Genomic DNA, 57,671 nt, shown 5'->3' with positions numbered 1-57,671 from the left:
CCCCAAACCGGGGAGGCCAGAATGCCTGCTATCCCGATCAGCGAGAGAACAAAGCCGGCCGATAGTACAGCCCCCTGCAGCCCGCCTTGCAATTTGGCGATATGCAGCGTGAGCAGCGGCTGAATCATATTGACCGAAAGCTGGAAGAGAACGAGGAGCAGAAGCATGCTCATGAGCGCGCGGTTGCGGAACGCCATGCGGTAAGTTACCGGCTCCGTCCGCTTCTTACCTTCTGACGCATCTTCAGGAACTGCAGCTTCCGCTTTCCCTTCTCTGACCCAAATAATAACCGCCACTGTCGCGGCTAATATGATAATGGCAGCCGCGACGAAGGATCTGCGCAGACCGAACGCTTCCGCCAGCAGCCCTCCAAACAGCGGGCCGAGAATGCCGCCTGTCATCGTACCCGCCTGCATCATGCCGAGGCTCCATCCCAGCTTCTCCTTAGGCGCAACCGATGCAACAATCGACATGGATGCGGGAACGAATCCGCCTACAAAACCATGCAGCATTCTTACACCAACGAGCTGCCACGGCGTTTGCACGAAAGCGATTAAGGCATATATAACCGCCAGGCTTAGCCCCGCACGGATAACCATTCTCCGCTTCCCGTATTTATCTGCGAGCAAACCCCATAACGGAGCCATTACTGCCCCGACAAGAAACGCCGAGGAATGGACGATTCCCGCCCATAAATTAACGGAGCTGTCCGGTACTCCCAAATCGAAGAGGAACAGCGGCAGGAAAGGAACCGACATCGTATAGCTAGAGCTGCAAAACAGAACACCGAACCACAAGATCCACATTGTACGCTTCCATGATTCCACGTTTGGTTCCCCCTGTATGCCTTAATGTTCGAAATCCGACACATTTTCACTAATACCCACTATACGCCTCCTTTACCATTTGTTCAAAAACCGCAGGAAGGAGAAATTACAAGCATACCCCCTGCAAATCTCGTCTAATGAAGCTTAACGAGGTATTTTGCGCTTAGATGAGCTCTAGCAAAAACGGAGTGTCTTAGATGCCAAATAGCTGCAGGGGCTCTTTCACAAATCAGGCCTCTATGCATCGTTCATCTTACCAGGCCTAAGCATCGTTCATCGTTGGGCGGCTTAATTCGATTTTGTGAAACGATTTGAAGATCGTTATCCGATAACGGTGATTTAGTTTAATTTCGCATCATTAAACAGCATATTGGGAGAGCAGCTTCTAAAAATGACCGATTACGTTTGCAAAATAGAGCTAATCCGCCTTTCTCCCACCCCGAGCGCGATTTAGTTTTGTGAAATGGAACTAAATCATTTTTCGCCTCTGTTACCATTTGTTCAAAAACCATAAGAAGGTGAATTTACAAGCATAACCCCTAAGTTTAACGGGATTTTTTCGCATAACAGTAAAAGACGAATGCCAGGTTTCTAGGGCATTCGTCTTCTAATTGTTTAATAGATTATCAATTGGGAGTTGCTTATAGCATTCCAGATTGACTGGGCGCTATCTCCCTGTCCGTTTAGCACTTCTTTACCGGCTTAAGAATACCCAATCAGCCCAATCACAGGCTGCTAAGAACCTTTAAAACCCGAAGAGTCGTCCCCATGCTTCGTTCATCCTTCAGCCCTGTATTCCGCACGGTAATTTGCACGCTTTGATTTTCTGCTGGAAGAGGAAACATCGCGATCACGGGCCGGAACGCTCCCAAGCACCAATCGTCAAATAAATGAACCTGATTAAAGGTTAACCCGTCTAACGAATATTCAAATATACCGGTATCGGGGCCGCATAACAGCAATAGCCCTGCGCTTCGTCCGCTGGCCGTAAAAGACAGCGCAGCCTTCTGATCATCCGTAAAGAGATGTTCGGTACAATAACGCCAGTTGATGAGCGGTTCCTGCTGAATCACCTTGACCGTAAATCCTTCTTGCAAAGCGGCTTGGCGGAAATCCAGCATGGCTGCATATTCGTAATTTCTATCGTCTAAAGGAGCTGGCAAAGCTGCGCTATCGGGCCTTTCCGTATCACCGGCTCCCTCAAGAAGCGCGATTTCTAAATAATCCCGCAAATACTTGGCATACAGCGCATAGCCCGCATCATTCGGATGCACAAGGTCTGGAGCGAGCTCCTCCCAGCGTACTTGGCCAGTCTCTATCAGCTCATAGATGCCGGCCGCAAAGTTAACCGATGGAAGATCATAATGGGACGCAACTTCCTCATGAACGGCTATATTGAAGGGTGCTTCTGCGGACAAATTTTTGTCTGCCGCCGTGTAAAGGAAGCAAATATCCGCGTGCGGCGATAGACGTCTGCACTGCCGCACAATGCCCTCCATTCCTCGAATGGATTCTTCGCGATCCTCGCCGTCGTTAACGCTGAATTCCACAAACAATAAATCAATCTCTCCCCTAGGCAGGACATGCTCCCGCATCCGGTGGGCGCCCAAGGTGGAGTTCGTGCCGCCAACCCCCGCATTAATGCAGGTCACCTTCGCTTCGCCGAACCTTTCCTTCAAATCGTTCCCGATCAAAGCCCGCCAGCTCGTTCTATCCGGATCGGACGCTCCGTAGCCTTCCGTTATAGAGCCACCCAGAAAAGCGACAATGATAGACTCTTGGCTGAATAGCTTTTTATTTAAATGAGGCAATCCCCCGCGTAATTTCACATGATTTCCGGCTAACCGGTCTTGTTTGCCCATCCTTAATCCCCCTAATGGTTAGCTATATAATAGAGCCCTCCTAATCATTTAGGAGGGCTCCTTCTACTACTCAGCCGAAGCTGAAGCTGCTAAAATATCACCGTAAGCCCAATGCTTGCTTGAAACATCCTTCCAAGGAGATGGCGTTAACCCGCTTAGCTTGTCTCTGCCGAGCAGCTTGTTCATAATGACGGCCGTTTCGGCACGCGTCAGCGCGTTATCCGGCTTAAAGGCGCCATCCTTGTAGCCGTTAATGATTCCTGCGCCTTGTACGCTCAGGATAGAATCTTTGGCCCAATGATCCGAGATGTCCGTGAAGCCTGCTCCCGCCGCTGCCGCGTCTCCTGTAAGCGAGGAAATAAGCTTTGCCATTTCGGCGCGAGTGATCGATTTGTCCGCTCCGAAAGTACCGTCAGCGTAGCCCTGCATCAATCCCATTTTTGTCACGGTTGAAATCGCGTCTTTGGCCCAATTAGCCGGTTTAACATCACTGTATGCAATGTCCGATACTTTGGCATCAAGCGTGACGACTCTCGACAAAATAGCCGCTATCTCGGCGCGTGTAATCTTTTTCTCCGGCTTAAAGGTACCATCTTCATAACCGTTCATATAGGCGGTATGTTGATTGGCGTCCGCTAAGCCTGGCACATACACGAGTGAGAATACGCTGAATTTGTTAACTGTAAATTGAAGTCCCCTATCGCCATTGCTGTTATAAGGCACGAGAGCGCCCTTCAGCAATTGCTTCGTTCCGTCGCTGTGCTCAATGTAGATGCCAACTTCTTTCAGCTCCGCTTCAGTTAATGCCATGTCCTTCAATGGCAGTACTACCGTGACATCGCGGCCCTGCAGATTCGTTTCAATCGTCATTGGGCGGCCCAGCACGGATGCCTCTTGATCGCCTGATACGACCGTTACGACAGCTTCTTTATTCGCGCGGTCCCCGATCTCTTGTTTCTTGCCTTCTTCTTTCACGGGAACCAATTGGAAGTAAAGGTCGTCCGAAAAGCCCTGCAGCGATTTGTTCGGAATAAAGACTTTAGCGTTCTCCGTCGTTATGCCGAGACCGATCTTGGCATCCGCTAGCAGCTTACTCGCTTCCTTCGGCACTGTGACCTTCGTCTGCGATACTTCATCCTTCGCATCCGGAATGACGATCGTCGCCGATTTGGCGCCGGCCGCGATATTTTCTACCGCTTTCTGAACTTGCTCCGCCGTTAAGACAACATCGTCCTTCTTCTTGCCGTCCGTTTGCGTTGTTCTCGTAATGACAACGGTGGACAAAACATTGCCGGAATTCCCATCCGTATTTCCCAGATTGACCGTTATTTGCTCCGGCTGAGGAACGGAAGGCGACGGCGTACCCGGTGTCGATGTAGGTGTCGGTCCTGCAGCCTTGACGCTAAACGTCACTCCGTCCACCAGCATCACTTCTCCCGATTTTTTCACAGCCTTGACCGTATGCGGGCCGTTATGCAATCCGGAGATGCTGTACACGGACTGGCCGGTTAAACGGCTTGCGTTGTACGTGTTTACGGTCCCCTTAAAGACATCATCCACGAAAATATCGATCTCGCCCTGTGTTGGCCCTTTAGGCGTAATCAAGGACAGCCCGGTACCTTTAAATGAATACTCGACGAAATCGCCGTTCGTCTCCGTGTAGTGAATGTCATTATGCTGATCGCCTTTAAATGAGAACGTCAGGCTGAGCGCTCCATTCGGCTGCGCCGCCAAGTATTCCTGCTTGATCGTAACCTGATCGCCCGACAACGTATAATCGGTACCCGCCGTCAAAGCAGCTCCGCCGTTTGTAATGCCCAGCAGATTGCTGCCGTCAACGGCCAGCGTTGTCGTTACGTCAGAGGCTGCCGCCTTATCGATAATTGCTGAATCCGGGCTAAGCAGATCGGCTGCTTTCACCTTCAATTGGTCCAGCAGCATGTAATAACCTGACTTTTTAACGACCTTAATCGTGTGTGTTTCATCGGTTAGACCGTTAATGCTGTATACAGCCTGTTTCACTTGCTTGCCTTCATTATAGGTACTGATCGTTTGCTTGAACTCATCATCTACATAGATATCCATATCGCCCTGCGAAGGGTCCTTCTCCGTGATCAGTTCGATTCCTGTTCCTTTGAACGTATATTCAAAGTAATCATTGTCTTTCTCGGTGTAGTGCACATCGTCCTTATAATCGCCGAGGCCTCTGTTCCGTCCGTGCTGCCAAGCGCCTTTGTACGAAATGCCGGTGTCGTCGTTATTAATGGAGACGTAACGGCCTCTCGACGAATCGCTTACCGTAACCGCCAACGTCTGTGCGGCTCCCGCGCTGAAGGATAATGTCAGATTGGTCATGCCTGTCGGCTGCTGCGCAAGATATTCCTTCTTGATCGTCAGCTGATTGCCCGACAGCGTGTAATCGGCTCCTTCTTGCAAAGCTGCCGCGCCGTTTGCCACGTCTTCCAAGCTGTTTCCGTTAAACCCAATCGCTGTTGTAACATCCGCCTGTGCCTCCGCTTTCTTGTCGAAGCTTCTTGCAGACGGCGTGATCCTGCTGTTCTGCGCGGTGGAGTCGCTTACCGTGATCGATAGATTTTGCGATTGTCCCTGATCGAAGGAGAAGGTCAGCTTCGTCACGCCTACCGGCTGATTCGCCATGTATTCCTTCTTAATCGTGACCAGATTATCCGATACCGTGTAATCGGCGCCGGACTGCAAAGCCGCTTCGCCGTTTGCAATGCCGATGAGCGTGTTGCCTGCAAGCTCCATCGTTGTTGTCACATCTGCCTGTGCTGCTGCCTTCTTGTCAAAGCTGCCCGTTGCCGGACTAATTGTACTGTTCGCTGCCATTGAATCGCTGATTGTGATGGAAAGCGTCTGCGTCGCTCCCCCATCGAATGCAAAAACCAAATTCGTTGTACCGAGCTGCTTCACGGCCAGGTATTCCTTCTTGATCGTGACCAGATTATCCGCAATCGTGTAATCCGTATCCCGCACTAGTTCAGCTGTTCCGCTCTTAATGCTGCTCAAGCTGCTTCCTGCCGATGTGGTTACCGTTACATCCGCCTGCTGTCCTTCCGCTTGGTCGAAAGGAGCCGCAGTCGCGCTGATCAAGTCAGGCACGATTACTCTTAATTGATCGAGAAGCATGAATGTGCCGGATTTTTTAACCGCCTTCAGCGTATGAGCGCCATTCGAAAGACCTGTGATCGTATATACCGGTTGCTGAGCCAGCCGGCCAATGTTATACGTGCTTACCGTTTGTTGAAACTCATCATCTACATACATGTCCATTTTACCCTGTGAAGGGTCCATTTCCGTCATGTATTCGATACCGGTTCCCGTGAACGTATATTCCAAATAATCCTGATCGTTCTTCTCCGCAAAATGCACGTCATCCATGTAATCGCCGAGTCCCCGGTTATAGCTCCGGTTCCAGCTGCCGGAATATTGAATGCCCGGATTGTCATTATTAATGGAAATCGAGCCGCCAATGGACGTATCTCTTATGACTAGCGCAACGTTCTGTTCCGCGCCGCCGTCGAAGGAGAAGACGAGCTCGGAGGTTCCCGTCTGCAGAGCCGCGAGAAAGTCCTTCTTCAGGATGATCTGCGTATCCGATGCCGTATAATCCGTACCCTCCGTCAGCGCTGCTCCATCCCGCGTAATGCCGGTCAATTCATTGCCGTTCTGCGCCAGCGTCAGCGTGACATCGGACTGAGCCGCTTCCTTCTGATCAAAGCTTACCGCGGCCGGTGTGACCCTGCTGTCTCTTGTCGTTGTGTCGCTTACGTTAATAACAAAGTTCTGCGCGGCGCCGCCGCTGAAGGCGAACGTCAAGTTCGTTGTGCCGACCGGCCTGGATGCCAAATATTCCTTCTTAATCGTTACCAGATTGCCGTCTACCGTGTAGTCGGTTCCCTCTTGTAATACGGCTCCGCCGTTAGTCATGACGCTCAGCGTATTGCCGTTCAACGTCAACGTTGTCTGAGCATCCGCCTGCTCCGACTCCTTCTTGTCGAAGCTCGCGGCAGCCGGGCTGATCGTGCTGTTAGCCGCCATGGAATCACTCACATCAATAACAAGATTTTGCTTGTCGCCCGTCATTTCCTTCCCGCCGTTACGCGTCCATTCACCGGTATATCTCATGCCGGTATCGTCGTCATTGACGCTGACCGTACCGTCCTTCGCTTTAACCTTCAGCAAACGGGAAGCATGCGGCGCCAAATCGACGGAGCTGAAGCCCGAATCGAATTTGCCAAGCTCCTCATGGCTCCACAGGTCGCGGACAGCGGCCGAACCGCTTAAGCCGATATCGCTCCAATTGACGGTCACCGTCTTGGGTGCGCTTCCAAGATTAAATAAGCCGACGGTATAGCTGCCGTCTCCGTTGTTCGCATACCATACCTGCTGCTCCGTTTCGGTCGACACCGGATGACCCGGACGGCCGGCCTGGTTCACGGCGATAACCTCTTCGTTCGTGAGCAGCTCCAGACCATAATCGTCCAGCTGTGTCATGTCATTGCCGGTATATAATTGCGCCGATGACAGAGCCCAGAACGACATGGCTGTACGGCGTTCATCCGGTGTAATGCCGTCCATCTCTCCGTTACCGATGTTGAGCGAATCGAAGTCATTCCAACCGCCCGGACCGGCATGGCGCCAGAATTTCTCCGCTATCGGGAATAGCCGGGCAATGCTGTTCCAGCTCGTTAAAGCCCCCGCGCAATAACATTCGATATCCCAATCAACACGCCAGCCGTTCGCATATTGTTTCCAGTGGTCGATATATTTGATATCGAGCGCCCAGGACAGTTCGAGCCAAATATCATGCGGCTCAAGCGCCTTTGACCAGGCTTTTACGTCATCCCGCGCATCCAGCGAAAGGTCGGAGATGCCCGATCCCGGCGTGACGCTGTCGTACTTCAGGAAGTCGACGCCCCATTCGGCATAGAGGTCGGCAATGGAATCGATATATTTCTGCGCGCACTCATTGGAGAAATCGATTTTGTAGCCAAACCCCCAATAGTCCGATCCTTTCGTCGGATCACCGATATCCTTCATTGAACAACCAGGGGCATTGTAGATCGGCAAATCCTCATCATACGCCTGCCGCGACAAACCCGGAATGCCGTACAGGCCGAACTTCTGCCCGTTCGCATGAACGTGGTCAATGACATCCTGCAGTCCGTCAGGGAAAAGCGTCGTGCTTGGAATCGGCCGGCCATAACCGTCCATTCCCCCGTTCCAGGCCGCATCTACATTTATGTATTCATAGCCGTATGGCTGCAGCTTCTCATGCATCGCATCCGATTGCGCCTTAATCTGTTCGGCGGTTATCCACTTGCCTCCGTTACCGCCATTAGAAGAAGCCCAAACCTGCATACTGTAACTGCTCCAGCCCATATACGGCTTGGCAGCCATTTCTTTCTTCGCCGCTTCCGCGACTTCACCTCCAGGCGCGACTATGCCCAGCTGAACCGCCAATACGATAATCGCCAATAAGTATATTCGCGTCCTCCTCATCCATCTGCCCAAACTTTTCATCTCCTTTTTGTTTTTCATTGCGTTCATCGTTATCCTCCCTCTCAAAGCAACATGCCGAAGGTTGAATGATAGCGCTTACCACAAATCGATAATAGTAGAAATTCCCATAGTTCTTATAGGTACATTTGTACCGTTTTACGTACATTTCCCCCTTTTTGAGGGGGACAATCCCCGCTTCAGCGTACCTTTTGCTGAATGGAACGGAAAACGCTCAAGCAACCGGGCCGTGCTTTCGATTCACATGAAACCGGTCACTTCTTGTCATCACCTGAATTCCCGCTGTCATAGCGGTTATGGGTTACGGACACATCATCGCAGGCTGTCAGCCGGATCCCCGCTCCAGCATCCTGGAACTTACCAGGGAGAACGATCAGGTTGTCCGTGAATTTCAAATGCTCCGTGCTGTTTGCTTCCAGCACGGGAGCGTCCCGCATCTCGAACCGGTTACCCTCGATTACGATATGGGCATGAACATAGTGCTTTTCCTCCAAAACCGTATTCTCCGGAGAAATGGAGATAACTGCGCTATCCGCGCCTCCGCATTCGATGAACGTATTGCCTCGAATGGTCAGGTTATCCACTATGCCGGACTCGTACCAGCTGCTGGCATCGCCTGCAACCAGCACCGCGCTCATGGTCATCCGCTCGAACCGGTTTCCCTCGATTAGCGCTCTTCTGCGGGTCGTCACCAAAACTCCGCGGGTCGGGATGCGGGCCATCCGGTTATTTACAATCTCCACCTCAGGCGTCCATGTCACATTCTCCACGACATCGCCGCCGCGCAATTGCCCGGGCACGTTCCTGTCCAGCTTAATCCGTATGACTCGCGGTTCGACGAGCGCTGCCTCGACAACGACGGCATCCACGTATGCGGAAAGCGATTCGGAACGAACGAATTCAATGTGATCCCCTGGAAAAAACGCAGAAAACCCGTAGCTTTGCGGATGCATAAACCGGAGGAGCAACTCGTCCGCAGAAGGCTGTCCCACTACGCGCAAATAAGTGCCATGCACGTTAATAACATCGTCGTGGGCGCCGGCAAACCGGCTATCCGCCACCCGGATAAGCCCCCGGCAGCCCGACACATGAATGCAATCGGCAAAAGCCGCGACGGTGCGGCCGGTATCCGGACGGGGAGCCAGCTCCATGCGCTCGAAGGACACATCCCTACTAAATTGGCACACGAGACCTAGGCCATGCATGAAATGTACACCCATGTCGCTCCATTCGACCTTGCGGCTATTGATGACAAGCGCTCCGACCTGATCCCGGATGCCGTCCCTTGCTTGGAAGACGCGCCCGACGGCCGTCGATGGCATGCGGCCGGCATCAAAGAACAGCCTCAACCTTCCAGGGCCCCTCTCCTCCACGCGGGCGGCCGCGGCCACGGCGTTGTCGATCCTCCAGGTCGTATTGGTCAGCGGATCGTACTCCTGCATCGGGCCGTCCCGGAAGCGCCAGCCATCTCCCACCCACGTCAGTGCTCCGTTCTCCACCTCGTAACGGCTGTCCCTATGGACAGCTGCGTCAAGGAAGCCGGCTCCTATTCCCTCCACCGTCATCTCCGCAACGGTTGGCTGCTCGAAATCCAAACGAAGGTTGCGTATGACCACCTCCTCGCAGCCGTCGACAACGATCATCGTCTGTTTTCCGTGGAACATAAATAACGATCCATTACCATCGAGGGTCACGTTCCTCATTCCTTGCAGAAAAATGCCGATTGTTTTCGTCACATCAGGGTTTTCATCCTCGCTGGCCGTATTGGAAATATAGTATTTCGCCTTTGCCGCGTGCTCAGGATAGAAATCGTACCGTCCCCGCTCGCATGTCAGAACAACCGGACCGGCAATTCTGCCCGCTTCTTCGATCGCCCTGCGCATGGCTTCTGCTGTGTCTTCCCCCGAGTTCGGCCTGCCCCCGAAATCGTTTAAACTGATTGCGGTATGCGGAATGTTCATTCTGTTCACCTCCATAAGAATTCGGACGCTTCTTAGGAAGCGCCCGAAATCGGTTATATCTTTTTAAGATTGCAACGACGCGTCATAAGCAGATTGTAAAATTTCAAGGTAGCGGTCGAGCTTCAGGTTTTTCAAGCCTTGAACGTAACTATCCCAGTCTTTGTCCAAATCCTTGTTGCCCGTTACGAATTGAAGCGAGCTTTGCTCGATATAATTGCGGATGTTCGTTTGCAGCATGCTCATCTCGTCGCTTTGCGCCGGATCTACCCAGATCGACCAGATCGGGAACAGCTCCTTCGGTTCGCTGCCTTCGTACAGCAGTGTCGCTTCGTAAAGCCTGCGCTCGTAGTTGGCCGAGTCGTAAATGTCCGTTCCTTGTACCCAGCTGTCCCGATACTCCTTCGGCATATAGAAGTGACCCATACCGGACCAGCCTGCGTTCCGCGGCTTTTCGCCCGGGGTGCCCGGAATCGTTTTCACCTTAGGCTCAACGCCCTCACCGAGAGCTTTGTCGCCAGGCGCCGGATCTTCCCAATCGATGCCCTTCATGCCGGATCCTGCGTTGGTTTGGCCTTCCGCCGTATACATATAGTCCGCAAGCTTGATTAGAGCGATCTGTGCCTCTTCGCTTGCTTTGTTCGTGATGACGAATTTCCCGCCTGGAGAAACGCCGCCGTTGTCGTGCGTAGCGAATGCACCGTTCGGCCCTTGAAGCGGAGGCACCGGATTATATTCCGCAGAACGCGGACCAGCCAGATCAATGAAGATTGCCGGATGCATGCCTGCGCCGGCACCCAAAATTTCAGCATCCGCATTCTCGCCGATTTTCTTGAACGCCTCTGCGTTTTGCGTAAACGCGCCCGGATCGATCAACCCTTCGTCGTACAGCGACTTGACGTAAGCGAGACCCTCTTTCCATTCCGGTTTGATTGCCGCGGATTCAACCTTGCCGCTTGTCATGTTCAAATAGTTTCTGTCGTCGTTGTATACGAAGCCGTTCATAAGGAATGGAAGGACGCGCACGCCGAATTCTTCCGTCGAACCGCTCAGCGCCACTTCGTCCGGCTTGCCGTTACCGTTCGGGTCCTGCGTTTTAAACGCTTTCAGGACATTTTTGAATTCCTCCGGCGTTTTCGGCATTTCGAGATTCAATTTATCCAGCCATTCTGTGTTGATCCACATTTTGCTCGGATAAGAGCAGTGGAAGCACTGCGTATAAGCCACCAGACCGTAGATATTGCCATCCGGAGCCGTATTCAGCGTCTTCAGATCCGAATTGGACTCCATGGCGGCTTTGATGTTCGGCGCATACTTATCAATAAGATCGTTCAACGGAACGATGACGCCCTGCTTTCCGAATTTCAATAAATCGGCTTGCGAAAACTGATCGATATAATGAGTCAGAATATACGCATCCGGATAATCTCCGCTCGCGAGGGAAATCTGGCGTTTCTCTTTCGCGCCGTCCGAGGGAACCAAATCGAAATTAAATTTAATATTGAACATGTCCTCTACATGCTTCGTGTACTTGTTGGTCGGCAGATCTATGCCCTGCTCCTGTACAGCAAACACGCTGATATCCACCGGTTTCGATGGTGTATCCGCTGCCGATCCGGACTCGCTGCCCTCCGGGGTCGCATTTTCCGAACCGGATTTTCCATTATCACTCGAGCAAGCTGAAAGTACCATGACCAGCACGAGAATGAGCGACATCAAACTCCAGCTAAACTTTTTCATTTTATTTTGCTCCCCTTTGCATTTAACAGTTATTGTGCAGCTGCTTGCTTTAGGCTTACCGCATAACAAATTGAACTTCCTTCACAAACGCTTACATAGCCCCCACCTCCTTTTTCCGCATACCCGGAACCGCCGATGCGATCAGCCTTTGACAGAGCCGACTAGCATGCCTTGAACGAAATAGCGCTGCACGAACGGATAGATGATCAGAACCGGCAGCGTAGCCACGACGATCAGCGCATATTTGAGCAGCTCCGCCAGCTGAGCCCTTTCTATCTGTACGCTCAGATCCATGGCTCCCGCGCTGTTGTTCTGAATGATGATGCTCCTCAGCACAAGCTGCAGCGGAAATAGATTATCGGATTTCAAATAAATAAGCGCATCGAAATACGAATTCCATTGTCCAACTGCGTACATCAGGGTAAGCACGGCCAAAATCGGCTTCGACAACGGGAGCACGACGCTGCCGAGAAAACGCCAGTCGCTGCACCCGTCGATTTCGCTCGCCTCGACCAGCTCGCTTGGAATCGTGGATTGGAAGAAGGAGCGCGCAATGATAACCTGCCATACCCAGATCGCGTTCGGAATGAGCAAAGCCAGACGGGAATCGATCATTCCCATTTCCTTAACGACAAGATAAGTCGGAATGAGTCCACCGCTGAACAGCATCGTAAACATGACCAGCATCAAGATGCCCTTTTGGCCAAAAAACGTTTTTCTTGAAAGCGGATAAGCCAGCATAACCGTCAGCGTTACGCTGATGACCGTTCCAGCCGACATGTAGAACAAGGAATTTCCGTAACCGGTCATGATAAGCGGCGTTTTCAATATCGTTTGAAAGCCCTGAAACGAAATGTCTACCGGCCAAAGCCAAACCTTTCCGGATACGACAGCTGCCGGACTGCTGATCGAGCTGCTGACAATGTAGATAAGCGGATACAAAACGGCAATGAGCACGAGGCTCAAAATCACGTAGATCGCAAAAATTAAAATTCTGTCGCCGGCCGACTCCCGTATTTTGCTTTTGGGTACCGTCGATGAAATAGCCATATACAATTCCCCCTATCTTACTTACCAGATGCTGTTATTCGATATTCGTTTCGCGAAGCTGTTCACCGCAACCAGAAGGATGAGATTGATTACGGAATTGAGCAAGCCGACTGCCGTAGCGAAGCTGTAGTTTGCATTCAGCAGGCCCATGCTGTACACGTAAGTGGCGATAACCTCTGACGATGGCAGGTTCAGCGAGTTTTGCAGCAGATAAATTTTCTCGAAGCCGATCGACATGATGTTGCCTACGTTCAGAATCAGGATGATGGTGACAGTCGGAAGGATCCCGGGCAAATCGACATGCCAGATTTTCTGAAAGCGCGACGCTCCGTCCACTTTGGCAGCCTCGTACAGTGTCGGATCTATGCCGGCGAGAGCCGCAAGATAGATAACCGCTGCGTATCCGGCCGTTTGCCAAATGTCCGACCATACATAAATCGAACGGAACATGTCCGGCTCGCCCAGGAAGTTAACCGGCTCAAAACCGAAGTATTGGAGCGCGATATTAACAAAACCAAGCCGTGGCGCCAAAAACAGCATAATCATGGACACCATAACGACAGTGGAAATAAAATACGGGGCGAACGTGACCAGCTGAATGAACCGCTTGAAACGGCCGTTTCGGATCTCGTTCAGCATAAGAGCCAGCAGAATCGGAATCGGAAAGCCCGCCAGCAGCTGATAGAAGCTCAGAAACAGCGTGTTTTTGACGAGTGTCCAGAAAATTGGATTCTCGACAAACATTCTAAAATACTTAAACCCGACCCACGGGCTTCCCCAAATTCCTTTAATGACGTTGTAGTCTTTAAAGGCCAGCACCGCATTAATCATCGGGTAGTATTTGAAGATGATGAAAAACAATATTGGCGGAATGACAATCAGGTACAGCTGCCAATGTTTTTTCAGGCTGCTTTTCGCTTCGCTCAAATAATTCCACTTGCTCTTTTGCCCCAATAATTTCTGATTCATTACAAGTTCTTTTTCCAGAACAATCCCCCCTGAACAACTAGTTGCCGATGTTTGTTAGCGCTTTCCACAACCTGATGATAGTGGAATTCCGCACCCTTCAGGAAGGTACATTTGGGTCGTTTACCGTACAGATCCCCCCTTTTGTAGGGGGCAATTCCTTGCAAAACGTACATTTTTCCGCGTACGGTCCCGGGAACGGCAAAAATCCCGACCGCTTTGAAGCGGCCGGGATTTCAAACTTGTTCTACTATTTATGTGATAAGGACGTGCAGCGTCCAACTTAACACGGTTTCCAGCATCGATTGCAAATTTCTGGCGCGGTGCAAATCCGGTTTGGCCTTTAGCTTTGCAAATTCCTCTTCGATATGCCGGATATATTCGCCGCGCAGCCGCTCCAGCTGCTCGTTCGTCAGAGCGTACAAGAAGTGGCGGACGAAATCATAGGAAAGATATCCTTCCATGCTCTCCAGGAAGGCATGCTGTGATTGCTGATACCACTCTTTGGCATAAACCTTTAACGCATCCGCAATGCGATCGTCGCCGCCTGCCATTGCGTACAGCCGGTCGGCTGAGATGAGATTCCGGTATTGAACGGCGTTTCCTTCAGGGTATGTATTCGGCAGGGCATAGAACTGCAGGAGCTTTTCCAGAATGGTGATATACCGCTCCGGCTCTGCGCGCTTGGCATGAAACTGGCAGCTCACCGCAGCATGCGCGATGTCCTTCAGAAGCTGAAGCGCTTCGGCGGCTTCCTTCTTGCTAGGCGTCCCTGCGAAGAACACTCCCTGGTTCCCCGCCCGAATGTCCGCTCGGTCAATCGCATCATGAAGCTCATCCTCGAACTGCTCCTTGCTGTAGGGCAACCACTGCTCGAAGTGATCCATCAGCTCCCCTCTTATGCCGAACTCTCTGCGGATGATGGAGCTGAGACCCATTCCGCCGCTTCCGCTAACCTGCATAAATATTTCGTGCAGCAGCTTTTCGAGCGATTTAGCTTTTTTCACGGCATGGATATCCGCATCGGGGACCGTATATACGGCCTCAGCCTCCTTTTGCTCAAGCATGGCTGTGAACTGCCTTATCTCTGACAGCAGTGCTTCACTCATTTTCACCTCTCCTTTCTTCCCTTATTATTCCACTGTTCTGTTATTTTAAGCTTCCGTTTCCTATCGGTTATTGACTGCGAGACCGGTCTCATTGTCATACGCCCGCTGCATGATTTCCACATAACGACCGATCTGCAGATGCTTCAGCCCCTGGACGTAGCTGTCCCAGTCCTTATTCAAATCCAGATTGCCCGTTATAAACTGCAGCGTGCTTTGATCGATATAGTTTTTGAGGTTCGTCTGCAGCATGCCGGCCTCGTCCGCCTCCTCGGGAGCGATCCAAACCGCCCAGAACGGAAAGAGCTCCGCCGGCTCATGGCCCTTGTAGAGCTCCGTTGCCTCATAAAGCCTGCGCTCGTAGCCGGTATCCGAGTAAATATCCTTCGATGCGACCCAGCTGTCGCGATACTCCCTCGGCATATAGAAATGCGCCATCCCGCTCCAGCCGGAATTCGACCCATACGATCCTTCCTCATTCGGAATGAACGTATACTTCGGCTCGACGCCTTCGCCAAGCGCCATTTCGCCCGCTTCAGGCTTTCTCCAGCCTGTGCCCTCAATGCCCGATTGCGAGATCGTTTGCCCGTCCGGCGTATACATGTAATCCACCATCCGGATTAACGCGATTTGCTTTTCTTTGCTCGCTTTGTTCGTGATGGCAAACTTCGCGCCCGGACTAATCCCGCTTCCGTCATGCGTCGCATAAGCGGCATATGGCCCTTCCAGCGGCGGGAGCGGCGCGTAATCAGCCGTTCTCGCATCAACGAAAATATCGGGATGCATGCCTGCCGCCGCGCCTAATAGCACCTCATCGGCATTATCACCGATTCGTTTGAGCATTTCCGCATTTTGGGTGAATGCGCCCGGATCAATTAAGCCCTCATCGTAAAGCGACTTGATATAAGCAAGCCCTTCCTTCCATTCCGGCTTATTGACGACCGTATCGACTTTCCCAGCCGACATACGGAGATAGCTGCTGTCATCGTGATAGATGAAGCCGTTCATCAAATAAGGAACAATCCGGACGCCAAAGTCCTCCGTTGAGCCGCTCAGCGCCACTTCATCCGGTATGCCGTTGCCATTCGGGTCGTTGTTCTTAAACGCTTCAAGCACCTGCTTGAACTCCACGGTCGTCTTCGGCAGTTCCAGTCCGAGCTCATCCAGCCACTTCGTATTGATCCACATTTTATTCGGATAAGAGCAATGAAAGCATTCCGTATACGCGCCAAGGCCGTAAATTTGTCCGTCAGGTGCCGTATTTAGCGCTTTTAATGCGGGATTGCTCTCCATTGCCGCTTTAATATTGGGCGCATATTGATCGATAAGCCCATTTAGCGGAAGGATCACCCCCTGCTTGCCATATTTCAACAGGTCCGCCTGCGAGAACTGGTCGATATAAGCCGTTAACCAGTATGCATCCGGATAATCGCCGCCGGCAAGCGAGATTTGCCGCTGCTCCTTGGCGCCTTCCCCCGAATTGATTTCCCAATTAAACTTGACGTTAAACCTATCCTCCATCAGCTTCGTGAAGGAATTCGTCTCCAGGTCGATGCCCATCTCCTGCTGGGCAAATACGCTGATTTCAAGCGGCGCGGCGGCTCCTTCCGCATCGTTCTTCCCGTGAGAATCCGCATCTCCGTTCGTATTTGCGCATGCTGCCAGCAGCAGACCGCTGACGATAATCAGCATAATTAAGCTTGCGATGCTCTTCTTCATTGTCATTCTCTCCCTTACGTCAACCGCGGCACCAACATCCGCATTCGCAACAGCAGCGCAACCGGGGCCACAGCTGCTCTCGCGGCCGGTGCCTCATATCTTGATGGATTGCCGGTATGAGCTCGGCGCTACGCCCATTACCCGCTTGAATGCTCTGCGGAAGGAATGCGCGCTGTTATATCCGACACGTTCGGCGATTTCGTCTACCGTGTATGCGTTTGTTTTCAACAGTTCAGAGGCCTGGTTGATCCGGACCGTCTCCAAATAGTCGGATAAGTTCGTATCCGTCACTTCCTTAAATAATTGAGAAATGTATTTCTCTGGCCGCTCCACCTTCTCCGCGATCCGGTACAGCGTCAACTCCGCATCCCCGTAGGACTCTGCGATAAAACGCTTCATTTCCTCGACGATTTGGATATGGGCATGACTTTTCTTCCTGTTAATTACGCCGCATAACGCATCGGCAATCGCAAGGATGTCATCCTGAATGGCCGCGATCGGATTCGAGGCTTGAACGCCGATAATCTGATTTTTCAGCGTATGGAGCAGCTCCGATTCCAGGAAAGCCTTCTGGTCGAGCAGCTTCAGCAGCGTACCCTTCAGCTCCCCGACAAGCTGCTGCTTCATCTCGATCGATAACTGCTGATTTTCCGTATTTTTCTCCATGACGGTCATCACCATCCGCCTCGCCTCATCCTGATCGCCCGCGCGTATCGTACTGATAAGACGCTGCTCCATATCAAGCGGATAGTAGTAAGTCGCCGTCTCCAGCCTGGAGTCGCTAAACCACGCAATGTTCTGCTTGCTGTTATATTCCGCATAATCCATCGTCTGTTTCGCCTGCTCGTAGGAATGGCTGACCTCGAAGATTGCCGTATACGCTTCCCCGAAGGCGGCGGTCAAAATCATTTTGTAATCGCGGTAAGCAATGTGCATAAGTTGATCCAGCGTTTGCTTGATTTTCTCCCGCTCCGCCTCGGAATCCGCTTCATCTTCACTCGTCTGGAAGATCGTCACGATGCGGTCCGAGCCGAGATCCGTCATATGGAGGCTGCCGTCCTGCTCGGCCAGCATTTGCTTCACGATCAATCTGGCGGCATAAAGTTCGTTCAGAATTTCAACGCTGTCCATGCCGGAGTAACCGTTGATTTGCACAATCCCTACAAATCCCCGGTGGGAATGAAACCGCATATCCGCTTGGACGGCAGCCGCGGCAATTTCATCTCCCGTCTGGAATTCTCCCGCAATCAGCCGTTTCAGGAAGCCATCCCTGACAAGCGGAAGCTGCCGGTTCAGTTCATTCTCGAGCTGCCGGTTGCTGGTGATGATGCTGGAAATATTTCCTTGGAGGAAGTCGTATTCGTTCCTTCCCGTAATGCCGTCTTTGCCGAAATTATCCTTCATGACGCTGAGCAGACGATTGATCGGCGCGCTGTTCCGGTAAGAGAGCAGCAAGCCGGCCAGTAAGCCGAGCAGCAGCGCGATGCCGGTCACGAGCCAGGTAATATATTTGATTTGATTCGCATTCTCCATCAGGACATGCCTCGGGATTCCTGCCTGGTACACCCAGCCGTTCTTGTCCGAATGGATCGTAATGACAAGATCATCATTGTAGAACTGGCTGACCTTCGCCGGATCGAAGCTTTCATTCGCCGCCAGCTTATGAACCTCCTCCTCGCTAATTCCCTGCAGGCTGACGGTGTTTCCCTGCGCGTCGCTAATATGAGCCCAGCCGCCGTAGCGCTCCTCAAGACCGGACAGCAGATTGGACACGTTCTCTTCATCAATGATCACAGCGACGGTAGCCGGCGACGAGCCGCTGAAGCTGTCTAACGGAAGCGACTGCATATATGTGATGACAGAGGTTTGCTTTGTTTTATTGATAAAAGCGCTGAGCGGTTTAATCTCACTCCGATGGGTTTGCTCCAGCACCGTTGTCTTCCATTCCTCTAATGTCAGGTCGTTATACCGGAAATTCTGATAATAATGCTCCGGCCGGAAATAAGCGTAGCCCTGTGAGATGATCACGTCATAGTTATTTAAATAGATAAAATAGTTTTGCAAAAAATCATTCGTCTGACTGAAAGGCATCACCTGCTTCATCAAATTCCAAATGCCGTATACATTCACCTGCCCGTCTTTCTTCTTCTCATTCATAAGCCTATTCAAATCCGGGTTCAGGGCCAGCTGTCTGGTGAAGCCCTCAACCTCGGCCATTCTTCTCTCCAAAATCTCTTTGCTCCGCTCCAGCTGCGTGACGCCGTTCTCAATGGAAACGGATTGCGTCACATTAATAGACGTGCGGTATGAAACGAAGCCGGCAATACTAGGTATGACCAGAATGATGAGATAAGAAATAAGAAATTTGCGAAATATGGTAGAATGCTTCGGCATGTTGACCCCCTTCTCACATATAAAGCGCTTTCATTTAGCGCGTAATGCTCTCTCTCTCTCTTTATGGCATATAGCTTGTTTGTTTATAATAACCGATTGATGCGAAAAGACAACTGCCAATCCATAGATTCGCAGTTGCCTTCTTCGTTTCGTTATTGGCTTACCGTCTGTTCTTCCGTGACGGTAAGATGTTGATCGATCGTGTATACACGACCGGGCTCTAATTCAAGAGGAACCGTCCGCTCTCCGAAGCGCACGGACGTGCGTCCGGCCGAGAAAGCTCTGATTGTCGCTCCGGTCAGAGCGCCGTTCTCCCAAGCTGCATCCACCTCGGCATTTCCTTTGGCCCGCAAGCCCTTAAACGAGCCTGCCGGCCAAACGTCCGGCAGCGCGGGAAGCAGATGAATCTCACCGGCGTGGCTCTGCAGAAGCATATCCGCGATGGCCGCTGCTGCGCCGAAGTTGCCGTCAATGACGAAAATATTCGTCTCCGCCCCGGCGACTCCCGGTTTGGAATACGACAGCAAATTATCGAAGCAGAGGTCGCCGATCAAATGAGCGATGTGCTTCACCGCTTGGTTCCCGTCATGCAGCCTCGAGAAACCTGCCGCGAATAAAGCAGCCGTAAATTCGATATCCTCGAGGTCATCGGTCTGCATCCGGTTGTACAAGGTCGTGCGAACCGCCTCGCTCAGCTCCGGCGTCGCTCCCGGCGTAATCTGATTCCCCGGATAGATGCCGACCAGATGCGCCAGATGACGGTGCTCCGGCTGCGCCTCCTCATAATCCTCCAGCCATTCCTGCAGCTGCCCTTTTCTGCCAATCATAAGTGGCGGCAGCAGCGATATCGCGTGCCGCAGCTTCTCTTGAAGCTCTGGATCCGCTTGAAGCAGTTCGGCCGCTTCCAGACAGAAGACGAACAAATCCCGTACCAGCATCTGATCCATCGTCGGTCCCATCGACAGCTGCTGCGCTCCGTCCTTCGGATCGCCCGGATAGAAGCTGTTTTCCGGCGAATTGGAAGGTCCCGTTACGAGCCAGCCTTGGCGCGGGTGAACAGCCATGTAGCCGAGGAAGAAGAGCGCCGCCTCCTTCAGGACCGGGTACGCCTGACCCGCCAGGAAACCGCGGTCCAACCCGTAATCGTAATGCTCCTTCATATGCAGGGCGATCATTAGGCCGCCCGTTACATTGAGCCCCCATGAGGTTCCCCAGCCCGGCGCCGCAAATCCCCATGCATTGGAGAACACATGCGCGACCCAGCCTTCGCAGCCGTAGAGGTCCTGCGCCGCCAGTCTGCCCGCAACCGACAGCTGTTCAATATAGTTCATCAACGGAACATGGCATTCCGCCAAATTGCTAATTTCCGTCGGGTAATAATTCATTTGTGTATTAATATCAAGATGATAATCGCAGCTCCACGCCATGCGGTTCGCTTCGCCGTCATTCCAGATGCCCTGCAGATGCAGCGGCAGAGGCGAATCCTCGCGTGAGCCGGCAATCGTTAAGTATCGGCCGTATTGATAGAATAATGCAATCAGTCCCGGATCGTCGGTCTGGCCAGCCCGGAACCGCTTCATTCTCTCGTCCGTCGGAAGCACGTCGCGGCTTGTATAACCTAAGTCGATACTGACCCTGTCATAAAGGGACCGATAATCGGCGATATGCTCCTCTTTTAGGCGCTCATAGCCTTTCGCGATAGCGGCTTCGACCTGTCCGCGGCTCTCGTTGATCCACTTCTGATCCGGCTTTCCATAATTCGTATTGACCGCAAAATAGATAAAAGCCTCATCCGCGCCCTTGACTACGAGCTGATCTGCCGAGCTGTGGAACGCACCGCCCCGAATGACGATCTTGATCTCGCCTTGGCAACATACGCCGCATGTTCCGTCACTGTGAATATCTTCCGTTGCTTGGCCTTGAAAAACGAACGTATCGCTGTCCCGCAGGAACGTCGTAAATTGATCTGTCCGCCCCTCCAGGCGAAGCGAGAACGAAAGGCTGCCCGCTTGCCCGCCTCCGATTCGCGATATGACGATGCCTGCCTCATGCGTGGCGAACGTCTCACGCGTAATCGCGTGATTCAGGCTTTGATAAGCAACCTTCGCGACAGCCGTATCCAGATTAAGCTCACGTACCAGTTCTTCTCCTTGACTATCGAAACGCAGAATCGCATCGCACAACGAGAGATTCGTTCCGAAGTTTTGTTTCTCAGGTTCCAGCCATTGCTTGGCAAGCCTGTCGCCTTCCTTGTAATCGCCGCTGAAGAAACGCTCTCTCATTTGCTCCAGCTTGGCTCTGCTGTCAGGCTGCCCTTTAATTCGCTCTGTTTGGCCCGACCAGTAAGTAACCTCCGTCAAACACCACGTTTCGTTTTCTATTCCTCCGTAAATAACGGCGCCTATTCTTCCGTTCCCGACCGGCAGCCCCTGTGTCCAGTCCGATGCGGGCTCAGTGTACCAAAGCTTCAAATGATCCATGTTGTCCCCATCCCTTATCTATTATTTAAAGTAAGCCTCGCTTACCATACGATTGGTTAGACTTCCTAAATTCTCGATCTCGACCGTTACCACGTCGCCGTCCTTTAAGTACACCCGCTTCTCCTCCGGATATCCGAGCACAACGCCTTCCGGCGTTCCCGTCAAAATGATATCGCCCGGAACAAGCGTCATATGCTGCGAAATATAGCTGACGATCTCATCGCACGGGAAAATCATATCAGAGGTGTTCGAATGCTGGCGGATTTCCCCGTTCACCGCGCATTTGATTTCCAAATCATTCGGATCGGCAATCTCGTCCGCCGTTACCAGATAAGGGCCGAGCGGGCTGAAACCGTCGCAGCTTTTGCCAAGAAGCCATTGCTGGGTTCTCATCTGGAGATCGCGCGCCGACAGATCATTGACGCTGCAGTAACCGAATACATGCTGCGGCGCCTCTTCCTTGCTCACATATTTAGCCGTTTTTCCGATGACGATGACCAGCTCCGCCTCATAATCGACTTGAGAGGTCACGCGCTCCGGCAGGGCAACATCCTTCCTGTGTCCCGTAAGCGTATTGTTGAACTTATTGAACAAAATCGGATACTGCGGAATTTGCGCATTTGTCTCAACCGCATGCTGCCTATAGTTCAAGCCCACACAGATCATCTTGTTCGGCCTTGTCACGCATGGCCCAAATGAAATATCTGCCTCAGGAATCAGCAAAGTTTCAGCGTCCCGGACGGATCGGAAGAAGCGCTCCAAATAAGCGGCTATCGTTTCCACGCTCTTCTGCCCGCCCTCGATTACAGCCATCACATCAACCGGTACGTCCGCATCCGGCAATTGCGCCAGCGCCGATTGTATATCGATTATCCGGTCATTCCGCTTTACCCCAAGCCTAAATTGTCCGTCCTTTTCAATGGTTACCAGCTTCATGCTATCATGTCATCCTCTCGCTATTTGTAAATTAAGCATCCTTGCCGAATACGACGCCGCCGTCTATATACAGAGGAGAGCCCATCATAAAGGCGGATTCGTCCGATGCCAGAAACAGCACCGCATTCGCGACATCCTCCGGTCTGCCTAACTCCCCGCTTAGCTGTCTTGTCTTGATAGCCGCGATCGCCGCTGCGGGATCCTCGTACGATCTTTGCAAATATTGCTCAACGAACGGCGTCATGATCGTGCCCGGCAGCACCGCATTGACGCGGATATTATACTTCGCGTAGTCGACCTGCATCGATTTGGTCAGCGCCAGCACGGCGCCCTTCGCAGCCGAATAGGAGGCACGGCGGGCGAGGCCGATCTCTGCGATACAGGAGGACATGTTGATGATATTGCCGGCCTTGCGCTCCATCATATAAGGAAGCACATGCTTCGAGGGCAGGAATACGCCGCGAAGATTGACTTGAATGACGCGGTCCCATGCCTCTGGCTCGATTTCATGAATCGCGCCTACCCCGCTGATTCCGGCGTTATTGAACAAAATATCGATTTTACCGTAGACGTTGACCGCTTCTCGAACCATCGCTTGGACCGAATCCGAGTCCGTCACATCGGCATGGAGAAACATAGCGCTTCCTCCCGCAGCTTGAATGCTCCGCGCCGTCTCCTGCCCCTTTCGTTCATCAATGTCATTTACGACTACGGCCGCGCCCTCCCTGGCAAACAGCTCGGCCGTCGTTTTCCCTATTCCCGAACCGGCTCCCGTCAGGAGCGCGATCTTACCCTGCAGTCTCATCGGCAGGCTCCTCTCTTTCGCTTGCTATCTAACGCGAAACTCATTAAAGTATTTAGGGATAATTTCAGTGGAAGCGCCCGGCAGCTCCGGAAGCACATACTGTCCGTTCTTGACGGTTGCAGGCTCGACAAAGATCGTTCTAATCCAAGGTATATATTCAAGCATGATCGCCCCTGGCGCAGCAGCCACCAAGTGCTGGTGAATTTGCCCCATATCGCCTACATGCGGGCAAACCGGGATGTCATACGAGGCTGCCAGCCCCGCGACCTGCAGCCACTCCGTAATGCCCGCCACCCGCGTAACATCGACCTGGCAGTACCCGATAGCCCCTTGGTGAATGTAATCGCGAAACGCATATTTCGAATACACATGCTCGCCGAGCGCGATCGGAACGTTCAGCGCATCGGCCAGCTTCTTATGCCCCAGGATGTCATCGGGATTAAGCGGCTCCTCCAGCCAAAATAAATCGAATTCCTCCAGCTTCTTGCCCCAGGTCATCGCCGTATTAATATTCCATTGCTGATTGACGTCGATCATAAAGATCACTTGATCGCCGATCGCTTTGCGGACGGCCTTCACCCGATCGTAATCCTCATGCGGATCAGACTTGCCGACCTTAATTTTCACGCCCGTAAAGCCCTGCTCAACGATGTCCGTTACATCCTTCAAGAGCCGCTCCTTCGACCAGTTCAGCCAACCGCCATTCGTGTTATAAGCTTTGATGCCCTTCGATTTATGTCCGCCGAGATACTGCCACAGCGGCTTGTTGGACGCCTTCGCCATAATATCCCATAATGCAATGTCAACGGCGGCAAGCGCCATATGCGTAATGCCTGCCCGGCCGATCCAATGCATTTTGCCGTAGCGCAGATTGTCCCAAATTTCCTTAACCATGAACGGGTCCTTGCCAATCAGCTCAGGGGCATAATAACGGTCGATCGTATCGACGATCATATCATCACCGTGGGCGCAGGTTCCGGTGTAGCCGTATCCCACATATCCCTCATCTGTAAAAATACGAACGCCTGACAATCCCCAATGCGTAGCCGCATTAATCGCATCGGTAATAGGCGGATCGATCGGTACGTGTAACACAAACGTTTCAACTTTTGTAATTTTCATCGTTAGCTCTCCCTTAACTTTCGTTTAATAGCCGAGCGATGCGCCGCCTTCAACAGGCAGTGCTACTCCGGTAATAAAGGCGGCTTGCTCCGAAGCCAAGTACAAAACGGCTTGCGCCACTTCTGCAGAGGTTGCCGGACGGCCAAGCGGATGCATCGCACCCAGTGCCTGAACCGCTTCCGCAGGATCGGCTTGCTGCCGCGTCCATTCTTCCAATAAAGGTGTCATCACACCGGCCGGGCATACGCAGTTGACTCTTATTCCGTCCGCGGCATAGTCCAGCGCAAGTGATTTGGACATCGCAATGACGGCTCCCTTAGAGGCGGCGTAAATCGGATTTTTTCTTTGACCCACAAGCCCGTTAAGCGAAGCCATATTAACAATAGCCCCCTTAGCCTGCCGCAAAAGCGGAACCGCGTGCTTAATCGTCAGATACACGCCCTTCACATTCACCGCAAGCACATGATCAAATGCCTGCTCGTCGATCTCTTCGAGCGGCTTCGGCAATATGACCGCAGCGTTATTGAACAGCACGTCAAGCCGGCCGAATGTTTGAAACGTTTTATCGATGAGCGCTGCCACAGACTTCTCCTGCGATACATCCGTCTGAACCGCGACTGCCCGTGGAAGCCCTTTCACAATTGCGTATTGTTCACACAGCTCGTCAGCTGCGCGCTGCCCTTCCGACCCGTTCCAATCCGCGATCACAACGCGTGCGCCTTCGGCTGCGAACAACCGCGCGCTTACCTCGCCGATTCCAGAGCCGCCGCCTGTTATGAGCACAACCTTATCTAAAAATCTCAGGGGACATTCCTCCTTTTGCCTAAAGTCGTTAGCCTGCTTAAATACTGGATTCATGTTGTTAATTTATCCGCAATTATATCGAATGATCTTTCCCTAATATTTTAGTTATTGTATCATCGATATAGAGATTCGTATTTGATCACACATCCATTAAGTTGACGATTAATCCGCTAACTTTCTTACTATGACAAGACAGAAGAGGGATTGAGCATGAAGAAGCTGAACGAGCTTACGCCTTATGTCGGAGACTCCATGAATTACCTTTACGACGGCAGCTCTAACGAAAAGCTGCGCGTCTGCAGCGTCTATGCCTTTCATCTATTTACGGATGGTCCCGGGCAAATGGAGATTAACGGGAAGCTGTATCCCATCGGCAATCGAACGCTTATTTTCCTCAGGCCGGCAGAGCCTCACGCCTTTCACATCTCTGCCGGGCATCCGCTCACTTCGTATAATCTGTACTGCGATTTATGGGAGCGGAACGATCCTGTCTCCGTCAATCGCATATTCATTTACGCGCCGGAGCCGTTCGAGCTTGGAACGGTCGCTTCCTCTTTGCCATGCGGGGAGCTCGACAGCTTACCGAGCGTATTTTCCCTGCAGCCTTATCCCGAGCTGTATGAAGCCTTCATCATGATCGCTAAGCTTTACGACGATTCGCAGTTCTACCGCTCGGAAATGGTAAACAGCCTGCTCTATGCATGGCTCCTTAACTGGTACAACACAATTCATACGCATCAGCCTACCGATTACCGAATCGTCCGGCTGCTTGCCCATATTAACGGCCATCCGGAGGAGCGGGAACCGGTCGAGTCCTGGTGGAAGTTCTGCGGCTTGAAACGAACGTACTTCCATGCCTTATTTTTACGGGAAACGGGACTTACCCCAAAAGCGTACCATCACAAATTGCTCATGAGACGCGCCTCCCATCTGCTGCTGGAAAGCGGGCTCAGCGTAACCGCTATTGCCGAAAGGCTCGGATATACCTCCATCCATCCGTTTACGCGGCATTTCAGCGCCTTCTACGGTGTAAGCCCAAGGCAATACAGGCTGCAGCCACAGCCGGGAAAATAAAAAAAAGCTGCCGAGGTTTCTCGACAGCCTGCGGGCGCCTTCCGGCGCCTGGCGTTTATTCCATATAATGCAGGCGAGTGAACAGCCTTTATTTTCTATCCTTTTGCAGGAGTCGATCCTCTAACATTCAACGAGCCCGGCAGCGCAATAAGTACGCCCGGCGATTGATCGCCTGTAATTCTGGCGAGAACGCGCTCCATCGCATTGACGCCGATGCTGTAAGTAGGCTGAGCTATCGTCGTGATTCCCGGTCCAATGACGGGGGCCCAATCCAGATCATCGTAGCAGGCAACTCCGATATCATCCGGAATGCGAATTTGCTTGCGCTGAAAAATATTTAATATTTTAAGCAGCATGACACCATTAGCGGCAAACAGCATTCTGAACTGCCCCTCTGAGTTTGCCAAATATTCATCGATCTTTTGCTCCAGCTGCCCTTCCGTCCGGATATCCGCCTCATAAATGTCGGCCGTGCTGGGGTGTTTCGCTGTTTCAAGCATTTGTTGAAACGTACCTGCACGTTCGGAACGGGAACTGACCATGCCGATCGGCTGCGTGAAAAAGGCGATTCTATCGTAGCCTTGCTGCAAAAAAAACTGAAGCGCTGACGTTGTAGCTTGGACATTATCTGTCACTACCGTATCGAAATTAAGCTCTGGCGCTTTGCGGTCAACAAGCACGATCGGTATTTTTTCTTCAGCGAGCTCATGCAAATATTCATTGTTTTGGCCGGTAGAATTGATGATCAGGCCGTCAATCCGATGCGCCTGCAGCATCATGATATACTCTTTTTCTTTCTCCGGATCATTGTCCGTGTTGCATACCATTAGGGAATAGCCATTTTTAGTGCAAACATCTTCAACGCCGCGCAGAATAGAGGTGGAGAAGGGGTTTGTAATATCTGCAACGATCATGCCAATGGTGAAGCTTTTATCTCTTTTGAGACCTCTGGCCATACGGTTAGGCCTATATTTAAGCGCTGCAATCGTTTCTTCAATTCTTTTACGGGTTTGTTCGGACAAGGAATCGAACTGTCCGCTCAAATACCGCGATATTGTCGTTTTGGATACGCCTGCCCCGCGGGCAACATCATCTATGGTTGAACGGTGGAATGGCTTTGATGGCTTACTATTCACTTCTTCCATCTAATCGATCATCCTGTCTCTCTGAATTGCAATCGGTTCCGTTAATCGGTTACTGAAACCGATTAACGAAACCGATTACATCAACTATTCTATTCGACTGGGATGTGAGAAGTCAAGCCACTTTCCCATTTCATTCCATATTGGAATGTCGCTGAAAGGCAGAGCTGTTATCTTCGAGTTGAAAGGAAGCATATTGCAAACAGATCGCGTCAAACAAAACATGAGCGCATTGATCGAATAACGAACCAAGCGGTTGGATGCTTGCGCTCTCGTTAGCCCTGCGGTATTTGGTTGCGGCAGGAACGTGGACGATCCAATCGGCAAGCGCTCCCAGCGCTGAGGAAGGGTCCGTTGTCATCGCAATGACGGTACAACCCAGCTCTTTCGCCTTATTAGCCACCCATACCGTTTGTTTGCTGGTACCGGATCCTGAGACGGCAACGAGTATATCTTCTTGGGCGATTGAAGGCGTAATCGTTTCCCCGACTACGTAAACCTCCGCTCCTAAATGCATAAGCCGCATGGCAAAGGATTTGCCCATCAGTCCCGACCGTCCTTCGCCGACTACAAAAATCCGCTTTCCTGAAAGTACGGCTGCGATCTGCTCCCATCCGCCTACTTCCGGACAGTCCAGAACGCCCTGCATTTCCTGTAAAATCGATTGAATCTTATTCATGTATGTTTACCTCCTTTTGAATTTGGAGAAAGCTTTTGCAGCCAGCACCGGATTCTCTGACTTTGTAATCGCGGAGCCAATAATAACCGCGTAAGGCTCATACGGGATCAGCTCTCGGATCGAGTCTTCGGTAATTCCGCCGGCAAACGCAAGCTTAAAGCTTTTATTGAGGGCCAGACAATCCGGCACTTGACCGCCGCCCCCGCTGAGCGCGCCACCTTGTATTTCCTGCTGATCCTTGCTGACATGAACACAAAAGATCGCTTTGGAATAATCGGTAAGCTGCTTTACTTGCGCCTCAGGCGTATGAAGCAGATCGATCATCACTTTTTTTCCGCGTTTTTCCGCAACGTTCATACACGCTTCTACCGTAACCAGAGGCGCCGCACCCATTACAGTTACCATGTCCGCTCCAGCCTCATAGCACATTTCAAACTCGTATACGGCGTTATCGAAGGTTTTGGCATCCGCTACGATCAAATGATCCGGGTAAGCCTGCTTTAACGCTCTTACACTGTCCATGCCGAATTCCTTAATTAACGATGTACCGACTTCCAGCCAATCGATATAGGCGGCGACGGGGGCGGCAGCCTGAGCGGCTTGTTTAATCGTTAAGCGGTCTAATGCCAGTTGAATATTCATGCTTGTAGTCTTCCTTCCTATTTTCGTTATGCGCGAGCCTGGTTTCTTTCACGAGCAATGTCAGAACAACAGAAACGAGCAGCGAAGCTCCCATGAACACATAGGATGCAGCCGGGCTTCCGGTTGAGCTGTTCAAATAGCCTACGACATACGCTCCCACAAAGGAGCCTAGCGCTCCCATACTATTTACGAGTGCCATAGCTGCTCCAGCGACATTGCGCGGCACGCTTTCGGCAACAAATGCGAAGAAAGCACCGTATGGCGCATACATAGCTGCACCGGCTATAACGAGCATGGTGAAAGAGAGCCAAAAGTTCGAAGAACCGATGATAAAGGACAGACAAAACGAAATAGCGCCGATTAATAGAGAAGACCAAATAAATATTTTTCTCTGCTGGCTGCGGTCAGCCAAATACGAGATTAAGATCATAAATATAATAGCGAATATATAGGGAACGGAGGACAGCCATCCTGAAGCTACAATTCCTTTATTAGAAGCCGCTTTAATGATGGAGGGCAGCCATAGTACAAAGCCGTACACACCGATACTCCAGAAAAAATATTGCAAAGCCAGTGCAATCACCTTCGGCGATGTCAAAGCTGAGCGATAGTTTTTCGCCGGCTTAACATTCGACTGTTCTTTTTGCAGTTCTTCTTCGAGATCGGTCTTCTCTTGCTCGGACAGCCACTTTGCCTCTTTCGGGCGGCTCTGTACCAGCTTGATCCAGAAGAATGCCCAGATTACGGCCGGCAGGCCTTCAATAATGAACATCCAGCGCCAATCCAAAGCTTTTACGATATAGCCGGAAATGATGGACATCCAGAGAACCGTAACCGGATTCCCTAAAATGAGAAACGTATTCGCTCTTGAACGTTCTTTTTTGGTGAACCAGTGGCTTAGTAGTACGAGCATGGCGGGCATGACGACGCTTTCGACTACACCGAGCAAAAATCGAATCGCATACAACCATTTAATATCTGTGACCAAGCCCGTAGCCGTCGCACAAAGACCCCATAGAATTAAGCACCAAAATACGAGATTTTTTGCGCTTTTCTTCTCGGCATAATGCGCGCCCGGAATTTGAAAGAAGAAGTAGCCGAGAAAAAATAATGCCCCCAGAAGAGAGGCGGACGATGAGGTAATGCCTAAATCCTCCGCCATGCCCGAAGCCACCCCGAAGCTGTAATTCGCACGGTCTAAGTAAGCCAAACTATACGTAATGAAAACGATTGGAATCAGTCTCCACCATCTGCCCGGAGCTATGGAACCTTTATTGGTCAGCATACTTCTTCTCTCCTTTGTTTACGGACAAAGTCCGTCAGTTTTTCCCTGCTTGGGAGCCCATCCGAGTCCCCCGGCGACATGACCGCCAGCGCGCCAATCGCATTAGCCCGCGTAACCGCTTCCATTAGAGTCAAACCATCTAACATACCGCTTATAAAACCTACTGCAAATCCATCACCCGCCCCTACAGTGTCGACTACCTTCTCTACCGCAAATCCAGGTATTACCGCTTCCTGGCCGGCAGCAGTCCGGTAATACGCACCTTCTTCTCCCAGCTTAATGATCACTGCCTTTACACCTTTATCCAAATAATAGGCCGCAATGTCCTGTGGGGTCTGATAGCCGGTAAGAATGATTCCTTCAGCAAAACCGGGCAGCACCCAGTCTGCTTCAGCCGCCAAACGGTTGATTTCGCAAATCATCGTTTGCTTGCTGTCCCACAGCTGAGGCCGCAGATTAGGATCAAACGATATGGTCCGGTTGGCGTTCTTCATGACCGATACCGCTTTCTCCGTATAGCCGCGCATACTCTCAGACAGGGCAGGCGGAATACCTGTTACATGCAGATGGCCCGCGGATAAAAAATGCTCTTCGGAAAACTGTTCGATTCCCATATGGCTTGCTGCGGAGTTTTTGCGGTAATACTGCACCTGCGGGTCGCCGGCCAGCACTTTGGATTTGAGTTGAAAACCGGTAGGGTAACGGGAGTCCGTATAAATATGCGAATCATCTACCCCTTCCTTATTCAGAGCTTCTTTTATAAATTGGCCAAACGCATCTTCTCCTACCTGACTTACCCAGCTAACCTGGTAATTCAGTCTGGAAAGTCCGATTGCCACGTTCGTTTCCGCACCCGCCAGGCTGCGTGTGAAATGCTCCACCTGATGAAGCGGCGCTGCCGCATCAGCCATAAACATAGCCATCGCTTCGCCAAAAGTAATCACATCATATTTCCTCATATCGATCATCTCCTTTTTATCGTTGCGGCTCCGTTTCACTTTCGTTATGCATGTGCCAGAAGCTGAACATATTCCGCAGTTGTATCCGTAATATCGCTTCCGCTAAGGGGAAATTCTATCGCTCTCGGGATATCGGCGGGAAAGACCGAGAGCAGCTCGCGCCAATCCGCATTCAAGGCTGACGGCAAAGGCAAAGTATGGTTGATACCCGATTTCTGTACAACATGCTTGCAATGGATATAAACGACATATTCCTTCATCTGCTCGGCAGCATCAAACCTATTCGTATCCGTCCATATCCAATTCCCGATATCAAAGGTCATTTTGACCGGTACATCGTTCTCTTTGCAGCGGGTAAGAAATTCGCATAATTTTTCTATGCGGCCTCCGCAATAGGTTTGGTCGTTTTCTACCGTAAATTGAATGCCGCTGTCATGGAGGTTATATTCCCCGAGTATGTGCTTCAGCAATTGCAAGTCCGAGTGGTCCGGCCTATAGTTTCCAAGCGGCATCTTTATAATCGAGGTACCGATTGATACCCCCTCCAAGATGGTGGCCCTTATCCCCTCCGAGTTTAATTTGCCGTCTTCCTCCCAAATCTGTTCCGGTGCCGAATATACAGCCATTAGCTGATGCTTATGGATAACATCTTTGAGCTCCTTCAAAGGAAACGGTTCATTCGCAAACAATTCACGTCTTATCTCAATGCCATTTCCTCCCGCATCAGCAACGATCTGTACAAAATGCAGCTGGCCGCGCTCCATCACTTGATCAGCTCCGAATGCCGAGGTGGTTACAATAACAGATGCCATTCGCTCACTCTCCTTTGAAACGATTGATATAGGTGTAACGGTTTCAGAAACCGGTTTACGGAACCGGTTCCATAAAGGGTCAAAAGAAACTCGCCAAGAAGGCGAGATAGCTGATTGCTTTTAAAAAAAGTCGATTTTTTAAACGATGCGCTCGAAATCTTACTTTTTTTGTAATGAAATCGGTTACTGGAATCGGTTACATTAACTATCATATTCATTTTTCCTCTGAAAGTCAACAGCTTAATTGAACAGGCCCTTACTTCTTGCTTCATCTCGTCATATTGCCGCTTCCCTTGATCACTTACGCTTCCTTCATGTCAGACAGGCGGCTCACCAATTGATCATAGAAATCTTCATCGACAAACGAAGAGACCGGCCAGAACTCCGCATCCGGAACGACAACTTGTGCCCTTGCAAGTAAATGTTTATTTACTACAACGACATCTGCATCTGCCGGTATTTCTTCAATCGAGGCATTTTCAATCGTAAATTCCCGCTCCCAATCTACCGTTCTTTTTCTAAGCATGGCCGCAGCCATCGCACTTGAGCCCATTCCCGCATCGCATGCAAATATAATTTTTCGAATCTCGCCTATTTTGCTGTTTATGACAATAACATCTTCGGCCCTGTCGCTTTCTTCTTCGTTTTCATTTCCCGGTTGTCTGGAAAGGATAAGCAGCGCCGATGAAAAGCTGACAACCGCCGATGCGGCAAACCCCGTCAGCACCGGCAGCTGCATGCTCATCGGCGCCATGATTAACATTAGAATTGCGCTCCCGGGGGAAGGGGTCGCAACTAAGCCGGCATGAAGCAGCACAAAAATAAGATTTCCCGTCAGCCCCCCCAGCACTAATGCAATAATGACGAAAGGATTCATAAGAGCGTAGGGAAAATACACCTCATGAATCCCGCCAAGGGCATGAATGATCGTTGACGATTTAATGTTCCCTATTTTTTTATCTTGCCGTCTCATAATGAAATAATAGGCCAAGAGCAAACCAAGCCCCGGTCCGGGGTTTGATTCCATAAGAAAGAAGATGGAGCTCCCGCTTTCTTTGGCATGCAATATTCCAAGCGGCTCCAATATGCCATGATTAATCGCATTGTTGAAAAATAACACTTTCCCTGGCTCGATAATAATCGCAAGCAAAGGCAGCAAATTAGACTCCACTAAATACTGAATGCCGGATACGAATACTTTCATCATCCGAATAAAGAGCGGATCGAAATATTGTAAAAACAAAAAAGAAAATAAACAGCCGACGATGCCCGCCGCCGCATTATAAAACAGCAATTCAAACCCGATCGGGATACGCCCTTCTAACAGCATGTCTGTTTTTTTGATGAAAAAACCGATTAAAGGCCCGATAATCAAGGCCGGGAGAATTAATGAAAAGCCATTTAATTCACCAACTGCCGTAGCAATCGTTACGAAAGCGGCGGTAACGCCCCCCCGCTGTCCCCCGATCAATTTCCCTCCGGTATAGGCAAACAAAGTCGGAACCAAATAATAGAGAGCGGGATTGACGATTTGGTAAATATGAGGATTTGGAAACCATCCCATCGGACTGAAAAAAATTCTTATTAGCCCGAGCGACATAAGCGCGGTAATATTTTGAAAAACCACTGTGCTTAAATGCCTTCCAACGCGCTCTAATGTCCTCATGTCTTCCCCCGTAATGCATTGTCAATTTTTTTCAAATAGCCCTTCCCTACAACGGTTTTGATTTGTTCCACGATATCGTCTTCCATCCCCTTAGTGAGCGTATGAACAAAGCTGTCTTCCACCAAAGCCGCACTAATTTCGCTAATCATTTCGATATGCTCCTTGGGCGATTGCTTTGGCGCGAGCAGCACTAAGACCGTGCTTACTTGGGCGGCCTTCTCCTGATGCATCCAGCGCACCGGCTTATCACACTTCACGACACAAACACACATTTTTTGCATCGCTTCGCTTCGGCAATGGAGCATAGCAAGACCGGCATTTTTCATAATCCATGCGCCCAGCTTCTCTCTTTCGTTAAGATCCTGCTTCAATTTTTTGGGATCTTTATCGAGAACAAATTCAGGAAGCTCAGAAGCAATATAGTCAATCACCGTTTCCTTCTTTTTCGCTTTGTTCAATTGTGTAATATAAACATAGTTTTGCAATTGAAATAAAGCGTCGCCGTAATGCTTCAGCTTCAGCATGATCCCTTCTAAATTAACCTCTTGCTTCTTCAGAAGAGCCGGGTCCTTCTCGGCTACTTGATTTAAGCGTTCTTCTATACGAATGAATTCATCCGGCGATAACAACGGATTTACAACGACGACATCATAGTCTTTATGTTGAAAAGGTACTGTCGAAATAATCAGATCAATATCATTCAGCTTCTGCAGCATCTCGTCAATTTGAAGCAACGAAACGGTATCTGCGACTTCGACTTGCGGCAGCTCTTTTTCTAACTGTGCCGCCAGTAACCTCGAAGTTCCCATTCCGCTCGCACATACGAGCAAAATTCGTTTCCGGTTATTTTTCGAACCGGCTTTGCGCAGCACGGCCGCTCCAAAATGCATGGCTAAATATCCCGTTTCTTCTTCCGGCACCGGCTTGTCCAATTGCTTCGCCAAAAAGTCAGCCGCTTTGGAAGACGCTTGAAAGATCGCAGGGTATTTCTGTTTAACATGATTAAGTAACGGATTGCGAATGTCCATATTGTATTGAATTCGGTTTATGGCCGATTCTAAATGGACGATGAGATGCTCGATTAATGAGCTGTCGTTGCCTAAATCGGTTTTCAATTCCTGTTCGACAATGCTGACCATATTTTGAACGAAATGTTCAACCCTGCTCGGGTAATCCGCAGCGGCGGAATTCAGCCTTGTTGCTTTCGCACCCAGCAAATGCGTACAAATATAACCGATTTCATTCTCAGGAATGGTAATCGACAGCTGCGCGCTTAGCTCTTCGGCTATATGTGCCGCCCAAGCAAATTCATTCGTTTCTTTCAATTTCTCCAAGGTTGGCTGGTTGAACGATATTCCTTCATCATTTTGCAGACGATGAATAGCGAGCGCAATATGAATAATCAGACCAACGTAAGCGGTATCCGTCATCTTGTAGCCATACTGATGCTCAGTTAGCTGAATAATCTTCTCAATTTTTTCGATGATTGCCGTATCGATGAAATTTAACATTTTATTGCGGACGGTCATTTCCAGCTTCACTTTATCCTGAGACGGATCCGTTTGTGCGGAGAGGATGTCCAGCAGTTGGTCCTGACTGCAGTTTTGATAAATGAGGTTCAAAATCGCCCGCCTTGTCTGCTGCTCCTGCCCTTCTACGTATATGCCTAAACCCGGCTTTCTGATCAATTTCAAATGATGCTTTAAAAACCACGATTCGCACCGGTTTAAATCATTGCTGATCGTTGCATCGGTAACATTGAGTAAATTGCTGAAATAAAATAGTTTCTGCGGTTCGTTATTAGAAAGCAGCTGCTGCAGGAGTATAAACTGGCGTTCTTCAGGCGTGAAGATTTGAACGGGCTTGCTGGACTGAATGACTTGCAGTAGCCTTTGCTTGGAATCTTCCGTACCCTCCAGCCATAGACCGGTTCCCGCTCTTTTGGCCAGCAATAAGCCGTTATTATGGATCGTCTCTTCCAATGCTTCTATTTCCCGTTGAACGGTTCGTATGCTCAAATCTAACTTTTCGGAAATCGTTTTAAGCGTCAACGTTTGGGGAGATTCCAGCAGCAGCAGCAGAATATGTTCTTGTCTAGAATTTAGTCTCAACTTAAGTCATCCCCTCGCATTTACTAGTTATATTATAATCTACAAGGGTTTTTTGGCGCGAATTGGAATTTGCTCAAGGAGTGCCTGAAAGCCGGGATGCTGTTATGAAACAGATCCCGGCTCCGTATACGCTTTAAAGTTGAATTTGAACCTTCATGAGCGCTGCATCTCTTGGGCCCGCCAAAAAGGCAGGCATTTCTTCAAGTGAAATCACTTTAGATACGACAGGAGCGGTATCGATCCTTTTTCCTTTAATCCAATTGAAGGCAGGCAGGAACGTTTGATTGATGGCCATGGAGCCCAAGATCGTCCAATCCATATGGTATAACGTAAACGGATTAATACGGATTGATGCATCTTCCGGAGTAACGCCAAATTGCAAATATTTAGCTGTCGATCCCATAAACGTCAATGCCTTCTCGATGACGGCCGGGATTCCGGTAGCATCGATAACAATATCGAATCCATTCGGATTTTGCTTGGCAAAAGTATCGAGCTGATCGAATAAAATGCCCTCGGTCGCGCCAAATTGCAAGGCCATGTCCAATTTCGCCGCCGATACGTCTACAACTGCCAACTGCGAAGCTCCCGTTCTAACGACAGATTGAATCAGCAGTTGCCCCATCGCTCCCGCTCCAAATAGGAGAATCCGGTTGCCCGCTTGTATTTGAAGACGGTTAAGGGCGTGCACGATACATGCCATTGGTTCAATGAACGCCGCTTCCTCAAAGCTCATCGTATCCGGAATTTTAACCACGTTTCTAACCGTAACCGCCACATACTCCGCCATAGATCCATTAACTGTATTCCCAAGCGCGTTCCAGTTCACACACTGGTTGCTGCGATGCGTCAGGCAGTATTCGCAATTGCCGCAGTAAAGGGACGGATCGGCCGTCACCCGGTCTCCGACTTGAAAGCCGGTCACGCCTTCCCCGATTTCATGGACGACGCCCGAAAATTCATGCCCCGGAATAATCGGATAAGGAGAAATGAATTCCCCTTTATAAATGTGAATGTCTGTTCCGCATATCCCTACCGCTGCCGTTATCCTTTAACTGCGCCCATCGTAAGCCCTTGCACTAATTGCTTCTGCGTAAACCATCCCAGTATGATCGACGGCAGTACGGCGGTAGTCGCCACTGCGGACATCTTCCCCCAAAACAACCCTTCCTGCGTCATAAAGGAAGCCATAAACACCGGCATCGTCGAGGAATCGGTATAGGTCAAATTGACGCCGAACAGAAACTCATTCCAAGCAAATACAAAACAGAGCAGTCCGGTGGAAATGACCCCCGGCTTCACCAAAGGAAGCGTCACTTTCAAAAAGCCTTGCAGTCCCGTTGCGCCGTCGACTTGCGTGGACTCAATGATTTCGTAAGGAATGTCTTTGAAGAACGAACGCATCATCCAGACGGCGAGCGGGATATTCATTGCGGTATAAAGAACGATTAGGGCCAGGTGCGAATCCAATAATCCAAGCTTTTTGAAGATGATGTAGACGGGAATAATGACGCCTACAGCAGGAAGCATTTTCGTTGAAATGAACCAGAACAAAATGTCATCCGCTTTCTTCATACGGAACATGGATAAGGCATATGCGGCGGATACGCCCAAAATTAAAGAGAGTACCGTAGATATGATGACAATAATTGCGGAATTGCCCAAAAAGGTACCGATTCCCGAGCCCCACACAATTTTATAATTGTCCAGCGTCGGATTGAAAATAATGGAGGGCGGCATAATGACGGCTTCGCCTTCATTTTTCAAGCCGGTAATAAACATCCACAGCAAGGGAAAAAAATAGATAAAAGCTGCCAAATACGTAAATGTCGTCAATAGAACCGCAAGCAGCTTTTTCATGTTAACTCACCTCGGAACGTTCTCCTCAAAAACTTGAAGAGATACTTTAATAATATCAATGTAATGATAACGATAACGACGCCGATGGCCGATGCTCCGCCGATATCCCACCCTTTAAAGCCTACACGATATACATAAAACGGGAGATTTGTGGACGAATAGCCAGGCCCGCCCGAGGTTGTAACATAAATCTCTCCAAATGTTTGCATAATAAACAACAGTCCGAGCAGCATCGCAACTTCGATATAACGCAGCAAGTGCGGAAGGACGACATACATAAATCTCTGAAAGATCGAGGCGCCGTCAATCATACCCGCTTCTATCGCATCCTTAGGGACAGATTGAAGTCCTGCAAGGATGATCAGCATAAAAAACGGGATCCACTGCCACGAGACCAAAGCGATGATCGTCTGCAGCGGATAAGAACCTAGAAAGTCCACCGCATCCTGCCCCATCTTCCCCGCAAAATAAGCGGTTATACCGAAATTGGGATTTAAGATCGCCGTTTTCCAGATGATGCCCGAGACGGCAGGCATGACGAAGAAGGGAGCGACGAATATTGTCCGCAGCAAGCCTTTGCCCAGAAAATCCCGGTTCATCAATAAAGCTAACCCCAGGCCGAATACGAGACACAACAACAATGTACAAGCGGTTAAAATGAACGTATTGCCCAAAACCGTATAAAATTCGACCCCTGTAAAGATCGCTTTGAAATTAGCGAACCAGACAAATTTCGCACCCTTATCCGGCCGCATAAGATTCCAGTCCAGAAAGCTGTAATAAATGGTTACAAGAAACGGGATTTGCGTTACGAGCGCGACAAAAATAATACTTGGCCAGAGCAGCCTTCTGATCGGCGGCGTCGTTACCTTGCTGCTGGACGACTGAAGCTTTGGAGCTGAGCTTAATTCGATCGATTTCATAGGTTCTCCATTCCACCGGTGAATGAGGGAGGGGAAACCCCTCCGCCATTATTCCGATTACTTTTTGTATCCTCCGGAGGTTGCAATTTGTTCCGCTAAGCTTTGTGAATTTTTGAGTGCTTCATCCACTGATTTTTTGCCTGCAATGGCCGTTGCAATATCTTGGCCTACAGAAGTGCCGAGCTGTTGATATTCCGGAATCGCGAGATATTGGATCCCTTGGTAAGGAACCGGATTTACAGTCGGCTTCGTGAAGTCGGCGTTCTCCATCGATTGCAATACAATTTCGGAAAAAGGAGCCGCTTCTTTGTATTTCGGATTGTCGTACGTCGATTTACGGGTTCCCGGAGGCGCTACAACCCATCCCTTCGACTCCCCTACTTGTTCGATATAGCGTTTGCTCGTTGCCCATGTAAGGAATTTGAATGCTTCTTCTTTATGTTTGCTCGCGCTTTCAATTCCTAGCGACCAAGCCCATAACCAGCCGTTATTGTCCTTCGCCCCGGAAGGTGCAAACGCATATCCGATTTTACCCGCTACTTTGGAAGATTCCGGATTGTTCAGGAATCCCGCAGCTACTGTTGAGTCGTACCACATCGCTGCTTTTTCAGTCGAAAGCAGGGTCAGCGCCTCTGTAAAGCCCGTGCTGAATGCGCCCGGTTGACCGGCTTCCTTTAACAGATCCACGTAAAACTGAACGGCTTTCTTCGTCTCCGGGCTTGTTAACTGCGCATTCCAGTTCATGTCGTACCAAGATCCGCCGAACGCATTGATGACGGTATTGAGCGGCGCCATTACTTCTCCCCAGCCCGGAAGTCCCCGAAGCACGATGCCCGGTACGTTGTTTGCCGCTTTTACTTTAATGGCGATATCTCGCACTTGATCCCATGTCGGGTGCAGCGGCATCTCCACGCCGGCTTTCTCAAGCATTTCTTTGTGATAATAAATCATGCTGCTTTCCCCGTAGAAAGGAAACGCATACATTTGATTTTGATAAGAGAGAGCGCTGCGGATGGAAGGGAAAATGTCTTCAAGATCGTAATCTTTCTTCTCTTGCTCGGACATCTTGTCCACCAGCGGCGTCAGAGGTTCAATCCATTCATTTTTCGCCCAAATCGGAGCATCGTAGGTACCGATCGTAACGATGTCGAACATGCCTGCTTTCATGGCTACATCCGTCGTTACTTTTTCCCGGAGATCATTTTCCGGAAGAACTACGAATTCCAATTTAATGCCGGTTTCTTCCGTAAATGCGCTGGACATTTCTTTCATAATGGTCATATCCGGGTTATTTACAGTTGCAATTCGTAATGTCACATTTTGTTCAGCGCTGCCGTTGCCCTCATGATTGCCGGCATCTGGAGCTTTCGAACCGCACCCGCTTAAAACCAATACAAACGATAAAGAAAGTACTGCCAGCAGCGGAATAAACTTTTTCATTAAAACCCTCCTCATTTTTTTATATGTCTAAATTGTTCGACAGGTTTAGTTTAGTTTCTACACGGCCATTAAGCTATCTTTACATCTATAAGTTTGGCGCCTTGTCCTTCAAGCCATTTTTTAAGATCTGCCTTTATGCAGCGGAAATAGGGGCTTTCTCAGAAGCCAGATGGCCGCCATCATATGACGCCTAAGAAAAAAGGCCAACCAGAAATCTCTGGTTGACCTAATAATACGAATTGAAGCCCTGGACTGCCGCTGCTGCCCGATAGTTCAGCAGACTGAAGAACGGTTTTCGGCTGTTCGAAGAGGGGGAGGGACCTCAGAAGGAAAGGCTTCTGGAGGCCCGGGGATATGCGAACGGTATCTTCAGTGATTGTCATATTTGACGCTCACATAGACGAAAACCTTCTTATCCTGACTGTAATCATTGTCCGTATGTCCCCTAACGCTCCACTCTGCTCTGTAACCTCCGGGCACCTCGGCAGCACTGTACTCGGTACCGTCTGGGAGTTCCGTCGTATCTTCCGGCAATCGGTTACCCCCGCCCACGGTATCCAGACTAAGGTCATAATCTTCCCCTTCCGGGGAAATCATGGAGACCTTAACGACTCCATGGAAACCTTCAGGGGGGCTCCAAGATCCACTCAACTCTTGTCCTGAGGTCGAAATGTACCCGTAATATAACGAAAACTCATAATTAGATCCGCCGGCTTGATAAGTTTTGGAATCGGAAAGCTGGAGTTGGTTCGGATGAATCTCAAACAATGAACCGCCGTCAATCCGGTACCATGCGCCATACCGGTATTGTTCGCCTCCAGGACCGCTTATGACATGCTCCCGGTAGTGAAACTCTCCCGGGCCGCTGAAGGAATACAAGAGTTTGCTCTCTTGGGCGGAATAAAGGTAAGTTGTGTCTTTAAACGTGTACGCTACCGTGCCGTCCGGTGCCAGCTGCTTGATGGAGAGAGGCACGCCTGTCAACGTCCGCCATTTAGGGGCTGCATAAACTTGTTTTGTCACGCCTTCCTGCGACCGGACATACAAGATCCAGCGCTCTGTTTCCTTGTTATACTCCTTATAGGCAATCCATCCGTTGTTGATCTGGTACGATTTTCTTGGATCGCCAGAATAATCTGCTGCTCCTTGATAAGGGTTCAAGGCAATCGTGGTAATCTGGCCATCGGCGCTGCGAACGCGGAGCGACCACTTGGAATAACTTCCGTCATACTTTATGAGTGCGCTGTAGAGTATGTTTTTTCCGTCCGTCAAAGGCCCCTGATATGTATTGGGGTATTCGGGTGAAGGCGGCAAATACGTTGTCATCGTACCGTCTTGGAGCTGGCGGGCGTAGCCGTTAAGATACTCATAAACGACCGTACCGTCAGCCGACAGATCAAATGAGTTCCTATTTTGAAAATACGCATTAGGCAATCTATAGTACTCTCCCGTCTTTACATTCACAACGCTGTCAATTAATACCGCATAATTCCCTTTTACTTCGTTCATAAAGTCAGGCGACCTGCCCCCATGAACCTCTTGAACCGTACCGTCCTTCCAATAGTACGTCGAGGGCACTGACGAGTACCATAAAGTATAAACAACGCCTTCGGCGGACAATTTCGCTGGTGCCGCCTTCCATGCGTCAGGGTAACCATAAGTTGAACCGTCCAATCCTTGCGGCCAGCCTATCGTATAATTAGACCCGGTGGCATCGTGAACCTTTACTTGGCTTCCATCCGTTCGGTTGTACAGCCAGAGCACCTTATTGCCGGTTTGCTTCCACAAAATACGGCTTTGGTCAAAGTCGAGAATGGTTCCGTTAAACCGGTAAAGCAGCATTTCTGCTTTGGGTACTGGATTATACGCAACAGTAGTGACCAACTCTTCTTTTTTCACACTTTGGTTGCCATCGGCATCAACGGCGGCCAGTGAAAAGAGGTAGGACGAAGTTGGAGACAGCCCCTTCACTTCATAGCTGTTCACATCCCCGTTAAGGGTAGCCAGCAGCGTGTTTTCTTGGTATACCAAGTACTTGTCTACACCCGTTTCATCCGTGGCCGGCTGCCAATTCAGCTGTGCGCTGTTATAAGTCACATCGGTAACCGTCAGCACGTCGCCTTCAGGCCATTTTGGCGCTTCAGGACCGATCACTTGTACGGGAGTATAACGGTCTATCGTGGTTCCATCTCCGAGTTGGCCATTGTTATTCAGTCCCCATGACCATACCGTTCCATCGCTTTTTATTGCCAAATTATGCGCATTACCCGCCGCGATGGCGAACACCGAATCGAGACTGGTTACTTGAACGGGCGAAGAACGGTTGGTCGTCGTTCCATCGCCGAGTTGGCCAGAATAATTATGTCCCCACGCCCAGACGGTTCCATCGCTTTTGAGCGCCAGCGTATTCGCCCCTCCCACGCCCGCTGCTATCGCTGCCACCGAACCGAGACCCTGCGCTTGAACGGGAGTATAACGATCTGTCGTGCTTCCATCGCCCAGTTGACCAGAACCATTCCATCCCCACGCCCAGACGGTTCCGTCGCTTTTGAGTGCCAAACTATGAGAAGAGCCCGCAGCAACGTCGATCACCGAACCGATACCCTGTGCTTGAACAGGAATATAACGGTCGGTTTTAGTTCCATCGCCCAGTTGGCCTGATTCATTGTTTCCCCACGCCAAGACGGTCCCGTCGCTTTTAAGTGCCAAACTATGGACATGACCCGCAGCAACATCGATCACCGAACTGAGTCCCTGTACTTGAACGGGAGTATAACGATCTGTCGTGCTTCCATCGCCCAGTTGACCATTCCAATTCGCTCCCCATGACCATACCGTTCCATCACTTTTTATTGCCAAATTATGATACCTGCCTGAAGCAATGGCGACCACGGAGCTTAGATTGGTTACCTGAACGGGAGTATAACGGTGTGTCGTGCTTCCATCGCCCAGTTGACCAATATAATTGTTTCCCCACGCCCAGACGGTTCCGTCGCTTTTGAGTGCCAAACTATGCTCAATACCCGCAGTGATGGCGACAACCGAACCTAGACCCTGCATTTGAACCGGAGTATAATGGTCTATCGTAGTTCCATCGCCCAGTTGGCCTGATTCATTGTTTCCCCACGCCCATACCGTTCCGTCCTGTTTTAGAGCGAGAGTATGACCCGATCCTCCTGCAACCATTGAACTCTCTGCTGCCACCGCGGTACCGGCCTCCGCGGCAGTTGCCTGAAAAGGTACAAGCAGCGTCAGCAACAGAAAGGCACCAACTAAAAGCATAAACCTTCGTATCATCAATCTTCACTCCCACTGTTTTTACCTTAAATCTACCATATCACCGAAATCTACAAATCTGCCCAATGCACTATTACAAAACAAATTTACCAAAAATATCAAAACAAACATCGGTATATTTTCGCATTGGATGAACTCGATATGGACGGAAATATGGTTGTTCAGTTTTGAGTTTCTCCGAAGCAGAATATTGCCGTCTAAGCATGAAAAAGCTCCCCTTACAGTAGCAGGTTTTATTATTTCACCTGTCTACCGTAAGGGGAGCTTATCAGCAGCAAACTGCTCCTTATATGTTCAACTATCGTTATCCGTTAGCTTAATGAATATTGTGTAATTCACTATACGTTCTTGTTTCAAATCGGCAAACGATATATATTCTTGTCCTCCTGCATTTGTCCACGACAAGGCCTTTTAATCATTTGTTTAGCTGTTCTTCGTTACGTGCAAACAATGTCAATTTGGCGTAAAGATCCTCTAATATGAACCGCGAATCGACGTACCGGTATACACGAATTAGGCGGAAGCTAAATCTGTCAGAGGCCCTTGAAAGGTCACAAATAACGGCAGTGGATCGTCCTTCATCGCTTCATTTATGATAAAATCAGCGCCTTCTGAAGGAACAAGCGTGAACTTATCAGGTATTTTGTGTGGTGCCCCACGCAAAATATTATACTCCTCACGCTTCCCCATCAAATCGAGCACATGCAATATTTCTTCATACGATTCCTCCATGGACGTAAAGCTTCTAGTACCGAAATGGGCACCGATTATCCCCTTGATTTGTAATCTTGGAGATAAAATAGCATGCACTATCGCAAACTGATCGTCCGCCTCACATTTGGCATCAGTATTGATGATGACCCTTACTTGTTTCTGCTCCGGTACTTCATATGGCATGTTCATTATCTTGAAAACCTCCTTAATGGATGATCTTCCCCCAGAGTAACATGAGACATGATTGCGATAAACGAAGTTATTTAATCAATTTGTGCAGGAAGTTTAAGATTTAATAAGGTAATTCGGTATAAATTGAAGTGTATAGACAGTTAATACTTACTGAAGTATTCTGCCAGTTAGTTCAATGCCCATCTCCAGTCTAATCCTTTATTTTCGTTGAACAGCCTGATGGTCAAAAAAAAATCGCGAAGCCGGCCGCTTCGCGATTTTTCATACCTATAACCGCTTCAGGAACGATACGATCGTCAGAAGCCCTTTGTCGAAATTGTCCAGATGAAAATGTTCGTTCGGCGCATGCAGATTCTCGTCCGGAAGACCAAAGCCCATCATAACGACAGGAGCCGCCAGTTCGCGGGAGAAGGTTGCGACGATCGGAATCGATCCTCCGTCTTTCGTGAACAGCGCGCGCGTGCCGTAGACGTCTTCGTAAGCATCCGCAGCCAACTGCAGCATCCGGTCGGAAGGATCGATGTTGAAAGCGCGGGCCTTCTCGCCGTCTTTGATTTGCAGCTTCGCGCCGGGCTGAACATGCTTCTGCAAATGCCGTTTGATCTTGTCCAGAATGTCCTGCGGGTCCTGGTCTCCAACTAGGCGGCAGGTGATCTTGGCATGCGCCTCCTTCGGAATGACCGTCTTGGTGCCTTCGCCCTGAAAACCGCCGTAAACGCCGTTCAGTTCAAGCGTCGGCCTCGCTCCGACGCGTTCCACAAAGGAGAAGCCTTCTTCGCCGTACAACGCGTCAAGACCGAGACTTGCCTTCAATTGATCTTCATCCAGCATCTGCTTGGCGAACTCTTCTCTCATGAGCGGCGAAAGCTCCGGCACGCCTTCATAGAATCCGTCGACGCTTACGCGGCCCCGATCATCGTGCAAAGTCGCAAGCAATGAGACGAGGGCATGAAGTGCGTTGGGAACGCCCCCGCCGTATGTTCCGGAGTGCAAATCGGTATTCGCGGTGTTCACGGTGACCTCAAGCGAACACAATCCCCGAAGTCCCGTACTGATGGCGGGCTTGCCCGGCTCGAGCAGCGATGTGTCCGAAATCAGGATGACGTCAGATGCCAGCTTGTCCCGATTCGTCGTCAAGAAAGGGGGGAGGCTCCGGCTGGAAACTTCTTCTTCGCCCTCGATGCACAGCTTGATATTGACCGGAAGCCGCTCTTCCTGCTTCAATATGGCTTCTATCGCTTTGATATGAAGAAACACCTGGCCTTTATCGTCCGTCGCGCCCCGCGCGTACAGCTTGCCGTCCCGGATGTCCGGCTCGAAGGGCGGCGTCGTCCACAAATGCAGCGGATCGACTGGCTGCACGTCGTAATGGCCGTAAACCAGCACAGTGGGTTTGCCGGGAGCATGAAGATGATCGGCATACACGATCGGATGGCCGTCGGTTTGATGCACTTCCACGTTCTCGAGGCCCGCGCGGGTGAGCGTGTCCGCAAGCCATTCGGCCGCTTTGTTCATATCCGCTTTATGCGCGGACAGGGCAGATATGCTCGGGATGGACAACCATTGCTTCAGCTCGTCCAACTGCTGTTCCCTTAAGTTTTGAAAATAGGTTTCATAACTCATCAGTGATTTCATCCTCCCTTTCAATTTATATCCATATCATATACCTCCGCCAAGCAAAGATGCCAGAGACTCGGTGTAAATTGTTGGCGTGAACGGAATAACGGTATATTCCGCGAGTTTTTTTTATGGAAAGGATCTTCCTTAATAATGTCCTCAATCTCCGTCTTGGATTCCGCGCGCGCGATAAGACTCCCATTCATGTGGTTAGTGCCAAAGGATTTCCTAGCGGGGATCTCGAAGAGATTATGATTGAAGAAATGACTATTTTCCGGGATTTCACCTTCTATGTGGTACACGTTAATGAACGTATGTATTAATTCCAAAAATTGATGTATAAAAAACAAAACAATCCACAAAATAACTCCACATCCAGTTAAGGAGTGAACATACATGAGCAGAAAAAGTTTAGTCGTTCCACAAGCACAAGCAGCACTTGACCAAATGAAATATGAGGTAGCACAACAGTTTGGAATTCAATGGTCTGCAGATGGTTACAATGGGAATATGACTACTCGTGATGCAGGTACTATTGGTGGAAACATCACAAGAGCTTTAATTCAAATTGCAGAACAATCCCTTGGCTCTGGAGCAAGAAGATTCTAATTTAAAATGATAAAATAGCCCTCCTCAATCTCACAAAGAGACAAGGAGGGCTATTTTAAATTTTACTTTTTATTGATTTCAAGTTCAATTATGTGGTACTGCTCTTTAAAAGAGTTTTCTATTACACGGCATAGGAAAGAAATTTCATTAAAAACTTCAGCCATGTCCCAACCTAGCTTAAAGCTGCCGACGCTAAATCCAGGTATAATTTCACCATTAAGTATGAATTCATTGCATCGATCCCCTTTGTTATAATTATATATAAACAGTACTTACTTTTTAAAATAACATAATTGGAGTACTGCGGTTAATTCGGACTATGTTATTGTCTTTCGACATAACTTTCAGTATCTTTTATTTAATAATGTTAGGCATGCCCCAGTCACTTCCACATGCGCCCAGCGATGAAATATGTTTTAATATACCAAAGGAGCGTGATTCAATGGACATCAAATCGTTTCTATATCCCAAGAACGAGGTCTCTTACCTCATGACATCCTCTAATATGAAAGAAGCTATGGATAAATTGGAGGCGAGCCACTATACGGCCATTCCGATTTTGGACGACAATGGATTATATTTCGGAACGCTATCCGAGGGGGATTTGTTATGGCAGCTGAAAGCCACACCCGGCCTCGGCTTCGATACAATGCACGAAATTCCTGTCGTCTCCATCAAAAAACGGATGAAAGTCGAATGCGTCGCGATCAGCGCCGATTTGGACGATATGCTGGCGCTGGCGGCCGATCAGAACTTCGTTCCGGTCGTAGACGCCGATCGCGTCTTCCTCGGTATTATTCGCCGCAAAGATATAATCGAATACTATACCCGGAATATTGCTGATTAGTTGGAAGTTTGAAATACCTGATCTTGCGGATCATGAAAGCTGCCGTTCGCCGGCAGCTCTCGTGCCCGTTAATTCAGTAACGCCCGCTATAAATCTTCAAAGCCAGCCATTATTATAATAAGTGCACTGACAACTACAATATGAATAATTGAGAAAACAATATGGACAGAAATAATACTCCAATCAGTTTTGGATAGTTTAGAACTAGTCCGTAATTTATAAACGGAATAACCAAATAAGTTAGTAACAATGAGAGACTGAACTAACCATTTTGAAACGGTGATAAACGCTGGAGTGTTATTTACATTGGGTATTAAAAACCAACTAAATGGCTCGAATGTTAGCGAACAAATAATGATAACCCATGCCATAAAATGAATCGGTAAAGCTATTATAATACTGTTACGGATAGTAACCATCCCCTTAACTTTGATCGAATATCTGTTTAAACATCTCATCTGCTTAGACGTATAAAAAATAATCAAAGTTTCACAATCCTACCCGTCACTTTAGCATCGCACTGGCAATTGTCAAAAAGTCCTCCCGACCGATCTCAAAATGACCGTAGCGGAAGGAATACCCCCAATTTCGTTTCCCGCGAGTGAAGCTAAGTTGTTCTAATAGATCTCTAATCTGTACCTCCCGGCATGAAATATAGCGGATATTTCTGCGGAATGGCACAAACGATTCAGACATCTGATATTCGTAGACTTTATCATCATCCACTTCCCCGATAGCGGTGAACGCTTGGAGTGGTGCCCCTTTCGTCATTTCTGTACGCGGGGAATAGTAGATCAACCAATCGCCTGCTCGCATCTTACGTAAAGGTGCTGACTTGCCGTGACAGAGCTGAGCGAATCCCTCCAACTCTCCACACTTCACATGGGATGCGGACACGACACCAATCCAGAAGCGGCTTTGCTCGCTTATTTCATCCATTTGCATACCTCGAAATCCCTTCCTTTTTTGATAAATGTTTACGTCGCTTCCCGTACCAATCCTTGCTTTAAGCGGTCCAGCTGCAGAAGATGATGATGGTAGTGCATTTCAACAAGCAGAAACCATTCCTCCGCGCACAGTCCACCGAATCTCGGATGGGACACTGTATTTTGTTTGGACACTTTTTCAAGGCTAGGTTCAATCTCCTTCATTCTCTGGATGACAGTCTGTAAGCCTTGAATTAGATGCTCTTTGCTTTCCGGCTGCTCCGGAGTATATTGTGGGGATGGCGGAACATGAATACGAGTGGGCGGGAAGCTTCCTTGAGCAAATATAGCCACACCAACCTCGGTTTTTTCCGTTCGGGGTACCAGGGGATCTTGGCTTGGCATCAGGCATTGATCAATATTACGAAGCTGCATATTAAGTGCCGAGCTAATGAGATGTTGAAGCATCTGTCCGATTGACCACTCGTTGTCACTTGGCTTTTGCCTCAGCTGCTCCAGACTGAATTGATCCAGTTCATGAATATAATGTGTCGCAGTTTCCTCAAATCGTTGTAATGCTAACTTTGTTGTAATCATCATATATCATCGCCTTTAGTCATTTTTTTATCTAAGTATACAAAAACGCTACTGACACCATTATGTCAGTAGCGTTTTAACGTTTTTTCCAGTTCGTTTCTAACCCGATGTCGGAAGGATTCCGGCTCCAGCACAACCACTCCGCCTCCCCAGCCGAGCACCCAATGCAGCAATTCCTCAGGCTGCCGAACACGAAAGGTCACCAGCAGTCCTTCCGTATGATCCTCTATGGTTTCTATATAGTAGTTGTTCGATTCCCTAACCTTATCGGCAATGTCAGGTTGGACCCAGATGCGCACACGGACGTCGCGATCGTCTGGAGGCTGGTATACATCTAAATGGAAATCTGCTGGAAACATAAATCTAGCTTCCAGCTCGATAAGCTCCGACATCCGGGACAACCGGAAATGACGGATGTCTTGACGTAATTCACACCGTGCAATGAGTACCCATGACCCTTGATGAAGCACAAGTCCATAAGGAGCAACCGTACGAACACTTTGGCGGTTCCCATCAGCCTCGGCGATTCTTTTGGAATAGCGGAATCTTATTTTCCTTTCCTCCAGTATCGCTCGTCGAATCGCTTCCAAGTAAGTCTTCTCTTGTATTCGTGCTATATCTTCAGCGGAAGCAAGCAAACGAAAGCTCTTGCGAATCCGGGATGCCTCACTGCGGATCGGTTCCGGCAGGATGGCTTCAATCTTCCCTCTAGAAGTTCGAGACTTACTGCCATAGTGGACATCAAACCAATGCTCGATAAAATCTGTCCCGATGAGTAACGTCACTGCTTCTTCCACCGTGAAACTGACTGGCGGCAGGAAATACCCCTCCATTAAAGAGTATCCCTGCCCTGGCGCCCCTATCACAGATACGCCAGCTTCACTCAAAGCCTGAATATCCCTGTAGATGGTTCTCACGCTTGTTTCAAATGTAGCGGCCAAATCCTCGGCTCGTAGCACTTCGTTACGCTGCAGCTCAAGCACTATGGCTAACAAACGATCCGTTTTGTTCATGCACTGCACCCTTTTCCGAGAGATTGTTTTATAGCAGAGTTGTTGTTATCAGGCTTTTTACAAGAGAAAAGAGAGGTAATCCTATAACAATACAAGCACCTCCACTGAAAGTATATCACTACGTTATCCTGCCCGTTAGTTGAGCAAAGGCAGCCGATCACTTAGGTCGGCTGCCTTTGCTGTAGCTTTTTGAATTAACGTGCCCCGTGAGCTCAATAAATTTCCTTATTCATGACTACCCGATTCGTTTGAATGCTTTTTGAAGTTTTTCTCCATACTCCGTTTCAGCCAACTTGGGGGTTTGCGTTTTCGAATCAACATCACTGTAATAAAGAACTAGATAATTCTGTGCCACATAGACAATCGGGGCATGGGAACTGAGAAGTTGTTGACGCTCTTGAAAGTGTTTTTGCCCAAGTTCCCGTTTTTCTTTGGAACCAAAGTTATAAACCATAATGGTGTCTAAGGTATTATCAAGTTTATATCTTACGGGTGTAATACCATCAAGTTTAGAAATGTCAGTGATTTTTTGTAGTTCAGTAATGCCGATTCCTTCCGAACCAATGGCCTCAGCCAATGATGCAGCCTTTTGCTGTTGAGTTGAACAAGCAGTTAATAGTAACAAGCTTAAAAATACTACAAACATTCCTTTTACCATTGAGCAACCCTCTTTTCTAATTGTTGTTCCTGGTTAGGCGATGGAAAAATTCTCACTTACCCACTACACCTACATGAAGACGAGCATAAATAAGACGCTGGAAATAGGATAAGGTTGCAGTTTCGTCCAATCATCCTTTAACTAAACTATCCTGCCAGTTAGCTTAACAAGGGCTCACGCGGCAGCCCTTTCGGTGTTCAACTATCGTATCCCGTTAGCTTAATAGACTGTACAAGTACATGAACAACACTTTAACCATCAAGATAATTATTACAGCAATCCACCCAAAAAAGAAAAGCCCAATACAAACGCTAAAAAATTGTTTACCGAAACTATGATTTGTATTGGAAACCCTAAGAGTGATTAACAAACTTATGAATAGTAAAAAAAATAAGATCCAAAGAAAGCTATTTAATATAATAATTATTCCGCCATATACAATCGAACCTAAAATTAAATACAGCACAAGTTCTTTCTTGCTCAATTTTTTCCTCTCCACTTCTTTTACCTACTACTCTATATTCAATATGTAAATAGAACCTTGAAACAACAAGTAAATACTTCCATTAAATGTACCCGTTAGCTTAATATCAGCTATCAAAAAATGCATTTTTTGATAGCTCATTTTTTGATAGCTATATCATTCTAAAATCTTAACTAAAATAACTGTTATCAGACATATGATATTCATCCAGACCAAAAACTTAATGAACCACTCAGCCCATAACTTCCTACGTAGACCAAAATAAAGGACAAAAACATAAAATAAAAGACTAACAACAAAGCGAAGACCAGAGATTTTTCCAATCCAAAAGTCCATATAGCTAAGACTTAGATATATTAGTGAAGAAATAATAAATAAGCGTAGATATAGCTTAAATTTCTTCTCTTTCTTTTCAAACTCATGCTTAAATTCATACATCTATGATTACCTCGACTTATCTTTTTTGATATTAAAACTTCTATTGAGAGGTTTTAATCGATTTGTATTAAACTAGCGTGCCCGTTAGCTTAACCTCCAGCAGTACATGTTTATAAGGACTTTTCTAGCTTGGTAGTGAGGAAGATCAGCACTCAGTCTTTTTTAATCTTTAAAAAAGACTTTATAAAAGAGGGTTACAACTATCAATGATAATAATATGTCTGTTACAGGTTCATCTGTCTTAAATAATGATGCTAGCGTGTAAAATAACAATCCAGATATCAGTAGCACGATAATAATTAATTTTGTTTTATTCATAATAAACCACATCCTATCTCACTTTCCTACCGCCGCTTGTGCTTTAGAAGCTGTTATTCTCGAGAGAGTATGAAACGTTTAACGAATACCCTGCTCCAGTTATATTACCATTTTTGGAACTAACCTGCCCTTACTTTATGAGCAAGGAGCAGCCTGCCACTGAAAAATTGCTCCTTTTTTAGTTGAACTATCGTAGCGGCTGTTCGATACGTGGAATGAGGAGACAGTCACACCAGTCTCGCGTATCTCCTGGATCATACGCAGTCCCTGCCATACAAAACGCTTGCGTTCCGGTCCCACACATTACCGGGCGCTTCCTTGAACAAAATCATTTTGAGGGCGTACCATGTGTTCAGCAAGTACACCAGCGATGTATATTTTTCATTTAGCCGGGTAATATTTCTTGCCGTCGCGTTGTAAAATTCCATTTTATGAAGCTTGCCGTTTCGTCGAGAGAACCGTATCATAAGTTACGTTGCTATTATTCAAAGAATAAGAAGAGCAGGAAGGATGACTGATATCATGAACATTACTGAAAAACAGATCGTCGTATCCTTGGAGCCCGAATATGAAACCGAATACTTGAAGCTTTTGAATAATTACTTTACGGCTTCCGAGCGAAATAGCCGGGCCTCCTCCATTCATGAAAAAAAACAGCTCATGGCGATTAAAGAGCAAATGGCGCTTATGTGCAACCAGAATCCGCAAAAAATGAACATGCTGAGGTCCATCATCCGAGATGTGAGTGACAGAAGGGAAAAGGCGGTCGTCATCTCCAAATCGAATGCCGTCACCGCCCTGTTATTAGACGAGCTTTCTGCGGACGAGGACATCAAGGGCGTTTTTATTATTACGACACAGCTTTCCATCCATGAGGTCTATGAGATGATTGACAGATTTAATAAAATCCCGGAATCCACCGTTCTGCTTATTACGGATTCCGTCAACACCGGTCTCGACGTTACGGCGGCAAATCATCTTGTGCACTATGATTATCCGGCCCGCTACTCGGATATTCTGCAGCGCAACAACCGCATATCGAGACAAACTTCATATCATAAAGAAGCGACCATATATTATCTCCTAACGTCGGGCAAAATCGACGAGTTCGAATATCGGGAATGCCGGAACCCATAGTGTAACGCTGCAGCAAGGCTGCCAATCAATTCCGCGGCAGCCTCATGCTGTTGTCTAATCCTACTCAATCTTTCTTTGTTTATACTCCTGTAAGGGAATAAGTTGACCTGCTCCCACCAGCTCCAAGGGAATCGATTGATATGAATCCTAAAGAGGGATCGCCTCACGAAACGAAAATAATTGTACGCTAAGCAATTCATTGCATGAAAAAACCGGCCCCTTTACTCCTACAAGGGAATCCGGTTTTCATAATCGCAGCTTAATTGGAATTTAACAATCGTACCCGTTTAACGCACTTGAGGGAGTTCAATAGCGTTTGTTGTAATCCCTTCAGATATAGTGTTTTTAATCGTATTGCCACACAAGCTGTCCCTTTCTGATTTTTGCTGCATAGATGATTTGCCCCGTATGATAATGGACTTCTCTCACCATTGCTATCATAAGATTAAGAGCTGTCGTTTCGTTATTTACTTGGCTATATGTAAGAGGCGGAAAATTAAGAAAGGGTTGTGACATCAATAGCTCCGAGCTTCAGTACAATGGAATTTAACAATCACTATCACTGCATTATCCTGCCAGTTAGCGGAACGTAGGTCTACCACGCGGTAGACCTTTCGGTGTTCAACTATCGTACCCGTCAGTGTAGCGCGCTAAGTATATATGTGCAATCAAGCCTGCCTGTACTCCACTATTGCTTAGATAATTTAAACATAAGCATCCAAAAAATTTTGAACGATCTCTATGACTTCCGGTGTCCAAAAACGGCTGCCGTGACCTCCGCCTTTTACTTTATAAAATGTGACGTCCTGTCGTGCCTCTATTAAAGCCTGATAAAGCAAGACACTTTGATTGAAGGGCACGATATCATCCTGATCCCCGTGCATGATCAGGAAAGGCGGCAGTGTCTTGTCTTTGGATATGTAAGCAATCGGGTTGGCTTTCGCAGCTTTTTCCCGATGCTGTTGGATGGGGCCGCCGATCAACAGCGATTCTGGAGAACTTGCCGCGTCATGGTCGATCCTAGACGGAAAATTGCTCATACGCAAGAGATCGGTCGGTCCGTAAAAATCGACGACGGCTTTGACTCCACTGGTTTGTTCCGGGTAGGCGTCTGTTTCAAACTCTTCGCCCCCCCCTTCGCTTACGCCTGCCAGAGCTGCAAGATGTCCCCCGGATGAATCCCCCCATATGGCCACCCGCTCTGGATCGATTCGATAGGTGCTGGAATGGGCTCTTAAAAAGCGAATAGCCGATTTCACATCCTGAATTTGAGCTGGGAACTTCGCTTCTAGGGAATGCCTGTGTTCGACACTGGCTACGACGTACCCCCTATGAGCAAAGTCAGACAACTGCGGAATGGCTGTATGACGATTTTGCGCAAACCATGCCGACCCCTGGATAAAAACGATAAGGGGGAAAGGACCGGTTCCGTTGGTTGGTATTAGCAGATTAATTCGCAACGCACGGCCAGCGAAAGAGGCAAATTCGATATCGGGAATATAGTTCGCCAAATACCCGTCCACTTTATTAGCAAACACGACCTGCATCCCTACGGGGCTTTCTTGATCGACTGGCATGTGAACATCGAGAAACGTAAATTCTGGTGCTTCCAAATGAATTCAGATCCCCTTTCATGTTTTTAGCTTATAATAAATGGTAGGCGTCCTGATTTGATCCTTTAATACTCGTTTCTTCTATAAGTATCGAGAGGACTAAGAAGTTTAAAAGCAATTGTTCAGCACGGATTGATCCAAAGGGTCCTCCCTGTCCCAATCCTTGATTATCACATTGTTGTCCAGTGTCCTGTTGTTCATCATGCCTTTCGACACCGAAACATGCCTTATTCTTTCTTCCTCGTTATCGTGGTAGTTATTGAGCAATCCGTCGAGTCTTTGGGACGGCTCAATAACCTACGGTGCAGTAAAACCGTAATGTGCGGCTAACTGATGCATGATGGTCCGGGCTTCTTCAGTACGCTGCAGAAGATCGTCGTTCATTTGCCCACCCTCCATTTTGTAATCGCTTACAATTATCAACGCAATTATCAGGCCGAGCCATAACCAGCGTTGACATCCAGTCCATATCTTTTGCAAGCCTGACCTTTAATCTCTCCTCAATAATATCCACAATGTCCCCTATCATCTCGGTGATGTCAGGCTTTTTAGTCATTTTCCCGGCGTTTATTTTTGCAATATAAATTTGCATAGCAATATATCCTACCTCATCCTCGGGAATATCGATTGCGAGCCTTTCTTTAATCAGCGCTTTTGCATATAGGCCAATTTGAAACTCTTTCGCGTATAATACTTTAATTTCACTTAATAGCGTATTTTTGATGACTATTCCTTTGGCCAGTCGTTTAAGCGCAAACGACAAGTGATTCGTGAGCGCAATATGAATATGCTCATTTATTTTTATACCCAGTTCTCTTTCCCCATAGGAAATGATATCCTCCGAAACTTGAATATGCTCTTCAGGCAATTTCGATAGTATTTCTTCGAATTGCTGATATTCCGACGGGTCTTTCATAACAAAGATTTTTTCAATTCGGGATTGATCTACCTGATCATTTTTCTTTTTCTGAAACGCAATCCCGCAGCCCATGATAATCTTCTCTCCGTCCCGATCCGTGACGACGATGGCATTGTTGTTCAGTACCTTATTGATCTTCATGTTGTACACCCCTTTTTGGCGAGTTCGGTTCGAGGAGTGGGAGTAAAGGTTCGTCTACCGTACTATCACGTACGGAATAATACGGCGGTAAACGTTTGCGTAAACGTTTTTCTTTGTTAGTATAACTATATTATTCCGTTACTGTTGATCTGTCAATGATCTCTATGTCAGCGAATAAAGATTCTTATTTCCATCTTGGTTTGGATCAAGTTCCTCATATCGGCTTGGGAGTCTAGTGTCTAAGTAATTTATTGTTTTCATTTTACCTCCTAGTTACTGGTCAAACTAATTGCTTCCAACAAAATTATATTACTCTTTTCTAATCCTGCTGCATTAGCGTAAACTGCCAGTTAGCGTAACGAAGGGCTGCTACGCGGCAGCCCTTTTCGCATTCAACTATCGTACCCGTTAGCTCAATGACCTGTGCTACGGTTCCCAGCACTGTCTGTAACGGTAAGTTTTTAAAACGGTCATCCTTTATCGGATGGCCTTTGTCTACATTTATAAAGCGGAACGGTCCAGCAATCTTCCCTTAACGACGCAGGTCGTCGACTTCCTGCTTCTTTTTGATGATTCTCATGCTTAAATTCCTCCTGAAAAAGAAAATGCCCCTTTGAACTTGAAAAATGGGTCTTTGTCTTGAACACCATCATGATATATGACTGATGATCAATATGAATCGCCTATTTATCGAATGAAAATTTATTGATAAATCTTGATTAAATAGCGCTAGCTTTTACTGAGATTTACTATATAATGGAATTAAATTTTGAAACTGATAGGTATGCAAAAGGATTTTATTCCAGCCACAAAGGCCCATCCCGCATTCCATGTAGATAATATCGATTTACTGAGGGAGTATTTGATTCAGAAGGGTATCCTAGTGATTGATGATGATAGACGAGCATACGAAGGTGTTAAACGCTTTTATATGAACGATCCGTTCGGTAATCGTCTTGGGTTCCTTGAATGGCTTTAACTGGTAGGGCTACAACGAATAGGGCTATTTCGTTATTGGGTAGAAATCGGTTACTTTTTTGATGGGAGAGTGGTTCGTGATGGACAATAAAAAGAGGTTTTCAAACCGGGTCGATACGTATGTAAAGTATCGCCCGAGCTATCCGGAGGAAGCAATAGAGTATTTGTACGACATCGTCGGCCTGCACCCGAATTGTGAAGTAGCGGACATCGGTGCGGGAACAGGTATTTTTTCAAAGTTGCTCCTTGCGCGAGGGAGCAATGTGACCGCCGTCGAACCCAATCAGGCGATGCGAGATGCTGCGGAGAAGATGTTAGGAGGGGAACCGAACTTTCGCGTCGTGTCGGGGTGTGCTGAAGCGACAGGACTGCCCGATAGGTCCGTAGATTTTATCGTTTGTGCTCAAGCGTTTCACTGGTTTGACCGTTCCGCAACACAATCACACGGCTAACGCACGGTACCCCGTTTCGTGAAGAATACGACCGGTTGCTTCGTACATTCGGCACTGACTATGAAGAAGTTAGTCATAAAAACATTTCGCTAGAGACGTTGAACTCTTTTTTTAAGGGAGGCGGGATGCAAGAAGCACGATTCACAATCCAGCAAACGTTTGATTTTGAAGGGTTGAGCGGTCGGTTACTGTCGTCTTCCTATAGTCCCGTACTAAGGAATCCGAATTACGAACCTATGATGGCGGAGCTGCGGAATCTGTTTGAACGGAATAAACAGGACGGGAAAGTATTTTTCGACTATGAGACCGAAGTGTTTTGGGGTGAGGTTTAGCATAAGTTTGATGATCAAAAATAGTAAAAGTATTATATCCTTTTGGTGATGTATTGACCATGCCATCTCCCGAAAACGGAGCAGTTGCCACGAAAAATATCTTTTGTTGTTCTATAAATGATACTAACCCATCGTCTAAGTTTTTTTGGATTTTCCCCATAAGAGATCTTTCCTTCCTGCAAAGTAGATGAGACAATTGTATCCAATAAAAGGATATTGGTTTAGTATATAATTAGCATTAAGGTAATAGGTATTTCCTATAAGTAATCCACAAAAAGTTATAGCAGTATACTGATATACTGCTAGTTAGCGTGGAAGAGGCAGCCGATCGTTTTGGCCGGCTGCCACGGTGTCTTTCTTTATTCAGCTATCGTACCCGTCCCTCGGTTTTAAGGGTTTATCTCACGTAGACTCAGTCATTCGCAGGATTTCGTCACCCTGAAATGCGTGGATCGTTAGGAAAATAAGTCGACATACCAATGT

41 protein-coding genes and 1 pseudogene (1 of these 42 running past the window's edge) are annotated in these 57,671 nt (G+C 48.6%); 5 read left to right on the top strand and 37 right to left on the bottom strand.

Going from position 1 to position 57,671, the window contains the following annotated elements; all coding sequences use genetic code 11:
• From AC0YNZ_RS25360 to AC0YNZ_RS25290, 15 genes are all read right to left on the bottom strand, one after another.
• On the bottom strand, nucleotides 1-827 hold the 5' portion of the coding sequence (locus AC0YNZ_RS25360) for an MFS transporter (protein ID WP_475829251.1). 400 nt of this gene lie to the left of the window's left edge; only the first 827 of its 1,227 coding nucleotides appear in the window; the start codon lies at nucleotides 825-827; its stop codon lies off the left edge, out of view.
• Nucleotides 828-1,552: 725 nt separating this feature from the next.
• Nucleotides 1,553-2,689, bottom strand: coding sequence for an SGNH/GDSL hydrolase family protein (locus AC0YNZ_RS25355; RefSeq protein WP_475829250.1), 1,137 nt, complete (start codon nucleotides 2,687-2,689; stop codon nucleotides 1,553-1,555).
• Nucleotides 2,690-2,755: 66 nt separating this feature from the next.
• Nucleotides 2,756-8,263 carry a X2-like carbohydrate binding domain-containing protein gene (locus tag AC0YNZ_RS25350; RefSeq protein ID WP_475829249.1) on the bottom strand — a complete coding sequence of 1,836 codons (5,508 nt, stop codon included), beginning with the start codon at nucleotides 8,261-8,263 and terminating at the stop codon, nucleotides 2,756-2,758.
• Nucleotides 8,264-8,487: 224 nt separating this feature from the next.
• Nucleotides 8,488-10,194 carry a right-handed parallel beta-helix repeat-containing protein gene (locus tag AC0YNZ_RS25345; RefSeq protein ID WP_475829248.1) on the bottom strand — a complete coding sequence of 569 codons (1,707 nt, stop codon included), beginning with the start codon at nucleotides 10,192-10,194 and terminating at the stop codon, nucleotides 8,488-8,490.
• Nucleotides 10,195-10,257: 63 nt separating this feature from the next.
• Complete coding sequence (locus AC0YNZ_RS25340) at nucleotides 10,258-11,931, bottom strand: extracellular solute-binding protein (RefSeq protein ID WP_475829247.1); 1,674 nt, start codon at nucleotides 11,929-11,931, stop codon at nucleotides 10,258-10,260.
• 141 nt (nucleotides 11,932-12,072) lie between these two features.
• Complete coding sequence (locus AC0YNZ_RS25335; RefSeq protein ID WP_475829246.1) at nucleotides 12,073-12,981, bottom strand: carbohydrate ABC transporter permease; 909 nt, start codon at nucleotides 12,979-12,981, stop codon at nucleotides 12,073-12,075.
• 21 nt (nucleotides 12,982-13,002) lie between these two features.
• Nucleotides 13,003-13,950 carry an ABC transporter permease gene (locus AC0YNZ_RS25330; RefSeq protein ID WP_475829245.1) on the bottom strand — a complete coding sequence of 316 codons (948 nt, stop codon included), beginning with the start codon at nucleotides 13,948-13,950 and terminating at the stop codon, nucleotides 13,003-13,005.
• 251 nt (nucleotides 13,951-14,201) lie between these two features.
• On the bottom strand, nucleotides 14,202-15,056 hold the full coding sequence (locus tag AC0YNZ_RS25325) for a hypothetical protein (RefSeq protein ID WP_475829244.1): 855 nt from the start codon (nucleotides 15,054-15,056) through the stop codon (nucleotides 14,202-14,204).
• A 60-nt stretch (nucleotides 15,057-15,116) separates the two neighbouring features.
• A complete protein-coding gene (locus AC0YNZ_RS25320; protein WP_475829243.1) occupies nucleotides 15,117-16,772 on the bottom strand; it encodes an extracellular solute-binding protein in 1,656 nt (551 codons plus the stop codon).
• Nucleotides 16,773-16,865: 93 nt separating this feature from the next.
• Nucleotides 16,866-19,166 (bottom strand): helix-turn-helix domain-containing protein, encoded by a 2,301-nt coding sequence (locus tag AC0YNZ_RS25315; RefSeq protein ID WP_475829242.1) that lies wholly within the window; start codon nucleotides 19,164-19,166, stop codon nucleotides 16,866-16,868.
• A 152-nt stretch (nucleotides 19,167-19,318) separates the two neighbouring features.
• Nucleotides 19,319-21,646 (bottom strand): glycoside hydrolase family 95 protein, encoded by a 2,328-nt coding sequence (locus AC0YNZ_RS25310; RefSeq protein ID WP_475829241.1) that lies wholly within the window; start codon nucleotides 21,644-21,646, stop codon nucleotides 19,319-19,321.
• A 21-nt stretch (nucleotides 21,647-21,667) separates the two neighbouring features.
• Nucleotides 21,668-22,582: a fumarylacetoacetate hydrolase family protein gene (locus AC0YNZ_RS25305; RefSeq protein ID WP_475829240.1), complete on the bottom strand. Its 915-nt coding sequence runs from the start codon at nucleotides 22,580-22,582 to the stop codon at nucleotides 21,668-21,670.
• 31 nt (nucleotides 22,583-22,613) lie between these two features.
• The gene (locus tag AC0YNZ_RS25300) at nucleotides 22,614-23,387 is read right to left on the bottom strand and encodes an SDR family NAD(P)-dependent oxidoreductase (protein WP_475829239.1); all 774 of its coding nucleotides are present in this window, start codon (nucleotides 23,385-23,387) and stop codon (nucleotides 22,614-22,616) included.
• A gap of 24 nt (nucleotides 23,388-23,411) precedes the next feature.
• Nucleotides 23,412-24,509 (bottom strand): mandelate racemase/muconate lactonizing enzyme family protein, encoded by a 1,098-nt coding sequence (locus AC0YNZ_RS25295; RefSeq protein WP_475829238.1) that lies wholly within the window; start codon nucleotides 24,507-24,509, stop codon nucleotides 23,412-23,414.
• 24 nt (nucleotides 24,510-24,533) lie between these two features.
• The gene (locus AC0YNZ_RS25290; RefSeq protein WP_475829237.1) at nucleotides 24,534-25,367 is read right to left on the bottom strand and encodes an SDR family NAD(P)-dependent oxidoreductase; all 834 of its coding nucleotides are present in this window, start codon (nucleotides 25,365-25,367) and stop codon (nucleotides 24,534-24,536) included.
• A gap of 156 nt (nucleotides 25,368-25,523) precedes the next feature.
• Here AC0YNZ_RS25290 and AC0YNZ_RS25285 point away from each other — a divergent pair, with 156 nt between their 5' ends.
• The gene (locus AC0YNZ_RS25285; protein ID WP_475829236.1) at nucleotides 25,524-26,387 is read left to right on the top strand and encodes a helix-turn-helix domain-containing protein; all 864 of its coding nucleotides are present in this window, start codon (nucleotides 25,524-25,526) and stop codon (nucleotides 26,385-26,387) included.
• Nucleotides 26,388-26,482: 95 nt separating this feature from the next.
• Here AC0YNZ_RS25285 and AC0YNZ_RS25280 read toward each other — a convergent pair whose 3' ends face one another.
• From AC0YNZ_RS25280 to AC0YNZ_RS25210, 15 genes are all read right to left on the bottom strand, one after another.
• A complete protein-coding gene (locus tag AC0YNZ_RS25280; RefSeq protein WP_475829235.1) occupies nucleotides 26,483-27,532 on the bottom strand; it encodes a LacI family DNA-binding transcriptional regulator in 1,050 nt (349 codons plus the stop codon).
• A 130-nt stretch (nucleotides 27,533-27,662) separates the two neighbouring features.
• Nucleotides 27,663-28,208, bottom strand: coding sequence for a 6-phospho-3-hexuloisomerase (gene hxlB, locus AC0YNZ_RS25275; RefSeq protein ID WP_475829234.1), 546 nt, complete (start codon nucleotides 28,206-28,208; stop codon nucleotides 27,663-27,665).
• 6 nt (nucleotides 28,209-28,214) lie between these two features.
• Nucleotides 28,215-28,850 carry a 3-hexulose-6-phosphate synthase gene (gene hxlA / locus AC0YNZ_RS25270; RefSeq protein ID WP_475829233.1) on the bottom strand — a complete coding sequence of 212 codons (636 nt, stop codon included), beginning with the start codon at nucleotides 28,848-28,850 and terminating at the stop codon, nucleotides 28,215-28,217.
• Nucleotides 28,813-30,135, bottom strand: a complete 1,323-nt coding sequence (locus AC0YNZ_RS25265) for an MFS transporter (RefSeq protein WP_475829232.1) — start codon at nucleotides 30,133-30,135, stop codon at nucleotides 28,813-28,815. Before AC0YNZ_RS25265 ends, hxlA begins: the two co-directional genes overlap by 38 nt.
• Entirely contained in the window at nucleotides 30,129-31,094 is a 966-nt protein-coding gene (locus AC0YNZ_RS25260) for a sugar kinase (protein WP_475829231.1), read from the bottom strand. The genes AC0YNZ_RS25265 and AC0YNZ_RS25260 overlap by 7 nt, the downstream gene beginning before the upstream one ends.
• 44 nt (nucleotides 31,095-31,138) lie before the next feature.
• Nucleotides 31,139-31,906, bottom strand: a complete 768-nt coding sequence (locus AC0YNZ_RS25255; RefSeq protein ID WP_475829230.1) for a sugar phosphate isomerase/epimerase family protein — start codon at nucleotides 31,904-31,906, stop codon at nucleotides 31,139-31,141.
• Nucleotides 31,907-32,207: 301 nt separating this feature from the next.
• Entirely contained in the window at nucleotides 32,208-33,572 is a 1,365-nt protein-coding gene (locus AC0YNZ_RS25250; protein ID WP_475829229.1) for a PTS transporter subunit EIIC, read from the bottom strand.
• Nucleotides 33,569-35,683: a BglG family transcription antiterminator gene (locus AC0YNZ_RS25245; protein WP_475829228.1), complete on the bottom strand. Its 2,115-nt coding sequence runs from the start codon at nucleotides 35,681-35,683 to the stop codon at nucleotides 33,569-33,571. Before AC0YNZ_RS25245 ends, AC0YNZ_RS25250 begins: the two co-directional genes overlap by 4 nt.
• Nucleotides 35,684-35,816: 133 nt before the next feature.
• On the bottom strand, nucleotides 35,817-36,713 hold the full coding sequence (locus tag AC0YNZ_RS25240; protein WP_475829282.1) for a zinc-dependent alcohol dehydrogenase family protein: 897 nt from the start codon (nucleotides 36,711-36,713) through the stop codon (nucleotides 35,817-35,819).
• 14 nt (nucleotides 36,714-36,727) lie between these two features.
• On the bottom strand, nucleotides 36,728-37,543 hold the full coding sequence (locus AC0YNZ_RS25235; protein WP_475829227.1) for a carbohydrate ABC transporter permease: 816 nt from the start codon (nucleotides 37,541-37,543) through the stop codon (nucleotides 36,728-36,730).
• The gene (locus AC0YNZ_RS25230) at nucleotides 37,540-38,466 is read right to left on the bottom strand and encodes a carbohydrate ABC transporter permease (RefSeq protein WP_475829226.1); all 927 of its coding nucleotides are present in this window, start codon (nucleotides 38,464-38,466) and stop codon (nucleotides 37,540-37,542) included. Before AC0YNZ_RS25230 ends, AC0YNZ_RS25235 begins: the two co-directional genes overlap by 4 nt.
• Before the next feature lie 57 nt (nucleotides 38,467-38,523).
• On the bottom strand, nucleotides 38,524-39,906 hold the full coding sequence (locus AC0YNZ_RS25225; protein ID WP_475829225.1) for an ABC transporter substrate-binding protein: 1,383 nt from the start codon (nucleotides 39,904-39,906) through the stop codon (nucleotides 38,524-38,526).
• 369 nt (nucleotides 39,907-40,275) lie between these two features.
• Nucleotides 40,276-43,203 (bottom strand): RCC1 domain-containing protein, encoded by a 2,928-nt coding sequence (locus AC0YNZ_RS25220; protein WP_475829224.1) that lies wholly within the window; start codon nucleotides 43,201-43,203, stop codon nucleotides 40,276-40,278.
• A gap of 513 nt (nucleotides 43,204-43,716) precedes the next feature.
• Nucleotides 43,717-44,106, bottom strand: coding sequence for a nucleoside hydrolase (locus AC0YNZ_RS25215; RefSeq protein ID WP_475829223.1), 390 nt, complete (start codon nucleotides 44,104-44,106; stop codon nucleotides 43,717-43,719).
• 270 nt (nucleotides 44,107-44,376) lie between these two features.
• A complete protein-coding gene (locus AC0YNZ_RS25210) occupies nucleotides 44,377-45,732 on the bottom strand; it encodes a dipeptidase (protein ID WP_475829222.1) in 1,356 nt (451 codons plus the stop codon).
• Between the two features lie 390 nt (nucleotides 45,733-46,122).
• Here AC0YNZ_RS25210 and AC0YNZ_RS25205 point away from each other — a divergent pair, with 390 nt between their 5' ends.
• Together AC0YNZ_RS25205 and AC0YNZ_RS25200 are read left to right on the top strand one after the other, a co-directional pair.
• Complete coding sequence (locus AC0YNZ_RS25205; RefSeq protein WP_475829221.1) at nucleotides 46,123-46,335, top strand: small, acid-soluble spore protein, alpha/beta type; 213 nt, start codon at nucleotides 46,123-46,125, stop codon at nucleotides 46,333-46,335.
• Nucleotides 46,336-46,777: 442 nt separating this feature from the next.
• A complete protein-coding gene (locus AC0YNZ_RS25200) occupies nucleotides 46,778-47,182 on the top strand; it encodes a CBS domain-containing protein (protein ID WP_475829220.1) in 405 nt (134 codons plus the stop codon).
• A 504-nt stretch (nucleotides 47,183-47,686) separates the two neighbouring features.
• On the opposite strand, the gene AC0YNZ_RS25195 is transcribed toward AC0YNZ_RS25200, so the two are convergent.
• The 5 genes from AC0YNZ_RS25195 to AC0YNZ_RS25175 all read right to left on the bottom strand — a co-directional run bounded on the left by AC0YNZ_RS25195 (nucleotide 47,687) and on the right by AC0YNZ_RS25175 (nucleotide 52,044).
• On the bottom strand, nucleotides 47,687-48,121 hold the full coding sequence (locus AC0YNZ_RS25195) for an EVE domain-containing protein (RefSeq protein WP_475829219.1): 435 nt from the start codon (nucleotides 48,119-48,121) through the stop codon (nucleotides 47,687-47,689).
• A 38-nt stretch (nucleotides 48,122-48,159) separates the two neighbouring features.
• Nucleotides 48,160-48,702: a DinB family protein gene (locus AC0YNZ_RS25190; protein ID WP_475829281.1), complete on the bottom strand. Its 543-nt coding sequence runs from the start codon at nucleotides 48,700-48,702 to the stop codon at nucleotides 48,160-48,162.
• A 68-nt stretch (nucleotides 48,703-48,770) separates the two neighbouring features.
• Complete coding sequence (locus tag AC0YNZ_RS25185) at nucleotides 48,771-49,718, bottom strand: helix-turn-helix transcriptional regulator (RefSeq protein WP_475829218.1); 948 nt, start codon at nucleotides 49,716-49,718, stop codon at nucleotides 48,771-48,773.
• Between the two features lie 235 nt (nucleotides 49,719-49,953).
• Nucleotides 49,954-50,376 (bottom strand): hypothetical protein, encoded by a 423-nt coding sequence (locus AC0YNZ_RS25180; RefSeq protein ID WP_475829217.1) that lies wholly within the window; start codon nucleotides 50,374-50,376, stop codon nucleotides 49,954-49,956.
• A 1,494-nt stretch (nucleotides 50,377-51,870) separates the two neighbouring features.
• The gene (locus AC0YNZ_RS25175) at nucleotides 51,871-52,044 is read right to left on the bottom strand and encodes a hypothetical protein (RefSeq protein ID WP_475829216.1); all 174 of its coding nucleotides are present in this window, start codon (nucleotides 52,042-52,044) and stop codon (nucleotides 51,871-51,873) included.
• A 94-nt stretch (nucleotides 52,045-52,138) separates the two neighbouring features.
• On the opposite strand from AC0YNZ_RS25175, the gene AC0YNZ_RS25170 reads away from it, so the two are divergent.
• Entirely contained in the window at nucleotides 52,139-52,753 is a 615-nt protein-coding gene (locus tag AC0YNZ_RS25170) for a helicase-related protein (RefSeq protein ID WP_475829215.1), read from the top strand.
• 704 nt (nucleotides 52,754-53,457) lie between these two features.
• Here the strand turns inward: AC0YNZ_RS25170 and AC0YNZ_RS25165 are convergent.
• Both AC0YNZ_RS25165 and AC0YNZ_RS25160 read right to left on the bottom strand, forming a co-directional pair.
• Nucleotides 53,458-54,366, bottom strand: coding sequence for an alpha/beta hydrolase fold domain-containing protein (locus AC0YNZ_RS25165; RefSeq protein WP_475829214.1), 909 nt, complete (start codon nucleotides 54,364-54,366; stop codon nucleotides 53,458-53,460).
• Nucleotides 54,367-54,721: 355 nt separating this feature from the next.
• Nucleotides 54,722-55,426, bottom strand: coding sequence for a PRD domain-containing protein (locus tag AC0YNZ_RS25160; RefSeq protein WP_475829213.1), 705 nt, complete (start codon nucleotides 55,424-55,426; stop codon nucleotides 54,722-54,724).
• A 1,058-nt stretch (nucleotides 55,427-56,484) separates the two neighbouring features.
• Between AC0YNZ_RS25160 and AC0YNZ_RS25155 the strand changes: the two are divergent.
• A pseudogene (locus AC0YNZ_RS25155) lies at nucleotides 56,485-57,188 on the top strand (class I SAM-dependent methyltransferase).
• The last annotated feature ends 483 nt before the right edge of the window (nucleotides 57,189-57,671 follow it).

The organism is Paenibacillus sp. J2L1-98 (genome assembly GCF_056269405.1).
This window is presented reverse-complemented; position numbering and strand designations above follow the sequence as displayed.

Excerpts from the sequence above, each read along its gene's own strand:
- AC0YNZ_RS25160 (WP_475829213.1), bottom strand. The coding sequence starts at position 55,426 with ATGAAGATCAATAAGGTACTGAACAACAATGCCATCGTCGTCACGGAT.
- AC0YNZ_RS25210 (WP_475829222.1), bottom strand. The coding sequence starts at position 45,732 with ATGAGTTATGAAACCTATTTTCAAAACTTAAGGGAACAGCAGTTGGAC.
- AC0YNZ_RS25305 (WP_475829240.1), bottom strand. The coding sequence starts at position 22,582 with ATGAAGCTGGTAACCATTGAAAAGGACGGACAATTTAGGCTTGGGGTA.
- AC0YNZ_RS25325 (WP_475829244.1), bottom strand. The coding sequence starts at position 15,056 with ATGAGTGAAGCACTGCTGTCAGAGATAAGGCAGTTCACAGCCATGCTT.
- AC0YNZ_RS25330 (WP_475829245.1), bottom strand. The coding sequence starts at position 13,950 with ATGAATCAGAAATTATTGGGGCAAAAGAGCAAGTGGAATTATTTGAGC.
- AC0YNZ_RS25235 (WP_475829227.1), bottom strand. The coding sequence starts at position 37,543 with ATGAAAAAGCTGCTTGCGGTTCTATTGACGACATTTACGTATTTGGCA.
- AC0YNZ_RS25260 (WP_475829231.1), bottom strand. The coding sequence starts at position 31,094 with ATGAGGAAATATGATGTGATTACTTTTGGCGAAGCGATGGCTATGTTT.
- AC0YNZ_RS25315 (WP_475829242.1), bottom strand. The coding sequence starts at position 19,166 with ATGCCGAAGCATTCTACCATATTTCGCAAATTTCTTATTTCTTATCTC.
- AC0YNZ_RS25335 (WP_475829246.1), bottom strand. The coding sequence starts at position 12,981 with ATGGCTATTTCATCGACGGTACCCAAAAGCAAAATACGGGAGTCGGCC.
- AC0YNZ_RS25345 (WP_475829248.1), bottom strand. The coding sequence starts at position 10,194 with ATGAACATTCCGCATACCGCAATCAGTTTAAACGATTTCGGGGGCAGG.
- AC0YNZ_RS25215 (WP_475829223.1), bottom strand. The coding sequence starts at position 44,106 with ATGAACATGCCATATGAAGTACCGGAGCAGAAACAAGTAAGGGTCATC.
- AC0YNZ_RS25290 (WP_475829237.1), bottom strand. The coding sequence starts at position 25,367 with ATGAATCCAGTATTTAAGCAGGCTAACGACTTTAGGCAAAAGGAGGAA.
- AC0YNZ_RS25180 (WP_475829217.1), bottom strand. The coding sequence starts at position 50,376 with ATGGTAAAAGGAATGTTTGTAGTATTTTTAAGCTTGTTACTATTAACT.
- AC0YNZ_RS25285 (WP_475829236.1), top strand. The coding sequence starts at position 25,524 with ATGAAGAAGCTGAACGAGCTTACGCCTTATGTCGGAGACTCCATGAAT.
- AC0YNZ_RS25225 (WP_475829225.1), bottom strand. The coding sequence starts at position 39,906 with ATGAAAAAGTTTATTCCGCTGCTGGCAGTACTTTCTTTATCGTTTGTA.
- AC0YNZ_RS25250 (WP_475829229.1), bottom strand. The coding sequence starts at position 33,572 with ATGAGGACATTAGAGCGCGTTGGAAGGCATTTAAGCACAGTGGTTTTT.
- AC0YNZ_RS25230 (WP_475829226.1), bottom strand. The coding sequence starts at position 38,466 with ATGAAATCGATCGAATTAAGCTCAGCTCCAAAGCTTCAGTCGTCCAGC.
- AC0YNZ_RS25295 (WP_475829238.1), bottom strand. The coding sequence starts at position 24,509 with ATGAAAATTACAAAAGTTGAAACGTTTGTGTTACACGTACCGATCGAT.
- AC0YNZ_RS25340 (WP_475829247.1), bottom strand. The coding sequence starts at position 11,931 with ATGAAAAAGTTTAGCTGGAGTTTGATGTCGCTCATTCTCGTGCTGGTC.
- AC0YNZ_RS25185 (WP_475829218.1), bottom strand. The coding sequence starts at position 49,718 with ATGAACAAAACGGATCGTTTGTTAGCCATAGTGCTTGAGCTGCAGCGT.
- AC0YNZ_RS25170 (WP_475829215.1), top strand. The coding sequence starts at position 52,139 with ATGAACATTACTGAAAAACAGATCGTCGTATCCTTGGAGCCCGAATAT.
- AC0YNZ_RS25195 (WP_475829219.1), bottom strand. The coding sequence starts at position 48,121 with ATGGATGAAATAAGCGAGCAAAGCCGCTTCTGGATTGGTGTCGTGTCC.
- AC0YNZ_RS25255 (WP_475829230.1), bottom strand. The coding sequence starts at position 31,906 with ATGGCATCTGTTATTGTAACCACCTCGGCATTCGGAGCTGATCAAGTG.
- AC0YNZ_RS25355 (WP_475829250.1), bottom strand. The coding sequence starts at position 2,689 with ATGGGCAAACAAGACCGGTTAGCCGGAAATCATGTGAAATTACGCGGG.
- AC0YNZ_RS25205 (WP_475829221.1), top strand. The coding sequence starts at position 46,123 with ATGAGCAGAAAAAGTTTAGTCGTTCCACAAGCACAAGCAGCACTTGAC.
- AC0YNZ_RS25265 (WP_475829232.1), bottom strand. The coding sequence starts at position 30,135 with ATGCTGACCAATAAAGGTTCCATAGCTCCGGGCAGATGGTGGAGACTG.
- hxlA (WP_475829233.1), bottom strand. The coding sequence starts at position 28,850 with ATGAATATTCAACTGGCATTAGACCGCTTAACGATTAAACAAGCCGCT.
- hxlB (WP_475829234.1), bottom strand. The coding sequence starts at position 28,208 with ATGAATAAGATTCAATCGATTTTACAGGAAATGCAGGGCGTTCTGGAC.
- AC0YNZ_RS25200 (WP_475829220.1), top strand. The coding sequence starts at position 46,778 with ATGGACATCAAATCGTTTCTATATCCCAAGAACGAGGTCTCTTACCTC.
- AC0YNZ_RS25350 (WP_475829249.1), bottom strand. The coding sequence starts at position 8,263 with ATGAACGCAATGAAAAACAAAAAGGAGATGAAAAGTTTGGGCAGATGG.
- AC0YNZ_RS25220 (WP_475829224.1), bottom strand. The coding sequence starts at position 43,203 with ATGATACGAAGGTTTATGCTTTTAGTTGGTGCCTTTCTGTTGCTGACG.
- AC0YNZ_RS25320 (WP_475829243.1), bottom strand. The coding sequence starts at position 16,772 with ATGAAGAAGAGCATCGCAAGCTTAATTATGCTGATTATCGTCAGCGGT.
- AC0YNZ_RS25280 (WP_475829235.1), bottom strand. The coding sequence starts at position 27,532 with ATGGAAGAAGTGAATAGTAAGCCATCAAAGCCATTCCACCGTTCAACC.
- AC0YNZ_RS25310 (WP_475829241.1), bottom strand. The coding sequence starts at position 21,646 with ATGGATCATTTGAAGCTTTGGTACACTGAGCCCGCATCGGACTGGACA.
- AC0YNZ_RS25175 (WP_475829216.1), bottom strand. The coding sequence starts at position 52,044 with ATGGAATTTTACAACGCGACGGCAAGAAATATTACCCGGCTAAATGAA.
- AC0YNZ_RS25300 (WP_475829239.1), bottom strand. The coding sequence starts at position 23,387 with ATGAGACTGCAGGGTAAGATCGCGCTCCTGACGGGAGCCGGTTCGGGA.